General features: G+C 64.8%; 45 protein-coding genes and 2 pseudogenes. 21 read left to right on the top strand and 26 right to left on the bottom strand.

Annotated elements, in window-relative coordinates; all coding sequences use genetic code 11:
* On the top strand, nucleotides 1-400 hold a 400-nt coding region (locus IVA98_RS13850; protein ID WP_035681572.1), incomplete at its 5' end, for a TCP-1/cpn60 chaperonin family protein.
* A 178-nt stretch (nucleotides 401-578) separates the two neighbouring features.
* Here the strand turns inward: IVA98_RS13850 and lepB are convergent.
* Nucleotides 579-1327, bottom strand: a pseudogene (lepB, locus tag IVA98_RS13845) (signal peptidase I).
* Nucleotides 1328-1496: 169 nt separating this feature from the next.
* Nucleotides 1497-2330 (bottom strand): LysR family transcriptional regulator, encoded by an 834-nt coding sequence (locus IVA98_RS13840; RefSeq protein WP_247355101.1) that lies wholly within the window; start codon nucleotides 2328-2330, stop codon nucleotides 1497-1499.
* Between the two features lie 129 nt (nucleotides 2331-2459).
* On the opposite strand from IVA98_RS13840, the gene IVA98_RS13835 reads away from it, so the two are divergent.
* Together IVA98_RS13835 and IVA98_RS13830 are read left to right on the top strand one after the other, a co-directional pair.
* Nucleotides 2460-3053, top strand: a complete 594-nt coding sequence (locus IVA98_RS13835) for a cysteine hydrolase family protein (RefSeq protein WP_247296697.1) — start codon at nucleotides 2460-2462, stop codon at nucleotides 3051-3053.
* A gap of 11 nt (nucleotides 3054-3064) precedes the next feature.
* Nucleotides 3065-3694 carry a glutathione S-transferase N-terminal domain-containing protein gene (locus IVA98_RS13830; protein WP_247355100.1) on the top strand — a complete coding sequence of 210 codons (630 nt, stop codon included), beginning with the start codon at nucleotides 3065-3067 and terminating at the stop codon, nucleotides 3692-3694.
* Nucleotides 3695-3701: 7 nt separating this feature from the next.
* Here IVA98_RS13830 and IVA98_RS13825 read toward each other — a convergent pair whose 3' ends face one another.
* Nucleotides 3702-4808, bottom strand: a complete 1107-nt coding sequence (locus tag IVA98_RS13825; RefSeq protein ID WP_247334509.1) for a DUF2778 domain-containing protein — start codon at nucleotides 4806-4808, stop codon at nucleotides 3702-3704.
* Nucleotides 4809-5466: 658 nt separating this feature from the next.
* Between IVA98_RS13825 and IVA98_RS13820 the strand changes: the two genes are divergently transcribed.
* Nucleotides 5467-5991: a FecR domain-containing protein gene (locus IVA98_RS13820; RefSeq protein WP_247296690.1), complete on the top strand. Its 525-nt coding sequence runs from the start codon at nucleotides 5467-5469 to the stop codon at nucleotides 5989-5991.
* A gap of 63 nt (nucleotides 5992-6054) precedes the next feature.
* Nucleotides 6055-7944: pseudogene (locus tag IVA98_RS13815) on the top strand (CHASE2 domain-containing protein).
* Nucleotides 7945-7948: 4 nt separating this feature from the next.
* On the opposite strand, the gene IVA98_RS13810 reads toward IVA98_RS13815, so the two are convergent.
* The 4 genes from IVA98_RS13810 to IVA98_RS13795 form a co-directional block, all read right to left on the bottom strand.
* Complete coding sequence (locus tag IVA98_RS13810) at nucleotides 7949-9451, bottom strand: glycosyltransferase family 39 protein (RefSeq protein WP_247296686.1); 1503 nt, start codon at nucleotides 9449-9451, stop codon at nucleotides 7949-7951.
* A gap of 6 nt (nucleotides 9452-9457) precedes the next feature.
* On the bottom strand, nucleotides 9458-10591 hold the full coding sequence (locus tag IVA98_RS13805) for a glycosyltransferase family 2 protein (protein ID WP_247296684.1): 1134 nt from the start codon (nucleotides 10589-10591) through the stop codon (nucleotides 9458-9460).
* Nucleotides 10592-10849: 258 nt separating this feature from the next.
* The gene (locus tag IVA98_RS13800; protein WP_247296682.1) at nucleotides 10850-11053 is read right to left on the bottom strand and encodes a hypothetical protein; all 204 of its coding nucleotides are present in this window, start codon (nucleotides 11051-11053) and stop codon (nucleotides 10850-10852) included.
* A gap of 88 nt (nucleotides 11054-11141) precedes the next feature.
* Complete coding sequence (locus IVA98_RS13795) at nucleotides 11142-11522, bottom strand: hypothetical protein (protein ID WP_247355099.1); 381 nt, start codon at nucleotides 11520-11522, stop codon at nucleotides 11142-11144.
* A gap of 100 nt (nucleotides 11523-11622) precedes the next feature.
* On the opposite strand from IVA98_RS13795, the gene IVA98_RS13790 reads away from it, so the two are divergent.
* Entirely contained in the window at nucleotides 11623-12459 is an 837-nt protein-coding gene (locus IVA98_RS13790) for a DUF72 domain-containing protein (protein ID WP_247355098.1), read from the top strand.
* Nucleotides 12460-12469: 10 nt separating this feature from the next.
* Nucleotides 12470-12931 (top strand): DUF488 domain-containing protein, encoded by a 462-nt coding sequence (locus tag IVA98_RS13785; protein ID WP_247355097.1) that lies wholly within the window; start codon nucleotides 12470-12472, stop codon nucleotides 12929-12931.
* Nucleotides 12932-13061: 130 nt separating this feature from the next.
* On the opposite strand, the gene IVA98_RS13780 is transcribed toward IVA98_RS13785, so the two are convergent.
* The 6 genes from IVA98_RS13780 to IVA98_RS13755 all read right to left on the bottom strand — a co-directional run bounded on the left by IVA98_RS13780 (nucleotide 13062) and on the right by IVA98_RS13755 (nucleotide 19207).
* Complete coding sequence (locus IVA98_RS13780) at nucleotides 13062-13976, bottom strand: PhzF family protein (RefSeq protein WP_247355096.1); 915 nt, start codon at nucleotides 13974-13976, stop codon at nucleotides 13062-13064.
* Nucleotides 13977-14127: 151 nt separating this feature from the next.
* Nucleotides 14128-15435 (bottom strand): adenylate/guanylate cyclase domain-containing protein, encoded by a 1308-nt coding sequence (locus IVA98_RS13775; RefSeq protein WP_247355095.1) that lies wholly within the window; start codon nucleotides 15433-15435, stop codon nucleotides 14128-14130.
* Nucleotides 15436-15465: 30 nt separating this feature from the next.
* Nucleotides 15466-16629 (bottom strand): ABC transporter permease, encoded by a 1164-nt coding sequence (locus tag IVA98_RS13770; protein WP_247355094.1) that lies wholly within the window; start codon nucleotides 16627-16629, stop codon nucleotides 15466-15468.
* Between the two features lie 12 nt (nucleotides 16630-16641).
* Complete coding sequence (locus IVA98_RS13765) at nucleotides 16642-17574, bottom strand: ABC transporter ATP-binding protein (protein WP_247334503.1); 933 nt, start codon at nucleotides 17572-17574, stop codon at nucleotides 16642-16644.
* Nucleotides 17571-18518, bottom strand: coding sequence for an HlyD family secretion protein (locus IVA98_RS13760; RefSeq protein ID WP_247355093.1), 948 nt, complete (start codon nucleotides 18516-18518; stop codon nucleotides 17571-17573). The genes IVA98_RS13765 and IVA98_RS13760 overlap by 4 nt, the downstream gene beginning before the upstream one ends.
* Complete coding sequence (locus IVA98_RS13755; protein WP_247355092.1) at nucleotides 18515-19207, bottom strand: TetR/AcrR family transcriptional regulator; 693 nt, start codon at nucleotides 19205-19207, stop codon at nucleotides 18515-18517. Before IVA98_RS13755 ends, IVA98_RS13760 begins: the two co-directional genes overlap by 4 nt.
* A 108-nt stretch (nucleotides 19208-19315) precedes the next feature.
* Here IVA98_RS13755 and IVA98_RS13750 point away from each other — a divergent pair, with 108 nt between their 5' ends.
* From IVA98_RS13750 to IVA98_RS13740, 3 genes are read left to right on the top strand one after another with little or no spacing between them, the layout of a single operon-like run.
* A complete protein-coding gene (locus tag IVA98_RS13750) occupies nucleotides 19316-19651 on the top strand; it encodes an ArsR/SmtB family transcription factor (protein WP_247280742.1) in 336 nt (111 codons plus the stop codon).
* Nucleotides 19648-20121: an SRPBCC family protein gene (locus tag IVA98_RS13745; RefSeq protein ID WP_247296661.1), complete on the top strand. Its 474-nt coding sequence runs from the start codon at nucleotides 19648-19650 to the stop codon at nucleotides 20119-20121. The genes IVA98_RS13750 and IVA98_RS13745 overlap by 4 nt, the downstream gene beginning before the upstream one ends.
* Before the next feature lie 12 nt (nucleotides 20122-20133).
* Nucleotides 20134-20547: a GFA family protein gene (locus IVA98_RS13740; RefSeq protein ID WP_247296659.1), complete on the top strand. Its 414-nt coding sequence runs from the start codon at nucleotides 20134-20136 to the stop codon at nucleotides 20545-20547.
* A gap of 55 nt (nucleotides 20548-20602) precedes the next feature.
* Here IVA98_RS13740 and IVA98_RS13735 read toward each other — a convergent pair whose 3' ends face one another.
* The 10 genes from IVA98_RS13735 to IVA98_RS13690 form a co-directional block, all read right to left on the bottom strand.
* Entirely contained in the window at nucleotides 20603-21013 is a 411-nt protein-coding gene (locus IVA98_RS13735) for a PTH2-like family protein (RefSeq protein ID WP_247296657.1), read from the bottom strand.
* Between the two features lie 80 nt (nucleotides 21014-21093).
* The gene (locus tag IVA98_RS13730) at nucleotides 21094-21483 is read right to left on the bottom strand and encodes a DUF4189 domain-containing protein (RefSeq protein ID WP_247334500.1); all 390 of its coding nucleotides are present in this window, start codon (nucleotides 21481-21483) and stop codon (nucleotides 21094-21096) included.
* A 110-nt stretch (nucleotides 21484-21593) separates the two neighbouring features.
* Entirely contained in the window at nucleotides 21594-23198 is a 1605-nt protein-coding gene (locus tag IVA98_RS13725; protein WP_247355091.1) for an NTP transferase domain-containing protein, read from the bottom strand.
* Complete coding sequence (locus tag IVA98_RS13720; RefSeq protein WP_247296653.1) at nucleotides 23195-23896, bottom strand: XdhC family protein; 702 nt, start codon at nucleotides 23894-23896, stop codon at nucleotides 23195-23197. Before IVA98_RS13720 ends, IVA98_RS13725 begins: the two co-directional genes overlap by 4 nt.
* A 2-nt stretch (nucleotides 23897-23898) precedes the next feature.
* Nucleotides 23899-24222, bottom strand: a complete 324-nt coding sequence (locus tag IVA98_RS13715) for an XdhC family protein (protein ID WP_008564652.1) — start codon at nucleotides 24220-24222, stop codon at nucleotides 23899-23901.
* Nucleotides 24223-24232: 10 nt separating this feature from the next.
* On the bottom strand, nucleotides 24233-25435 hold the full coding sequence (locus tag IVA98_RS13710) for a vWA domain-containing protein (protein ID WP_247296651.1): 1203 nt from the start codon (nucleotides 25433-25435) through the stop codon (nucleotides 24233-24235).
* Nucleotides 25436-25552: 117 nt separating this feature from the next.
* Complete coding sequence (locus IVA98_RS13705) at nucleotides 25553-26476, bottom strand: AAA family ATPase (RefSeq protein ID WP_247296649.1); 924 nt, start codon at nucleotides 26474-26476, stop codon at nucleotides 25553-25555.
* Between the two features lie 61 nt (nucleotides 26477-26537).
* The gene (locus IVA98_RS13700; RefSeq protein ID WP_247334497.1) at nucleotides 26538-27344 is read right to left on the bottom strand and encodes an FAD binding domain-containing protein; all 807 of its coding nucleotides are present in this window, start codon (nucleotides 27342-27344) and stop codon (nucleotides 26538-26540) included.
* A 33-nt stretch (nucleotides 27345-27377) separates the two neighbouring features.
* Nucleotides 27378-27863 carry a (2Fe-2S)-binding protein gene (locus IVA98_RS13695; protein WP_247280731.1) on the bottom strand — a complete coding sequence of 162 codons (486 nt, stop codon included), beginning with the start codon at nucleotides 27861-27863 and terminating at the stop codon, nucleotides 27378-27380.
* Between the two features lie 135 nt (nucleotides 27864-27998).
* Nucleotides 27999-28445 carry an SRPBCC family protein gene (locus IVA98_RS13690; RefSeq protein ID WP_247280730.1) on the bottom strand — a complete coding sequence of 149 codons (447 nt, stop codon included), beginning with the start codon at nucleotides 28443-28445 and terminating at the stop codon, nucleotides 27999-28001.
* A gap of 169 nt (nucleotides 28446-28614) precedes the next feature.
* Here IVA98_RS13690 and IVA98_RS13685 point away from each other — a divergent pair, with 169 nt between their 5' ends.
* The 3 genes from IVA98_RS13685 to IVA98_RS13675 all read left to right on the top strand — a co-directional run bounded on the left by IVA98_RS13685 (nucleotide 28615) and on the right by IVA98_RS13675 (nucleotide 31280).
* Nucleotides 28615-29970 (top strand): 3-carboxy-cis,cis-muconate cycloisomerase, encoded by a 1356-nt coding sequence (locus IVA98_RS13685; RefSeq protein ID WP_247296643.1) that lies wholly within the window; start codon nucleotides 28615-28617, stop codon nucleotides 29968-29970.
* 27 nt (nucleotides 29971-29997) lie between these two features.
* Complete coding sequence (pcaD, locus tag IVA98_RS13680; protein WP_247296641.1) at nucleotides 29998-30780, top strand: 3-oxoadipate enol-lactonase; 783 nt, start codon at nucleotides 29998-30000, stop codon at nucleotides 30778-30780.
* 107 nt (nucleotides 30781-30887) lie between these two features.
* Nucleotides 30888-31280, top strand: a complete 393-nt coding sequence (locus IVA98_RS13675) for a carboxymuconolactone decarboxylase family protein (RefSeq protein ID WP_247296639.1) — start codon at nucleotides 30888-30890, stop codon at nucleotides 31278-31280.
* Here the strand turns inward: IVA98_RS13675 and IVA98_RS13670 are convergent.
* Both IVA98_RS13670 and IVA98_RS13665 read right to left on the bottom strand, forming a co-directional pair.
* On the bottom strand, nucleotides 31242-31766 hold the full coding sequence (locus IVA98_RS13670; RefSeq protein ID WP_247296637.1) for a hypothetical protein: 525 nt from the start codon (nucleotides 31764-31766) through the stop codon (nucleotides 31242-31244). The genes IVA98_RS13675 and IVA98_RS13670 overlap by 39 nt on opposite strands.
* 184 nt (nucleotides 31767-31950) lie before the next feature.
* Entirely contained in the window at nucleotides 31951-32112 is a 162-nt protein-coding gene (locus tag IVA98_RS13665) for a hypothetical protein (protein ID WP_164934786.1), read from the bottom strand.
* Between the two features lie 275 nt (nucleotides 32113-32387).
* On the opposite strand from IVA98_RS13665, the gene IVA98_RS13660 reads away from it, so the two are divergent.
* The 5 genes from IVA98_RS13660 (at nucleotide 32388) to IVA98_RS13640 (ending at nucleotide 37500) form a co-directional block, all read left to right on the top strand.
* The gene (locus IVA98_RS13660; protein ID WP_247296635.1) at nucleotides 32388-33305 is read left to right on the top strand and encodes an ABC transporter permease subunit; all 918 of its coding nucleotides are present in this window, start codon (nucleotides 32388-32390) and stop codon (nucleotides 33303-33305) included.
* 31 nt (nucleotides 33306-33336) lie between these two features.
* Nucleotides 33337-34638, top strand: a complete 1302-nt coding sequence (locus IVA98_RS13655; RefSeq protein ID WP_247280767.1) for a high-affinity branched-chain amino acid ABC transporter permease LivM — start codon at nucleotides 33337-33339, stop codon at nucleotides 34636-34638.
* On the top strand, nucleotides 34635-35468 hold the full coding sequence (locus tag IVA98_RS13650; protein ID WP_247296632.1) for an ABC transporter ATP-binding protein: 834 nt from the start codon (nucleotides 34635-34637) through the stop codon (nucleotides 35466-35468). Before IVA98_RS13655 ends, IVA98_RS13650 begins: the two co-directional genes overlap by 4 nt.
* The gene (locus tag IVA98_RS13645) at nucleotides 35465-36208 is read left to right on the top strand and encodes an ABC transporter ATP-binding protein (protein WP_247296630.1); all 744 of its coding nucleotides are present in this window, start codon (nucleotides 35465-35467) and stop codon (nucleotides 36206-36208) included. The genes IVA98_RS13650 and IVA98_RS13645 overlap by 4 nt, the downstream gene beginning before the upstream one ends.
* A 173-nt stretch (nucleotides 36209-36381) precedes the next feature.
* Nucleotides 36382-37500: a branched-chain amino acid ABC transporter substrate-binding protein gene (locus IVA98_RS13640; protein WP_247334493.1), complete on the top strand. Its 1119-nt coding sequence runs from the start codon at nucleotides 36382-36384 to the stop codon at nucleotides 37498-37500.
* A gap of 74 nt (nucleotides 37501-37574) precedes the next feature.
* Here IVA98_RS13640 and IVA98_RS13635 read toward each other — a convergent pair whose 3' ends face one another.
* The gene (locus IVA98_RS13635) at nucleotides 37575-37961 is read right to left on the bottom strand and encodes a response regulator (protein WP_247296625.1); all 387 of its coding nucleotides are present in this window, start codon (nucleotides 37959-37961) and stop codon (nucleotides 37575-37577) included.
* Between the two features lie 234 nt (nucleotides 37962-38195).
* Here IVA98_RS13635 and IVA98_RS13630 point away from each other — a divergent pair, with 234 nt between their 5' ends.
* From IVA98_RS13630 to IVA98_RS13620, 3 genes are read left to right on the top strand one after another with little or no spacing between them, the layout of a single operon-like run.
* Nucleotides 38196-41048: a PAS domain S-box protein gene (locus tag IVA98_RS13630; RefSeq protein ID WP_247355090.1), complete on the top strand. Its 2853-nt coding sequence runs from the start codon at nucleotides 38196-38198 to the stop codon at nucleotides 41046-41048.
* A gap of 58 nt (nucleotides 41049-41106) precedes the next feature.
* Nucleotides 41107-42117: a P1 family peptidase gene (locus IVA98_RS13625; protein ID WP_247296621.1), complete on the top strand. Its 1011-nt coding sequence runs from the start codon at nucleotides 41107-41109 to the stop codon at nucleotides 42115-42117.
* A gap of 36 nt (nucleotides 42118-42153) precedes the next feature.
* A complete protein-coding gene (locus IVA98_RS13620) occupies nucleotides 42154-42366 on the top strand; it encodes a KTSC domain-containing protein (RefSeq protein ID WP_247296620.1) in 213 nt (70 codons plus the stop codon).
* Nucleotides 42367-42563 lie beyond the last annotated feature (197 nt).

Raw genomic sequence — 42563 nt, 5'->3', positions numbered from 1 at the left:
CGGCGGCGTCGCCCTGCTCCGTGCCTCCGAGCAGCTCAAGGGCCTGCGCACCAAGAACGACGACCAGAAGACCGGCGTCGAGATCGTGCGCAAGGCGCTATCGGCGCCCGCTCGCCAGATCGCTATCAACGCCGGCGAAGATGGCTCGGTGATCGTCGGCAAGATCCTGGAGAACAAGGCCTACAATTACGGCTTCGATTCCCAGACCGGCGAATATGCCGACCTCGTCAAGAAGGGCATCATCGACCCGACCAAGGTGGTCCGCACCGCGATCCAGAACGCAGCCTCGGTGGCCGCGCTCCTGATCACCACGGAAGCCATGGTCGCCGAGCTGCCCAAGAAGGGCGGCGCCGGTCCGGCGATGCCGCCCGGCGGCGGCATGGGCGGCATGGACTTCTGATCGGCCGTTCAGGCAGACAACTCATGCGAAACCCCGGCAGCGATGCCGGGGTTTTTGTTTGGGGCAACTCCCCGCCACCATCATTCCGGGGCGCGCCCTCTTGGGCGCGAGCCTGGAATGACGAGCGGACGGGGCGCAGCGCAATCCGGCCACGTACACCGTCTGGATGCTGGCAGCCTCACTTCACCTTGCCCAGCCGCTCCATGTGCGGCTCGCCGTCTTCGTCGAGCGACCAGAAGATCCGCGTCACCTTGCCGACGAGATTGTCCATCGGCACGAAACCGAACGTCGACATCATGCGGCTGTCGGTGGAATTGTCGCGTTGTCGCCGAGCACGAAGAAGTGGCCCGGCGGCACCGTGAAGACATCCGTAACGTCCAGGAAGCCGTTATCGATGCAGTCATAGGTCACATAGGACACGCCGCTCGGCAGCGTCTCGCGCCAGCGCTTGACCTTGAAGCTGCCATCCACACCGCAGGCGATGCCTGCGAGCCCGTGCTCGAGCGCGACGCGCGTCACAGGACGATCGTTGAGGATAAGCTGACCCTGCCGCACGTGGATGCGGTCGCCGGGCAGCCCGACCACGCGCTTGACGTAATCGACCGAACTGTCCTTCGCAGTCCGGAACACGACGATGTCGCCATATTCGGGTTCAGCGGCGAACACGCGGCCCGAGATCCAGGACGGCGCGAAAGGAAAGGAATAGCGGCCGTAGCCATAGGCATATTTCGCGACGAAGACGTAGTCGCCGACCATCAGCGTCGGCGCCATCGAACGAGAAGGGATGTTGAACGGCTGATACAGGAAGAAGCGAAACAGGAACGGCGGCGACCACAGCAGCGGAATCAGCAGGATCAGGATGACAATCGCCTTCCATTCACGCGACTGCGCCGACGACCGCGGCCGGAATGTTTCCTGAATGGTCATGCACCTGCCCTGATCAAGTCCGTAGCCGTCGCGAGACTACGCAACTTTCGCGCGCGTGCAATCCCGGCTCTCGGTCGCATAGGCGCGGCCACGCATTCATCGCAAGGGCGACACAACGGATATGTGAAGGCCGCCCATGGGCAGCCTTCGGGTTTTCACACGCTCTCGGTTATCCCCGCGCAGGTTCGGTGAAACACGCCCGCAGCCAATCGATCGTCACGCGTGTCGCGGCGTCGCGCTTGAGATGGTTTTGCACGAGCAGCCAGACGTCGCGGCGTTTCGGCAGCAGCGTGGCGCGCAGGCGGCGATCGCCGAGCAAGTCGGTGCAGCTGTGCTCCGGCAACACGCCAGCGGCCTGATGCGAGCGGATCAGGGCGCGGATGACGCGGACATTGTCGGTCACGCAGCGAGGGCGGATTTTCTTCGTCCGCAGGAATTGCATCTCGGGAATGGCGCCGAGCTCGTCCGGATAGGCGCATAGCACCGGCTCGCCTTCAGTCGCGACCGGTTCGAAATAGTAGATGCGGATGTCGCCGAGCCTGGAGATCGAAAAGTCGCCCTTGTCGGGCTTGCGCAGGCGGATCGCGAGATCGGCCTCCCAGCGCGAGAACCTGACGTTCTCGCTCGAGGTCATGAATTGCAGCGTTAAGCCGGGATTGGCGCGCAGGAACTCGCTCGCATGCGGGGACAGCACCTCCTTGGCGACCGCATTGGTCGCGGCGATGCGCAGCCGCCCCACCGGGCCGGGCATGCTCTCACTGATGCGACCGATCTCGGCGGCATGCGCGGCCATGGCTTGGACGTGCGCCAGTACCGCCTCGCAATGACGGGTCGGCTTGCGGACACCGTCGGCAGCCTCAAACAGGCGCAGGCCGAGCGCATGTTCGATGCGCGCCAGCCGACGTCCGACCGTGGTCTCGTCGATCCGCAGCCGCGCGCTGGCGCCGGCATAGGTGCCCTCGTCTCTGACCGCGGCGATGATGCGAAGGTCGTCCCAATTCATGGCTTCAAGGCTACATCGACTGGCATTGGCCTGCAATATCGCAGCCATCGGCTGCAATTTCCCTGCATATCGGCAGGCTGCCGACGAGCTATGCTCGGCCAACCTTACCGCTTGGAGATTCTGAAGATCATGATGCCCGCAAAGACCCTGCTGCAGCTCGCCGGTGCGGACCTCACTCCGCCGCGTCTTGACGACGTCGCGCTGGTGCTGATCGACATCCAGAATGAATATCTCGCAGGTCCCCTCGCCCTGCCGGACGCCAAGCCTGCGATCGCGCGGGCGAGCGTCCTGCTGGCGCGGGCGCGCGAGCGCGGATCTGCGATCATCCATATCGCCCATCGCGGCAAGCCCGGCGGCCTGTTCGATCGCTCTGCCGATCGCGGCGCTATCGTCGCCGAGCTCGCGCCGCTTGCGGACGAGCGCGTGATCGAGAAGGAGTTGCCGAACGCTTTCGCCGCCACCGGCCTGCAGGCGCAGCTCGCCGCGAGCGGACGCAAGAACATCGTGTTGGCCGGATTCATGACGCACATGTGCGTCAGCTCCACCGCCCGCGCCGCACTCGACCTCGGTTTTCGCACGACCATCGATGCCGATTCCTGCGCCACGCGTGATCTGCCCGACGGCCGCGGCGGTACGCTGGAGGCCCGGACCATCCACGAGGTCGCGCTGGCCGAGCTCTCGGACCGCTTCGCAATCATCGCGCGCGGCGATGCGCTGGCGTGAAGGAGTTCACGATGCTGCAGCTCTATTTCTTCCCGATGGCCTGCTCGCTCTCGAGCCGTATCGCGCTGATCGAGGCGGGCGTCGAGGCTCAGTATCACCTTGCTCATATCTGGACGAAGAGGGTCGTGGACGACGACACCGACTTCCGCGATGTGTCGCCGAAGGGCGCGGTGCCGGTGCTCGTCCTGGAGAACGGCGAGCGGTTGACCGAAAGCGCGGCGGTGCTGCAATACATCGCCGATGTGAAGCCGCAGGCGGGCCTTGCGCCCCGGTTTGGCGATCCCGACCGCTATCGCCTCCAGGAATGGCTGAGCTTCGTCGGCGCCGAGACCCACAAGGCGTTCCTGTTTCCGGCCTTCTGGTACAAGGACGACGGCTCGCTCGCCAAGCCGCGCGCTAGAATTGTGCAGACATTGTCGGTGCCATCAGCGCATCTGGCGGACCGCGAATTCCTGGTCGGTCAGCGCTTCACCGTTGCGGATGCGCATCTCACCTGGGCATTGCTGCTGCTCCGTCACGCAGGAATCGATATCGCGCAGTGGCCATCGTTGGCGGCCTATCTCGGGCGCATGCAGGCGCGGCCCGCCGTGCGTGAGGCGATCGCGACCGAGATGGCGCTGCGCAAGACGATGGCGAGTTGACCGCGTCTCACTCCACCCGCGCCAGCACCGCGAGCTTGCGGATGCCCTTGTTGCGGTAGGCGTCCAGGAACGCGTAATAATCCTTGAACGAGACGCAGCCGTTGGAATCGCCGTTCGGACCGAGCATGAAGGTGTGCGCGAGCAGGCCGTCGCGGCCGTAGATCGCGCTCTCGCCGCCGATCGGGGTCAGGCGCAGCGCCGGCACGCCGTGGAACAGCGCCTCACGCGGCTTCAACGTGTAGATGTGCGGCGGCGTCACACCGCGCATGCGCTGGCGCTGGGAGCGCGGATCGTCGAGATTGGAGCCGAGGCCGGAATGCGCCTCGAGCTTGGTGCCATCGGGCAGATAAACCGTCTTGGCGGTGATGTCGTAGACCGCGGTGTCGCGCTCATAGGGCGGCGCACCGCCAAACATCGGATTCTGCTCCTTCGGCGCGATGGACGCTGTGATGCTGGCATCGGCCGAGGCATACGCCAAGAGCCCGCCGGACGGCTCACGCTTGCCCCAGAGTTTCTCGACCATCGATTGGCGCGGACCGGTGATCGACATCACCGCGGCCTTGGCGCGATCGGCGAAGGATTTTGGTTTAGCCTCGGGCGCCGGCACGATCTCGGCCGGATCGGCCGAGGCCAGCTGCACACCTGCGTCAGCGCGCTTGGCCTTGGCAGCGTCCACGATCTTGGCCGAGCCCTGCGGCTTCAGCGCGTCCGCGACCTTCGCCATCACGTTCGGCTTCGCGGCTTCCTTCGACGCATCCTTGATGGCGTCCTTGGCCTCGGCAACGCTGATTGCGGGCGCGGCAGGCGCGGCGCTGGCCGCGTTCGAGGCCACGCCTTGCGTTGCAGCTGCGGCAAAGCGCTCGTTGAACATCTCGCGCGAGATCGGCGCGGCCACCTGCAACCGGTCCGGCAGGAGCGCGAAGGTTTCCTTGACCGCCTCGCCCGCCTCGCGCAGCACCACCTTGGGTGCGCGCTTGATCACGGGCTCGTCGTAGCGGCTGTTGCCGACGGTCGGATAGACGCTGGCGCCGAGGATGTTGTTGTAAATGGTCCAGCCGGCGCCAATCACGATGCAGCCGATCGCCGCGGCGCCGAGCCAATTACGGGTGGTCATTTTCCGGGAAGATTTCCGCGAATAATTCTTCGAGAATTTCTTGGACTTCCGTGCCGCGTTACTCTGCGCAGCGATACTCGTACTCATTCGCCTTGCGTCCAGGACGGTGTCACTCAGTCCCCCTTCGAAGCGCCGCTGGTCACGATCCGGGACCAGCATCTCGCAGAGGGTCGGAGCGTCATTAAGGCGACTTTTAGTTAAATGCAGATTAAGTTCAGGCGGATGTGGGGCAACTCGTTAACGTCGTCCCATTTCGGGAAAAAATCCCGCAGAATTACGGTCTTAGCCGAAGTTGTTAACCATGATTCTCGACCGGTTCAGGCCGGCCACCCGACGCCTCCGCCCGCAGCCAAGACGCACCCAACAACGCCCTTTTCGTGATCATCAAAACTGGGTCTGACCATAGCGCCGAAGGGTTGCGAGGCTGGTGGCCTCCCGCCGCGCCCAAGCCGGCCAGTCGCGGCAACGGCTCATGCAGGTCACGCACCGCGGACGGAGGTGCTCACGCGCCGTGACTTAAAGTTGATCGCGCCGGCCTGGAAATCGCCCCGACGAGAAAATAGCTCCTAACCCAGTACTTTTCGGCAGCCTCTGCGTGTGATACGGTACCGTATCAACATCGCCTTGAACTGTGCCGAGCACGCAAACGGAGGCAGGCATGAGAGGCTTTTCGCGCGCCGGGTTTTGCGCCCTGGCGTGTTTATTGTTGTTGATTGGGTTTGCAAAGGCACAGTCTGCTGCCAATGCGGGCTGTACGGCATCGCCGTCGGCCGCGGGCACGCAAGTTTGGCGCTGCGACAACGGCATCACGATCGTTGCGGAAAACGGCGCCCGATTTGAACTAAAGGACGCCAACCGCGACGGACATATAGACTCCGTGGAGTTGAGCAGCAAAGCCCTGCTGATCGAGGTGCCCAAGAAGCCCGGCGGCAATCCCTTCAAGGTGCTGACCCCGCAAGCTATCGCAGCGGTGCGCGGCACGAAATGGGCGGTCGATGTCGCGGACGCCAAGACCTCCGTGTTCGTCGCTGGCGGCCGCGTCGGCGTGACCCGCAGGGCTCGTGGACGCGGTGTCGTGCTCGGACCTGGCGAAGGGGTCGATGTCGAGGCAACCGGCCCGTTGACCGTCAAGACGTGGGGCCAGCCGCGCGTCGACGCGCTGATGGCACGACTCGGACAATAAGGGCTGGGTCGATAAGGCTCAGCTCAATAAGATTTGGACAGTAGAAGATTGCAAACCGACCGCATGCGTAGCCGACGCGTTCAGATCCTGGTGGCACTCGTTCTCACCGCGCTATGGGGCGCGGGCATCTTTGCCGCGCCGGCCAACGGCCATCTGCGCTTTCTCGACCGCCTCGAAGCGACGTTGACCGATTGGCGGACCCAGGTCCGCGGCGTGCAGCGCCCGCCCGATCTCGTCACCATCGTCGCGATCGACGATACTGTGGTGAAGCGCGGCGGCAGCTATCCGCTGCCCCGGGCCGATCTCGCCCGCGTCGTCGACACCCTTGTGCAATTCAAGCCGAAGGTCATCGCGATCGACTTGCTGCTGGTCGACCGCAGCGCCGCGATCGGCGATGCGACCCTCGCCAACACGCTCGCCACCGGTCCGGTGGTGCTCGCGGCGGCGGCGATCTTCCCGACCGACAGCGAGACCGTAGCGCCGAGCAGCGAAGGTCCCCTTGCGGTCCTGCCGCAGGCCGAGCGCTTCCTGCTGCCGCTGCCCGCCTTCGCCGAGCATGCCGAGGTCGGCGTCGTCAACGTCGCGACGGGACAGTCGGGCTCGCCGCTCTCGGTGCCGATGCTGTTCCGGACGGCCGACAAGGTCGAGCTGTCGTTTCCTTTGCGCGTGGCGGCCCGCGCGCTCGACAAGCCGCTGACGATCGCGCCGGATCATCTCAGGCTCGGCGACCGCGTGGTGCCGACCGATACCGATTTCGCGCTGCCGATCACCTATTACGGCCCGCGCCGCACCATCCGCACCGTCAGCGCGTAGAGTATTTTCGACGGCACGCTCAACCGCGCCGCCATCGAGAACCGGATCGTCGTGATCGGCGCCGCGGTCGCCGGCGGCGGCGACTTCTACCCGACGCCGTTCGATTCGCTGATGCCCGGCGTCGAGGTGGTCGCGACCGCAATCACCCACCTCGTCGCCGGCGACGGCATCGTGCGCGACCGCAGGGTGCATGCCGCCGACGCATTCGGCGCGATGCTCCTGCCAATGCTGTTGGTCGGCCTGCTTGCCTGGCGGCGCAGCGCGCTCGGCATCATGGCGGCGGCCGCGGTGATGATCGCCTGGGCCGGGCTGAACCTGTTCGCGTTCACCCACGGCGTCTGGCTGAATGCCGCGAATACGCTCGCCGCGGCCGTGCCGCCGGTTGCGGTCTTTGCCGGCGTGCAGCTGTGGGCGGGAGGCCGCCGCACGCAATATCTCGCCGCCAAGAGCAGGTCGCTGGCGCAATTCCAGGCGCCGGCGGTGCAGGACTGGCTGGCGCACGATCCGAATTTCCTGTCCAAGCCCATTCGGCAAGACGCCGCCGTGGTTTTCATCGATCTCTCCGGCTTCACAGGCTTGAGCGAACGGACCGATCCGGACGCGCTCCAGGACATCCTGAAGGCATTCCACGCGCTGCTGGACAAGACCGCAGCCGATTGCGGCGGCTTGATCACCGGCTTTCTCGGCGATGGCGCCATGATCCTGTTCGGACTGCCGCGCGCAATGCCCGATGACGCGGCGCGGGCGCTGAAATGCGCGATCGACCTGCATCGTGGCGTCGAGCGCTGGATCGCCTCGTTGGCGCCTGCCATCGGACATCAGCTCGGCTTCAAGATCGGCGCGCATTTCGGCGAGATCGTCGCCTCCCGCCTCGGCGAAAGCCACCAGCACATCACGGCGACCGGCGATACCGTCAACGTCGCGAGCCGGCTGATGGAGGTCGCCGCCCGGAACTGCGCGCGGCTTGCGCTGAGCGATACGCTGCTGGACACCGCCGACTTCCACGGCGCTCCCGACGGCATCCTGTCAGGCCCCCTGCTCACGCAAGTCCGCGGCCGCTCCGGCGTCGTGACCGTCTGGTTCTGGCGCGATCGGGACGTACCGGGCCAGGCCGCCACCAAGGCCGAGATGATCGGCTGAAGCCTTACCGCGCTTCCGGCGGCGGGGAGCGGTCGAGCACGTCGCCCTTGGCGCCTTCCAAGAGGTCGACGCCGTAGGTCTCGACCACCAGCGGTCCGCGCTTGCGCTGCAATTGCGCAATCTGCGTCACGGTCGCGAAGAGGTCGTTGAGGGCGGGATGACCATCGCTGCGCAGCTCGTCGACATAGAGCAGCTTACCGGCGAGGAGCTTGGGATCGGGCTCGGGCATGTTGACCCAGCGGATGCGCTGGGTCTGCTGGGCCACGCAGGTGCCGCGCGGCAGATAAAAGGCCAGCCAGCCCGTGGTGCCGTAGTCCTGCGCGAGCACACAGGTCGCGCCACTGCGCGCGCGCACCGCTTCGATCTGCGCGGCAAGCTCACGCCAGCCGACGCCGACGCTGCGCACAGTGGCATCGCGGCGATAGCCGGACAGCCAGCCGGTATTGGCCTGCACGATCAGGGCCGCAAACATCACGATGCCGACCGGCGCGGCCCACCGCAGGCAGAAATCCACCAGGCGCCGCTGGCGCGGCTTCCACTGCACGAGGTTGGCGGCGGCGGCCGCGGCGACGACGAAGGGCGGGTAGACCGGCGCAAACCAGTTGGCCTCGACGCGGGCGTGTAGCGAATGCCAGACGAAATAAGCGACGATGGTCCAGAACATCGTCGCGATCAGCACGCGCGAGGCCAGCGCGCCGGCCCGGTGCCAGGTCAGCGCATGCAGCCCCATCGCGCCCAGGATGAAGACGAACGGGGTCGCAAACGCGATCTGGGTCGGGATCAGCTCGGCGATGAAGACGGGACGGAAGTCCTCGATTCTGGCGCGGCCGAGCTGCTTTGCGAACGACACCCAGTGATGGTCCGCATTCCAGAGGATCACCGGCGAGAACAGCGCGAGGGCCACGAGACCGCCGAAATAGGGCCAGGGCGAGAGAAACCAGTGCCGCAGTTTCGGGACGAAAGCGAGCCAGATCAGGATCGCCAGCCCAAAGAACATCGCGGTGTATTTCGACAGCAGCGCCGCACCGACCGCCGCGCCGGCCGCAAGCCACCATGCTCCGCGTCCGGTCTCGAGCACCTTTGCGAGGAAGAACAGCACGAAACTGGAGGCGACCAGCAGCGGCGCATCCGGCGTGACGATCAGCGTGCCGACCGCGGCCATCATCGTCACGTTGAGCAGGATGGCGCTGATGGCGGCCACGCGCGCGCCGCCGAACAGGATCGCGGCCGAGCGGTAGACCGCATAGCTCATCGGCAGCGCCAGCAGGATCGAGACAAGGCGAACGCCGAGCTCGGTGTCGCCGGCAATCATGGTGCCGGCGCGGATCACATAGGCCACCATCGGCGGGTGGTCGTAGTAACCGCCCGCCAAATTTTTCGACCACATCCAGTAATAGGCTTCGTCGAAGGTGATCGGCGTGAAAGCGGCGGCGACCAGCCGCAACACGACCAACGCAAGAATCGTGAGCGCGGTGTTGCGGACGATCCGCGCGTCAGCTCCGCCCATATCGTGCTATTTCTTGCGCCAGACGAACAGTCCGGACATTGCGTAATTCCACACCACGCCCATCAATGCACCAGCCATGCCGGCCAGCCACCAGATCGGCTCCTGGTCGTAGACCGAGAAAGCGACGCCGACATTGGCGAGCAGACCGACGCTGCACACAATGTAGAAGGCGATCAAGCCGCGCAGCAGCGCAAAACCCTTCAGCCGCTGGTCGCGATAGGTGAGGAAGTTGTTGAGGATGAAATTGCTGGTCATGGCGACGATGGCGCCGGCGGCCTGCGCTTCCGCGAACGGCGCCTTGAACAGCTGAAGCGCGATGAAGAGCGTGGTGAGATGCACCACGAGGCCGATGCCGCCGACCATCGCGAACAAGATGAAGCGCAGCGAGACGATGTCGTTGCTCAGCTTGGCCAGCACGAGGCCAAGAAAGTCCAGCGCGACCATGGAATCGAGCTTGCTCTCGCCGTGCTGTCGGGCGCCGAAAGTGTAGGGAATCTCGACCGCACGTAAGTTGCCATGCGCGGTCGCGACCAGGTCGAGCAGGATCTTGAAACCGTGCACCGACAGCTTTGGCGCGAGCTGCTCGAAACGATCGCGGCGGATCATGAAGAAGCCGCTCATGGGATCGGCGATCTCGACCCGCAGCATCTTCCGGGCGAACTCGGTCGCCAGCGCGCTGGCCCCCGCGCGCTGCTTGTTGAAGCCCTCGCTCTTGTAGCCCTCGATGTAGCGGCTGCCGACCACGATGTCGGCTTGATCGCTCGCGAGCAGCAACAGCATCTTCGGCAGTTGCGTCTCGTCATGCTGAAGGTCGGCGTCGATCACGGCCACATAGGGTGCGCTCGAGGCGAGGATGCCCTCGATGCAGGCGCCCGACAGGCCGCGGCGGCCGATGCGGCGGACACAGCGCACACGGCTGTCGCGCTGCGCCAGTGCACGCACAACGTCCCAGGTGCCGTCGGGCGAATTGTCGTCGACGAACACGACTTCCCAGGCGACGCTGGCGAGCGTCGCCTCCAGCCGCCGGTACAGCACCGTGACGTTGTCGCGCTCGTTGAAAGTCGGAACGATCACCGACAGTTCCGGCCCCTCTTGAGCCTGCGGCAGGTTGTCGGCGCCCGGTCTGATCGCTTCATTCATGACGGAGCGTATAGCCGCCGCGTCTGGCGCTGCCAAGTTGTTGCGCTACCAAGCCGGGGGTTGTGTGGGCAACGGCCCAAAAGAGGCCCTAAAATGCCAACGACCCCGGAACGGCGGGCCGCACGTACATCCGGCGCAGGCCTGAGCTATTCCAAGGTCGTTCCAACGACGGAGAACGTCACTCAACGTCGCCGTTAGAAGTTAGATAGGAATGGCGAGGCCGCTCCGCAAGGGCCCCTTCAGGGCACTTTCCGCCTCCTATTGGTTCGGCACTTCCCGAATCACTGGCCCTCGGGGCGCCGGCGCGGCCGGGGCGGCGGGTGCTGCGGCAGGGGCTGATTCGACTTTTACCGGCTTGGGCGGCTTGCCGTACTGGCCAATCGGGCCGAATACGACGGCGACCGCAAGCACGGCCGCCGCGACGATCGCGCCCAGAATGCCCCCCACTGACTCAGACGACATGGACCCATCCCTGTTCCAGATGCGCCCAGTGATATCATGGATGACCGCGCAGCCGGAAGGGTTCGCCGGGCCGCAACGCTCAATGGAGCTATTTCTGCGGCGGCCGGTGCTTGACGTAGGCCATCACAATGTCCTTCTGCGCCGACTCCACCGCCCTGTTTGCGGTAGCGAGATGGGCGCCGGCATCGATGTTGGGGTACTGCGTGGTGAGATAATCGAGCAGCACCACGCGGTAATATTGCCGCTCCGATGGACAGGCGCCCGCGACCGAACGGCCAAAATCCTGTTCCGACAGGCCCTGATTAGAGTCGCGGGAATATTCCCGCGCCAGGCAATGCCAGTAATCGTCGCGGCCCCGCTGGGCAAGTTTCTGTGCGCTTTTGGCGTCGTCGTCATCCGCCAAAGCAGAACATGTCATGGCAGCAGATGTCATCATGACGAGCGCGGCTCCCAGCAACAGCATCCGCATGTTGTTCTCCTTTTTTCGCGGGTCCAGGCGCGAGCTTAGACAGGGCCGGCCAACTGGCCAATCACAACTGGTTTGATTAGGATGAGGTCCCTCCCCGTCGATGCGAGATCCTTCCGTGGCCAAAGCAAAAACCGCGTCAAAAAAATCCGGCAACATTTTCATCGGCATCGGCGGCTGGACCTTCGAGCCCTGGCGCGGCGTGTTCTATCCGGAGAAGCTGACGCAGGCCAAGGAGCTATCGTACGCCGCCTCGAAGCTGACCTCGATCGAGATCAACGGCACCTATTACGGCTCACAGAAGCCGGAGAGCTTTCGCAAATGGGCGAGCGAGGTGCCCGAGGGTTTCGTGTTCTCGGTGAAGGGACCGCGCTTCGCCACCAATCGCCGCGTGCTTGCCGAGGCCGGCGATTCCATCAAGCGGTTCTACGATTCCGGCGTGCTGGAGCTCGGCGACCATCTCGGGCCGGTGCTCTGGCAGTTCGCGCCGACGAAAAAATTCGACGGCGCCGATTTCGGCAAGTTTCTGGAGCTGCTGCCGCGCCAGCTCGACGGACGCGCGCTGCGCCATGTCGTGGAAGTGCGCCATGACAGCTTCTGCACGCCGGATTTCGTTGCGCTGATTCGCGAATTCGAGACGCCGGTGGTGTTCGCGGAGCACGGCAAATATCCGGCGATTGCCGACGTCGCCGGCGACTTCGTCTATGCAAGGCTTCAGAAGGGCAATGACGAGATCAAGACCTGCTATCCGCCGAAGCAGCTCGATGCCTGGGCCGCGCGCTTTCGGGCCTGGGCTTCTGGCAGTGAACCTGATGACCTGCCGAAGATTGATAAGGCCAAGCCGAAGAAGGAGCCGCGCGACGTGTTCGCCTACGTCATCCACGAGGGCAAGGTGCGCGCACCGCAGGGCGCCATGGAACTGATCGCGCGGGTGAGCTGAGGATGGGTCTATGGCGAAGGCGAAAAAGCTCTTCACTATCGGCTATGAGCAGACGCCGCCCAAAGCAGTTCTCGACGAGTTGGAGCAGGCCGGCGTCAAGCTCGTGGTCGACGTGCGCGCGGTGACGTCGTCGCGCCGGCCGGGCTTTTCCAAGAAGCAGCTGTCTGCGGGCCTCGATGAGCGCGGCATCGGCTACGTCCACCTCGCCGCGCTCGGCACTCCGAAGGAAGGCCGGCTCGCCGCGCGCAGCGGGCAATACGACGTGCTGGAGAAGATCTATTCAAAGCACCTGAAGACGCCGCAGGCGAGAGAAGAGATGGACGAGCTCTCGGCGCTGGTGAAGAAGGCCGGCCCGGTGTGCCTGCTCTGCTACGAGCGCGACCACACCCACTGCCACCGCCAGTTGATCGCGGAAATGATCGAGGAGCGCGATGGCGTGGCGGTGACGAATCTGGTGGGGCGGCAAGTGTAGCGCTTCGCCATTCCGGAGCGTGCGTCAGCGCGAACTACGGTGCGCAATTGCGCACCTGAGAATCCAGCGGGCAGCAGAGTTGGTGGACGGCTTCCGGGCTCAGCGCTACGCGCTGTCCCGGAACGACAAATCAGCCCTCCCCCGCAAGCTTGAACGTCCCTTCCATCATCTGCACGCAGCTGCCACCGACATGGGCGGAGCGGATCTTGCCGTTTTGCTTGCATACGCGCGCCAGCAGCAGGCTTGGCCGGCCCATGTCAAAACCTTGCCCGACCGTGAGCTTGAATTCGCCGTCGCGCGCGGGGTCGAGGTCGGCGAACAGCGCGGCCGCCGCGACGGTGGCGCTGCCGGTGGCAGGATCCTCGGCGAGACCGCCGGCACCGCGCATGAACATCCGCGCCTGAAGCTCGCAAGGCGACTCCGCCGCGGGCACATCGCGCGTATAGAACCAGGCCGAGACCGCGCCGTCGCGCGGAAATACCCGGCCGAAGGCCGCCGCATCGGACCTCGCCCGCTTGAGCGCATCGCGCGAATGCAGCTCGATCACCAGAAACGGCGTTCCAACCCCGACAACCTGCGGCACGTGACGGTCGACCTTGATATCCTCCGCGCTGAGCGAAATGCAGCTCGCGGCATCCAGGGCAGACAATTGCGACAGCCGGGACAGCGGCTGCGGCGCGGTGAGCTCGGTGCTCACCACCCGCCCCTGCTCCCGCCGGATGTCGACCGGCACGAGTCCGGCCTTCTCTTCGAACAGCAGGCGCGGCTTCGGCTCCTTGGCGATCGTCGCCAGCACGAAGGCCGTGCCGACATTCGGATGACCCGCAAAGGGCATCTCCCTGACGGGGGTAAAGATGCGCACCTCGGCATCATTCGCCTTGTCGCGCGGCGGCAGCACGAAGGTCGTCTCGGAGTAGTTGAATTCGGTGGCGATCGCCTGCATCTGCTCAGTGGAGAGCCCGCCGGCATCGAGCACCACGGCGAGCTGATTGCCGCCAAAGGCGCGGTCGGTGAACACATCGACGGTGATGTAGCGGCGCTGCATCTTTCGTTTCCCCATGCAAGTCGCGGCCGCAACCGGCCGCGTCTTCGGCAACACTACAGGCCGGCGGCATCGCCCGTCATGCCCCAAAATTCGGAGCAATCGGAGCATTCGCGGAAGAGACGGTGAGCGTGCTTTGCGCTCCAGACAGCGCTCACCCCAGCTGAAACACCGCGACCGGCCGCTCATAGCCGCGCACCTCGACCTCGCCCAGCGCCACGGCATCGCTGCCGCCGTCGCCCAGCACTTCGCGGACGGATGCGGAAATCAGGAGCTGGGAGCCGAACTCCTTGTTCAGCGCCTCCAGCCGCGAGGCGAAGTTCACGGTGTCGCCGATGACCGTGTATTCCTTGCGCCGAGGCGAGCCGATATTGCCGGCGACAACCTCGCCGAAATGGATGCCGATGCCGATCCGCAGCGGCCAGCTGGTTTGCGCGTTGATGCGATTCATCGCGGTCAGCATCTCGCGGCCTGCGGCGACCGCGCGATGCGCGGCGTCGGAGGCTTCCAGCGGCGCGCCGAACAGCGCGAGAAAGCCGTCGCCCAAGAACTTGTTCACGATACCGCCGTGGCGATCGAGAATGTCGACCAATATTGCGAAGGCGCCATCGAGCCGGTCGACCACCTCCTGAGGCGTGCGCGACTGCGCGCCGGCCGTGAAGCCGCGGAAATCGACGAACATAACCGCGACGCGGCGGAGATCACCGCTGGCGCTCGTTCCCGCTGCCATCAGCCGTTCCACCACCTGCGGCGAGACGTGTTGGCCGAACAGATTGGTCACCCGGTCGCGCGCGGTCGCCGCTGCGATGCTCGCGGCAAATTGCCGCCGCAGCTGCGCGCCGACGGCTCCGGCGAGCACGCCGCAGATGAGGATGACAATGCTGCGCACCGCGTGAAAATAGATCTGGGGCTCGCCGGCTTCGCTCACCGAATTGTAACAGAGCGCGACAGCCAGAAGTCCGGCGGCGGCCACGAAACCGGTGAAGGTGGAGAGCCAGAAATCGAGCCGCAGGGTCGAGAGAATGACGAAAATGAAGTACATCAGCGGCACCGCGAAACCGAGCGCCTGGCTCGCGCCCATGGTCCGGATTTGCAGGATGAGAATCACCGTGGGTAGCGAGGTCTCGATCAGCGTGCCGATATAGCGCCTGATAACCGGCAGGTCGCGATCGAGGCGGAGGTTCTTCCTGATCTGGGTGTGGACCCAGACTTCGAACAGGATGAAACCGACCAGAAGGCCATAGACCTCGATCAGCCCTTCCGTTCCGCGCCAGACCCGGTTCACGACAGCGGGATCGATCAGATAGATCGCGGTGAGGAACAACACCATGACGCAGCCCGTCATGATCAGCGCGCGCACCCGCAACAGCTCGGTGCGCAGCACCTCCCTTGTCAGCTCACGCTCGAAATCGTCCGATAGCACGGCATGCTGCCGCGTCTTCCTGCTCGCAAATTTCGTCATTCCGCCCCTCGATTTCGGGGGCATCTTGCCTCAATCCAGCGTGCGGCGGAAGCGCGTCACGGCGATGGTCATGGCAAGCAGCATCAGGGCCGCCAGCGCCAGCGTGTCGAAGCGCAGGTTCTGCATGGTCGCGCCCTTCAGCATGATGGCGCGGACAATGCGCAGATAATGGGTCAGCGGCAGGCCCTCGCCGAGATATTGCGCCCAGGCCGGCATGCCGGCGAACGGGAACATGAAGCCGGAGAGCAGGATGCTGGGCAGAAAGAACATCATCGACATCTGCATGGCCTGAAGTTGGTTCTGCACCAGCGTGGAAATCGTGTAGCCGATCGACAGATTCGTGGTGATGAACAGCGTCGAGAGCAGCGCCAGCAGGAACAGATTGCCAAGCAGGGGCACGCCGAACAGGCCGACACCAATGCCAATGATGAGGAAGGCCTGGAGGAAGCCGACCAGGACGTAAGGCACGATCTTGCCGAACATCACCTCGATCGGCTTGATCGGCATCGACAACAGGCTCTCCATGGTGCCGCGCTCGACCTCGCGCGTGACCGACAGCGCGGTGAAGATCAGCATGGTCATGGTGAGGATGGTGCCGACGAGGCCCGGCACGATGTTGAGGCTGGAGGCCGCGGCCGGATTGTAGCGGGCATGGGCGCGGATCTCGAACGGCATCTCCGGGGGATCGCCGATATAGAGATCGTGCTTGAGCGCGGTCTGCACCACCATGCCGAGCGAACCGATCGCCGAGCTTGCCGCAACCGGATCGGTGGCGTCGGCCGCGACCAGCAGCGCCGGCCTGTCGCCGCGCCGCACCGCCCGCTCGAAGCCGCGCGGGATCTCGACGCCGAACAGCACCTTGCCGGATTTCAGCAGATTGTCGAAATCGTCGACATCGTGCACTTCATAGAGGAAGCGGAAATAGGCGGTGTTCTCCAGCGCCTTCAGGATCGAGCGGGCGAGATCGGAGTCCTCCTGGAGCAGCACCGCGCTCGGCAGGTTACGTGGTGTGGTGTTGATGGCATAGCCGAACAGCATGAGCTGCATCACCGGCAGCATCACGATCATGGCGAACGAGACGCGGTCGCGCCTCAGCTGGATGAACTCCTTGACCAGCATCGCATAGGAGCGCTTCCAGAAGCCGAAGCGTTCCCGGATTTCGTGGGCGGGCGCGGGATGATCGACAGCGCTCATTGGAAATGGTCCTTACTGGAAATTGTCCTTGGAGCGGCTCATCAGCTCGATGAACACGTCTTCGAGCGATGGCGACGATTTCTGCCAGTGCAGGCCGCTTCTCTCGCGCCACGGCCCGATGCTGGCCTCGAGCGCAGCGACGTCGCGCCCCGAAACGTGCAGCGAGGTGCCGAACGGCGCCACCATGTCGATGCCGGGCTTGCCCGTGAGCGCGGCCGCGAGCTCATTGAGGTCTTCGCCCGTGACCGTGTAGGTGGTGAGCGCGGATTTCGCGATCACCTGCTCCACCGTGCCATGCGTCAGGAGATGACCATAGGCGATATAGGCGATCTCGTGACAGCGCTCGGCCTCGTCCATGTAATGGGTCGAGACCAGCACGGTGAGGCCGTCGGCGGCGAGCGCGTGAATCTCGTTCCAGAAGTCGCGCCGCGCCTTGGGATCGACGCCGGCGGTCGGCTCGTCGAGCAGCAGGAGTTGCGGATTGGGCAGCGTGCAGGCCCCGAGTGCCAGGCGCTGCTTCCAGCCGCCGGAGAGCTCGCCGGCCAGCTGCTCCTCGCGGCCCGACAGTCCGAGCCGCTTGATCATGTCTCGCGCAGCGCCGCGCGCGTCAGTGAGGCCATAGAGCCGCGCGACGAATTCGAGGTTCTCGCGCACCGAGAGGTCCTGATACAGGCTGAAGCGCTGGGTCATGTAGCCGACCTGGCGCTTGATCTTTTCGGCATCGCGGCGGATGTCGTAGCCGAGGCAGGTGCCCTCGCCGCTGTCGGGCGTGAGCAGGCCACAGAGGATGCGGATGGTGGTGGTTTTGCCCGAGCCGTTCGGCCCGAGGAAGCCGTAGATCGAGCCGCGCCTCACCTGCATCGACAGATCGTGCACCACCTCGCGGCCCCCGAACGACTTGCTCAGGCCCTTGACGTCGATCGCGATGCCGTTGCCGCCGCTCATCGCCTGTCTGCCACCGGTGTCTTCGGATCGAGGTAGACGTTGATCGGTTGTCCGACGCGCAAGGCGTCGGGGCGCGAGGGCCGCGCCTGGATCAGATAGACCAGCTTGTTGCGCTCATCGAGACTGTAGATGACGGGCGGGGTGTATTCGGCCGAGGTCGCGATGAAATAGATCTTTGCGGTGAGATCGGCCGCGCAATTGTCGCAGGCGATGCGCACCGTGTCGCCGATCGCGAGCTTCGGCAACTCACTCTCCGGCACGAAGAAGCGCAGCTTCATGTTGCCGGGCGGCATGATCGAGAGCACCGGCCGCTGCGCCGCCACCATTTCGCCCTCGCGGAAGTAGATCTGCTGGATGGTGCCGGCGACCGGCGCAAAGCCCTTGCGGCGCGCTAGCCGCGTCTCCGACGTCGCCACCCGCGCTTGCGCCACCCGTAAAGCCGAAACAGCAGAATCGAGGTTGGCCTGCGTGCCGGAGCCGGTTTTGCTCAGCGAGGCCGCCCGGTCATAGGTCTGCTGCGCATTCGCCAGCGTCGCCTTCTGCTGGTTGAGATCGGCAAGCTGGAGGTCGTCATCGACGGAATAGAGGTGATCGCCGACCTTGACCTCGTCGCCCTCGCGGACGTTGAGCTTGGTCACGCGGCCGGCTTCGTCCGGGCTGACGAAGATCATGTCGGCCTCGACCCAGCCCTGGAAGCCGGGATCGCGCTTCTCCTGGCAGCCGGCAAGCGAGGTTACGATCGCCAGCACCACGATCGAGCAAAGGCGCGACAGCTGTCGCTCCCTGACCCTGAGGAGCCGCCAACGGGTCCGCGCGGAGCGCGGCCCGATGACAGGCTCCGCGGCGTCTCGAAGGGCGAGGAGCCACAGCCGAGCCTGCATCCTTCGAGACGCGCCTTCCGCGCTCCTCAGGATGAGGTGAGACATGATTTGTGACGACCTCATGTCGTCCTCCGTTCGCCAAAAATCAAATCGAGATGGACGCGCAGCATCTCCTGCGCGTCGAGCGGCGCGTGCCGTGCGAACAAGCTCTGCCAGATCACTGCGATCATGGCGGGCGCAACCATGATCTGGGGAAACCGCGCGAGATTTTTCTCGCGGATCTCGCCACGGGCGATGCCGAGCTCGATCAGCGCGCGCATGCCCGCAATTCCGCGCGAGACGACCTCGCGGTAGTAGAAATCGGCGACGGACGGAAAGCGCGGCCCCTCCGCCACGATCAGGCGCACGAGGTCGCCGCGCCTGGTGCCGATGACCTCCTTCAGAAAGTTGCTGGCAAAGGTCTCGACAAGGTCGCGGACCGTTCCGGTCGGCGGCGGCAGCGTCGTGAGGCGTGTGACCACCGGCACGATCACGGTGCGCACCAACTCCTCGAACATCGATTCCTTGTCCTTGAAGTGCAGGTAAATCGTGCCTTTGGCGACGCCGGCCCGTTTGGCGATGTCGTCGAGCCGGGTCGCGGCAAAGCCGCGGGCGATGAACTCGTCCATCGCCGCCTCCACGATCGCCGCGCGCCGCTCCGCGGCCCGGGCGGCCCGATTTGAAACGCGGGCCTCGGCCTCAGCGCCGACTTCGGGTGTCTGGCTCGCGGCTTGAGCCGCGGATGCGATCGTTCTGGCTGGCTTCTTCGTCATGGTTAGCTTATGACTGACTAGTCAGTCATTGTCAACAGGTGGAGGAATAGTGCCGCGCGCGACAAATTAGTGTTTGCTAATTGATTAGCGTGTGCTAATGCGTCTCTCATGATGGAAGCCACCCCCAATCCCGTAACGGCCGTGATGCGCGCCCTCGCCGATCCAACCCGCCGCGCCGTATTTGAACGCGTCTTCGACAGCCGGGAAATCAGCGTCGCCGAGCTGACACGCGGCAGCGGCGTGACCCAGGGCGCGATCTCGCAGCACCTGAAATCCCTCAAGCAGGCCGGCCTCGTCGCCGAGCGCGCCGAGGGCCGCAATGTCTACTACCGCGCCGCGCCGCAAGGGCTCGAGCCCCTGGTCACCTGGATGGACCATTACGGCGTGTTCTGGCGCGAGCGCTTCCAGAACCTGCGTGACCTCTTGAAGGAGATCGATCCGTGAGTGCAGCCGAGTTGAAAGCCGAGACCCAAGATATCGTCCGGGACATCGTCGTTGACGAAGTGCTCCCTCATGCGCCGGAGACGATCTGGAAGGCGCTGACCAGTGCCGAGTTGATCGGGCGTTGGCTGATGAAGCCGACCGGCTTCGAGCCGGTTGAAGGCAACACCTTCACATTCCAGACCACCCCGGGCGGTGCCTGGGACGGCGTCATTCATTGCCGGGTTCTCGAGGTGGTGGCTAACAGGCGTCTTGTCTACGCCTGGAAAGGCGGCGATGAGCGCAACACCGGTTACGGCGCGCCGCTCGACACTGTCGTGACGTGGTCCCTCGCCCCGGTCGAAGCCGGCACGCGGATCCGCCTGATCCATGCGGGCTTCGTCATGCCGAGGAACGAGTCGGCCTACGACGTGATGAGCGGCGGCTGGAAAAAAGTCGTCAGACAGCTCGACGAGATCAGCGGCGAGACGTGAGGAGATATCGCGATGGACAAACCCTATACCGGTGGCTGCGCCTGCGGCGCGATCCGCTATTCAATTGCCGGCGAGCCGTTGTTCAGCAACCACTGCCAGTGCCGGGACTGCCAGCGGGAAAGCGGCAGCGGGCATGGCTCGTACGCGACGTTCGCACGCGCCGGCGTCACGGTGACCGGCGAGGCTAAGCATTGGGACATGGTCGCCGACAGCGGCAACGTCAAGACGCGTGGTTTCTGCACGCAATGCGGCGTGCCTGTGTACATGACCTTCGCGGCACAGCCCGACGTCTTCACGATCCGCGCCGCAAGCCTCGACGAGCCCGCCCGCTACAAGCCGCAGGCGGTCACTTTCGCCGCGCGCGGCCATGACTGGGACGGCCTCGACCCCAGCCTGCTAAAGTTCGATGGCATGCCGCCGGGGTGAGGTGCGTTCCCTCTCCCGCTTGCGAGCGGGAGAGGTGAAACACCAGCAGCTAAATTCAACTGTGAAACTTCAGACCGTCGACGATCTTGTCGATCACCTTGCGCTCGGCACGCATCGCGATGCCGACGAGATTAAGCTCGGCGCGCGCCACGCCCCTCACCGCCTCGCGATTGGCGGCATCGTGCGTGGTCTTGAACATGTCCTCGGTATAGACCGCCGGCTTGACGTTGCGCGTCAGCGCCCGGTCGAGCGCGCGCGATAATGCCGGACCATCGGCGCCATAGATCAGGATCGGCTGGCCGATCAGCGCGTGATATTTCGTGCCCGAGGCGTCTTCATAGTCTTCGCCGATACATTCCGGAAAGGCCGCGGCGATGCCGCTGGTGAGGAAAGACGCGACGTTGAGCTTCTGCCAGGCCTGGAGATCGGTGCGGATCACGATGGCGATCTTGGTGTCGAACTGCATGTGTATTCCTAACTGTCATTCCACGCGCGATGCTACGCATCGCCCCGGAATGCCAGCAAGAAGATTCAGCGCTCGAGGGATCAACCCTTGGCGTCGCAGGCCCAGGCGCGGATCACGCATTCCTTGCCGCCGTATTTGTAGCATTCGCGCGTCGCCGCATTCAGCGACGCCGAGATCTTCGGCTTGACGGCATAACCATAGGCGCCGCACGGGTTGGCGAGATCGACCGACATCGCAGCACAGGCGCGCTTCATCGTGACGGTGGTGCAATCACCCTTGCACTGCTTCTGTGCCGCGGCCCGGGCCTCGTGCTCGGCGCCGTAATCATAGGCATGGCCATAGGCGCCGCACTTGCCGACCGCGATGGCACCGGCGGCGTGAGCTTCGGTGATGTGACGGGCGCCGGAGACACAAACCGAGAGCGCAAAGAAAAACATCGCGCAACGGCGCGCGACGACGTTCGAAGCCATGGAAAAACCCCTCCCCCCAAGGCAGGCGAAGGCGACTCTAAGCGGCGGTCGTTTCCAGATGGTGAACGGGTGGTTGAAATGGGCGACTTGCGAGGGTTGCTACGACACTGTCATCCGCGCCGTGCCGCTTCCAGGGCCTGCGGGGTGTCGATGTCGAGGAAGGCGCTCTCGCCGTCGACGGGCACTTCGGCCACCGCTTCGGTGTGCTTGGCGATCAAGTGTCGCGCGCCAACGTCGCCATCGAGCGTCATCAACTCCTTGAAGAAGCGACGCGACCACAGCACCGGGTTGCCGCGGCGGCCTTCGCTGACGGGCACGACAATGAGGTTGCCGCGGTCCGGCGCAAAGCCGTCGATGAGGCGGTCGATCAGGCCGGCGTCGATCAGCGGCATGTCGCCGAGGCAAACCACGGCGCCATCGCAGGCCTCGGGCACGGCCGCGATGCCGGCCTTGACTGAGCTCGCGATGCCGCCGGCGAAATCCGGGTTGCGGACGAATTTGACCTTCAGGCCTTGCAGCGCCTGCTCGACCAGCTCGGCCTGGTGGCCGGTGACGACGATCACCTCGGATGCCCGGGAGGCCAGTGCCTGCTCGGTGGCGATCCGCACCAGTTTCTTGCCTTCGAACTCCGCGAGCAGCTTGTTCGGTCCGCCCATCCGGGTGGAGCGGCCCGCCGCCAGCACGATGGCGGCGACCTGACTGTTGCCCTCGGTGTCGGGTTTTGCGCGCGGCTGCGGCCGCGTCACGATCTCCATCAGGAGGCCGCCGACGCCCATGCCCATCAGCTCGGACCGCGTCACCTTGATGCCGGCGAGCAGTCGCATTAGCACCCAGTCAAAACCGTTCTCGACCGGCGAGCGCGCGCAGCCGGGTGCGCCCAGCACGGGGACTTCGCCGGCGCGGGCGATCAGCAGCAGATTGCCGGGATCGACCGGCATGCCGAAATGCTCGATCTCACCACCGATGCCGGTGACGGCCGCCGGAATCACGTCGCGGCGATCGGCGATGGCGGACGCGCCGAACACGATCACGAGCTCAGCGCCCAGCCCGAGCAACTCCTTGATCGCAGCCGACAGCGCCTGCTCCTCATGCGGGACCCGCCGCTCGGCGATGATGCTGGCGCCGGCCGGTGCAAGGCGCTCGGCAGTGACGCGCAGCGTCTTGTCGATAACCTTGGAAGACAGGCCCGGCAGGAGAGTCGAGACCACCCCAACACGCTTGATGACGTAAGGGGCGATTCTGAGAACGTCCTTGCCGGCGGCCTTCACCGCGGCATCGCGCAAACTCTCCCCGATGCCAAACGGGATGATCTTGACGGTGCCGACCATCTCGCCCTCGACCACCGGCTTGAACGCCTGCAGCGTGGCAAAGGTGATGGCCTCGTCGACATTGTTGATGCGGTCGACCGCGGCGCGGTCGATCACCAGCACGCCCGCCCGCGCGGCGAACAAATTGGCGCGGCCGGTGAAGGCGCGCTCGACCTGGATGCCCTCGCCGCCGACGGCAAGCGCGATGCTGGCGGCCGCAACGTCCTCGGAGACGTCGCCCGGCTCCATGCGCACCACGACAATCTCCTTGATGCCGGCGCGCTCCAGCGCTTCGACCTCGGTGGGGCCGATCGTCGTGCCTTTCTTGAGCACCAGCGGTCCCTGCCGCAGGGTGTGGACGGTCACCCCACCGATCGCATCCCTCGGACTCGCCGGGCCGAACTTCATGCCGCTTCTTCTTTTTCTTTCGGAGGCAGGCGCAACACCGCCGTGATCTCGGCCATGATCGCCACCGCGATCTCGGCCGGCGAGACCGCGCCGATCGCCAGGCCAATGGGCGCATGGATGCGCGCGATGTCGCTTTCTTTCGCGCCCTGCGCCCGCAGCCGGTCGCCGCGCTTGGCGTGCGTCTTCCGCGAGCCGAGCGCACCGATGTAGAAGCAATTGCGCTCGAAGGCGTGCAGCAGCGCGGGATCGTCGATCTTGGGATCGTGCGTTACCGCGACGAAGGCGGTGTAGGCATCGACATTGAGCGGCGGCAGCGCGGTGTCGGGCCATTCGGCGATCAGCGGAATATCGGGGAAGCGCTCAGGGCTTGCAAATGCCGTGCGTGGATCGACCACAGTGACGTCGTAGCCAAGCGAGCGCGCCAGCGGCGCCAAGGCCTGGCTGATATGCACCGCGCCGACGATGACGAGCTTGGCGGTCGGCGCATAGACGTTGAGGAACAGCTTCTTGCCGCCGGCCTCGACATTGGCGCTCTTGCCCGTGCGAAGCTGCTTTTCCAGCTCTGCGCGCAGCGGATCTTTGGCAAAGTCCTTCGCCTTCACCAGGCGCTGCTCGCCGCTTTCGGTGTCCGTCACCAGAATAACCGGCCGGCGCGCGGCGCGCTCGGCGTTGAGTTCGTGCAGGATCGCGAGCTTCACGGCTAGCCGACCTTCTCGACGAAGACGCGGATGGTGCCGCCGCAGGACAGCCCGACATTCCAGGCGGTCTCGTCGGCCACGCCGAACTCCAGCATCTTGGGCTTGCCACTCTCGATCACGTCCATGGCTTCGGTGACCACGGCGCCCTCGACGCAGCCGCCGGAGACGGAGCCCAAGAACGTGCCCTCGTCATTAATGACGAGACTCGAGCCCGCCGGACGCGGCGCCGAGCCCCAGGTCTCCACGACGGTGGCGAGCGCAACCCCACGGCCCGCCTTCTGCCAGTCCTCCGCCGCCTTCAGAATATCCTCGTCGCGATCGAGCATGGGTGGCCTCTCAAGCTGCGGAGCGGATCAGGCTGCGGTGATGCGGCGGCAGCGGCTGGGAGAGCGTGGTGATCAGCTCCTGGATCGAACTCAAATTATGTACCGGGCGGAATTCGTCAACGTGGGGGAGCATCATTTTGATGCCCTGCGCCTTGGCCTCGAAACCGCCGAACCGGAGCAGCGGGTTCAGCCAGATCAGCCGCCGGCAGGATCGGTGCAGCCGGTCCATCTCGAAGGCCAGCTTGGAATCGGCCTCTCGCTCCAGCCCGTCGGAGATCAGCAGCACAATGGCACCCTGACTCAGCACGCGCCGCGCCCACAATTTGTTGAAGTTGTGCAGCGAGGCAGAGATCCGCGTGCCACCGGCCCAATCCTCGACCGAGGCCGAGCAGCTCGCCAGCGCCTCATCAGGGTCGCGCTGGCGCAGGGCGCGGGTGACGTTGGTCAGCCGGGTGCCGAACAGGAATACCGAGACGCGCTTGCGCGCATCGGTGATGGCATGGAGAAAATGCAGGAATAGGCGGGTGTATTCGTTCATCGAGCCCGAGATATCGAGCAGCGCAACGATCGGCGCGGGCTTCTCGATCCGTCCAAGGCGATGGATGTCGATGATGTCGCCGCCAGTGCGTAAAGATGCTCGGAGCGTGCGGCGCAGGTCGAGGCGTAGCCCGCGTGCATCGGGCCGGCGCCGGCGCGTCAGGAGCTCGGCTTGCGGCAGCCGCATCCGCTCGACGGCGCGAAGCGCCTCGGCGATTTCGGCCGCGCTCATCTGCGCAAAGTCCTTCTTCTGGAGGATCTCCTTGTCGGAGACCGACAGGCGCAGATCCTGCTCCTGGTGCTGCGGCGTCTCCGTCATGCGCGGCTGCGACATCGCCTCCTGCACGCGGCGGGAGCCTGCCTGCGGCTTCTTCCTGGCCTGCTCCGGCAGCGGCACCGAATCCAGCATGTGCTTCCACTCCTCGGAGGCGCGGAAGAACAGGTTGAAAGCCTGCTTGAAGATCAGCGCATGCTCGTGGCGCTTGACGAAGATGGCCTCAAGCGTGGCGAAGACATCGGTGCGGCTGCCGATATCGATCACCTGGAGCGCGCTCATGGCATCGATGACGGCGCCTGGGCCCACCGGCATTCCCGACGCACGCAGCGCGCGGGCAAAACCGACGATATTGTCGGCGAACTGCTCGGTCTGCTCGGGGGCAAGATGGTTGATAGCCATGGCCTAATCCCTCTCTCCGTCATTCCGGGGCGCCGCTCAAGCGGCGAACTCGGAATCCAGAGATTGCGGCGCGAGATTCCGGGTTCGCGACTGCGTCGCGCCCCGGAACGACGGCCCCTACGACTCGCTCGTGGCGTCCTTCAGCACCTTCTGCATGGCATCGCCCTGCATCCGGGTGATGTCGTCCTGGTATTTGAGCAGCGCGCCCAGCGTATCACCGACCACTTGCGGGGTCAGCGAGCGGGCGTCGAGCTCCGATAAAGCGGTGGCCCAATCGATGGTCTCGGCGACACCCGGCGACTTGTAGAAGTCCTGGTTGCGCAGCGCCTGGACGAAGCGTACGACCTGCTGCGAAAGCTTCGCCGAGATGCCGGGCACGCGCGTCTTGACGATCGCGAGCTCCCGCTCGGCGGCGGGATAATCCACCCAGTGATAGAGACAGCGCCGCTTCAGCGCGTCGTGGATCTCGCGGGTGCGGTTGGAGGTGATGATGACGATCGGCGGGTGCGGCGCCCTCACGGTGCCGAATTCGGGGATCGTCACCTGGAAGTCGCTGAGGATTTCGAGCAGGTACGCCTCGAACGCCTCGTCGGCGCGGTCGAGTTCGTCGATCAGCAGCACCGGCGGACCCGCGACGTCGGGCTCCAGCGCCTGGAGGAGCGGCCGCTTGATCATGTAACGGTCCGCGAAGATGTCGCTCGATAGCTGGTCGCGATCGGTGTCGCCGGCCGCTTCCGCCATCCGGATTGCGATCATCTGCGCGGCGCTGTTCCACTCATAGACCGCGGAGGAGACGTCAAGGCCCTCGTAGCACTGAAGGCGGATCAATTTCCGCCCCAGCGCCGCCGAAAGCACCTTGGCGATCTCGGTCTTGCCGACGCCGGCCTCGCCTTCCAGGAACAGCGGCCGGCCCATGCGCAGCGACAGATAGGTCACCGTGGCCAGCGACCGCTCGGCGAGGTAGCCGCGCGAGGTCAGGAGTTCGAGCATCGCATCGACCGATGCCGGCAAAGCACCGGAAGAATTGGCCGCTGAAGTCATGAAAAAGCCAGTCTCACTACGCCCTCACCGGGGACAGTTTGGGCCGCGGAATGAGGTCAGCTCATTCCTTGGCATTGGCGGCATCGACGGCGCGGCGCGTCAGCACGCCGATGAGATGCGCACGGTACTCGGCGCTGCCGTGGATGTCGCTGTTGAGGCCTTCGGGCGGCATCACGATGCCGTCAAGCGCCTTCGACGAGAAGCGCTTCTTCAGGGCCTCCTCGAAGGCGGTGACGCGGAACACGCCTTCGGAGCCGGCACCGGTGACGGCGACGCGCACGTCCGACGGACGCCGCGCCACGAACACGCCGACCAGCGCGTAGCGCGAAGCCTGGTTGCGGAATTTGACATAGGCCGCCTTCTTCGGCAGCGGAAACATCACCTTGGTGATGATCTCGTCGGCTTCCAGCGCGGTCGAGAACAGGCCCTGGAAATACTCTTCCGCCTTCAGGCGGCGCTTATTGGTGACGATGGTCGCCCCTAACGCGAGGACCGCGGCCGGATAATCCGCGGTCGGATCGTTGTTGGCGAGCGAGCCGCCGATCGTGCCCTTGTGACGCACGGCGGGATCGCCGATTCCGCCCGCAAGGTTGGCGAGCGCCGGGATCGCCTCGCCGACGATCGGGGAGCTTGCTACCTCGGCATGCTTGGCGGTGGCGCCGATCACCAGCGAGCGCCCCTTCATCTCGATCGTGTCGAGCCCCTCGATATGAGAGAGGTCGACCAGATGCGGCGGGCTGGCGAGGCGCTGCTTCATGACGGGAATCAGCGTGTGGCCGCCGGCGATCACCTTGGCGTCTTCGTTCTTCACCAGGAGATTGGCCGCCTGGCGCACGGTGCCCGGGCGATGATATTTGAATTCATACATGGGTGTGTCCTGATCGCGGAATGCGCGCGTGGTCTACGCGAGATCGGATTTGGCCATCGCCTTCGCACCGGCGGTGATCGAGGCGACGATGTTCTGATAGCCGGTGCAGCGGCAGAGATTGCCTTCCAGCTCTTCGCGGATAGTGTGGTCGTCGAGCTCATGGCCCTTGCGATGCACGATGTCGATTGCGGTCATGATCATGCCGGGCGTGCAGAAGCCGCACTGCAGGCCATGATGTTCGCGGAAGGCCTCCTGCATCGGATGCAACGGCGCGCCATCCGCGGCGAGCCCCTCGATCGTTTTGACCTCGTGGCCATCGGCCATCACCGCCAGCGTGGTGCAGGACTTCACGGCCTTGCCGTCGAGATGCACGACGCAGGCGCCGCACTGCGAGGTGTCGCAGCCGACATGGGTCCCGGTCAGCCGCAGATTCTCGCGCAGGAACTGCACCAGAAGGGTGCGGGGATCGACATTGGCCGTGACCGGATTGCCGTTCACGATGAGGGAGATTTTTGCCATAAGCACTCTCTATCAGCGCCCCGACGGGTCCCATCGAAGCGGTTCTTATAATTATTCCGACCCATCATATGGGCCATTATGCCCGGGGGCAACATCGCCCCGGACGCAAGGCGCCATGTCCAAAGGCGATAGCCTTCAGCCCTGTACCGCCTTGGCGAAGTTCGCGAAAAATTCGTCGGCCAGCTTCTTGGCGGCGCCATTGATCAGGCGCTGGCCGAGCTGCGCCAACTTGCCGCCGATCTGCGCCTCGACGTCGTAGGAGAGCAGTGTGCCGCCGTCCTTCTCCGCGAGCCTGACGGCCGCGCCGCCCTTAGCGAAGCCGGCCACCCCGCCCTCACCCTCACCGGAGATCTTGTAGCCGTTGGGCGGGTCGAGATCGGAGAGCATGACTTTGCCCTTGAAGCGCGCGGACACCGGGCCGACCTTCATTTTCGCCGTTGCGCGAAAGCCGCCGTCGTCGGTCTTCTCCAGCTCCTCGCAGCCGGGGATGCAGGCCTTCAGCACCTCGGGGTCGTTGAGCTTGTCCCACACGGCCTCGCGCGGCGCCGCAAGCTGGACTTCGCCGTTCATCGTCATGGCCATGGGTGCCTCCCGGATCGCACAACTATAATGCTGCTCAAGTAACGCACGAACGCCGTAAAGGAAAGGGCGGCCCCCGGTCACGTGCAATGCATATTCGCAACTGCAAAAAGCTTGCGCCGATGGTTTGGGATTGGCACAGGCGGGCCATGGTGGTTAGGTCCCGCACAATATGAGCACATCCCTCTCCCCCCTGCTCGCGCCGATGCTGTCAAGCGCCGCCATGCGCGCGGTCTGCGACGATCGGTCGACCCTCCAGAACATGCTCGATTTCGAGGCAGCTCTGGCACGGGCCGAAGCCGCCACAGGTGTGATTCCCCCATCCGCGGTGGAGCCGATCGCGTCCGCCTGCAAGGCTGATTCCTTTGATATGGCAGTCCTGGCCGAGGCCGCGACGCGATCAGGCAATCTCGCGATTCCGCTGGTCAAGGCGCTGACCGCCAATGTCGGCAGGGCCGATGCGGAGGCCGCGCGTTACGTGCATTGGGGCGCGACCAGCCAGGACGTCATCGACACCGCGACCATGCTCACGCTGCGCGCCGGCATCGGTGCGCTGGACGCGAACCTCAACCGCGCCATCAAGGGTCTTGCCGCATTGGCGCGCGCCCATCGCGCCACCGCAATGGTCGCGCGCACCTGGCTCCAGCACGCGCTGCCGATGCCGTTCGGGCTGAAGGCTGCCGAATACGCCGCAAGCCTTGCCCGCAGCCGCTGCCGCCTCAGGCGGCTCTCCCGCGAGGGTCTCGCGCTGCAATTCGGCGGCGCCGCTGGCACGCTCGCCGCGCTCGGCGACAAGGGACTCGCTGTTGCAGAGCGGCTGGCGCAGGAGCTGAACCTGCCATTGCCGGATGCGCCCTGGCACACCCATCGCGACCGCATCGCGGAAGCCGCGTCCTGCCTTGCGATTCTCGCCGGCAGCTGCGGCAAGATCGCTCGCGACGTCTCGCTGCTGATGCAGACCGACGTTGCCGAAGCGTTCGAGCCCGCCGGCGAAGGCCGCGGCGGCTCCTCGACTATGCCGCACAAGCGCAACCCAGTCGCCGCCGCCAGCGCGCTCGGCGCGGCGACCATGGCCCCGCAACTCGCCGCGACGATTTTTGCCGCGCAGGTGCAGGACCACGAACGCAGCGCCGGCCCCTGGCATGCGGAATGGCCGACGCTGCCGCAATTGATGCTGGTCACCTCGGGCGCGCTTGCCGCCGTCGTTGATATCGCCGAGGGCCTTGACGTCGACACCGCGCGCATGCGCAGCAATCTCGATGCGACGCACGGCCTGATCATGGCGGAAGCGGTCACCTTTGCACTGGCAGAGAAGATCGGCAAGAGCGATGCCCATCATCTCGTTGAGGCCGCCAGCAAGCGCGCGGTCGCCGAGAAGAAGCATTTGCGCGAGGTACTGTCGGCTGATTCGCTTGTGACCGCTCATCTGCCGCCGGAAAAAATTGCGGCATTGTTCGAGCCGATGGCCTATCAAGGAGCTTCCCAAGCGCTGATCGACCGGCTGCTCGACAGCCTCGATCGCGAATAAGCACCGCGAATCCGACGGAGACGCCGCATGCCCATGATCGATGCCGACGGTTGCCTGCTCAACGTCTCGGTCGAAGGCCGCGACGGCGGCCCGACCTTGATGCTCTCCAACTCGCTGGGCTGCACGCTGCAAATGTGGGAGCCGCAGATGAAGGCGCTGACGCAGGTGTTCCGCGTCATCCGCTACGACCGCCGCGGCCATGGCAAGTCCAACGTTCCGCCTGGTCCCTACACGATGGAGCGCTTCGGCCGCGACGTGCTCGCGATCCTCGACGATCTCAACATCGAGAAGGTGCATTGGTGCGGCCTGTCGATGGGCGGCATGGTCGGACAATGGCTGGGCGCGAACGCCCCGGAACGCTTCGGCAAGATCATCCTCGCCAACACCTCCTGCTATTATGCCGAACCGACCAAATGGCTGGAGCGCATCGACGCTGTGAAGAAGGGTGGCATCGCGGCGGTCGCCGATGCCGTCATTGCAGGCTGGCTGACCCAGGACTTCCGCGAGCGCGAGCCCGAGATCACCGCGACGATGAAGTCGATGCTGCTTGCTTCGCCCGTCGAGGGCTATCTCGCCTGCTGCGAGGCGCTGTCGACACTGGACCATCGCGCGCTGCTTCCCAAGATCAAGAGCCCGACGCTGGTGATCGCCGGCCGCCATGACATGGCGACGCCGATCTCGGCGGGCGAGCTGATCCGCTCGAACATTCCCGGCGCCGGCATGACCATCATCGATGCGGCCCACATTTCCAACGTCGAGCAGCCGCACGCGTTTACAGATGCCGTGGTGGGATTTTTGACGCAGCGCTGATCTCACCACGCGTCATTGCGAGCGCAGCGAAGCAAATCCAGACTGTCTCCGCGGAAAGATTCTGGATTGCTGTCGCTGCGCTCGCAATGACAGAGAGGAGGATAGATATGGACGACCAGAACCGCCGCGATGCCGGCATGAATGTACGCCGAAAGGTACTGGGCAATGCCTGGGTCGAAAAGTCGATCGCCAGCCGCAACGCCTTCAACACCGACTTCCAGGACCTGATCACCCGCTACGCTTGGGGCGAGATCTGGACGCGGCCGCATTTCGACGAGCGCACGCGACGGGTGCTGGTGATCGGCACCATGGTCGCGCTCGGGCAATGGGACGAATTCCGCCTGCATGTGCGTGCGGCGCTCGCCGAAGGCGGCTTCACCCCCGACGACATCAAGGAAATCCTGCTGCAGCAGGCGATCTATTGCGGCGTCCCGGCGGCGAACCACGCCGTGAAGGAAGCCTCAGCGATTGTGCAGGAGCTCGGCCTGCTCAAGACCTAGGGGAGCGGCGATCTCGACCGTCTTCGGCGCTGCCGCCGGCTTCTCGACCACCACGACGATGGCCGCGCCGAGCAGAAGCAGAAGCTCGGTCGCGTGCAGCCGGAGCGCGGCCATCTCGCCGACCTTCGAGGCCATCACCATGCTGGCAAACGAGATCAGACTGCCGATCGCCAGGGCAATGCCGAGCGCCTCGTCACTGCCGCCATTCTTCCGCGTGCGGCGGATGCAGAGCAGCGCGAGATAGATCAGAAAGAACGCCACGACGGTCAGCCGTCCCAGGGCCAGCAGCCAGGCGGCCCGCACCGTGCTCATCCCCGCCATGTCGAGATGGTCGCTGAGGAACAGGGCGACCGCGACGCTCGGCCGCTCGTAGAGGCCGTGCACCGGTGCGACCATGATGTTGAAGGCCACCAGCGTCCAGGCCGGGATGAAGTAGGCCGCCAGCAGCGCGCCGTTGACCGAGCCGATCCGCCAATTCCTGAACATGCCGCTTCCCGCTTGCTTTGCCGAAGGCCCTCAACGGAAGGCAATGGCTTTGCCGGAGCTAACTCGCATCAGAGTGTGGCGGCAATTTAAACCCTTTGTTTACCTTAACCGCCCGGCGGACCGGGCGCCCACAAAAAAGGCCCCGCCTTACGGCAGGGCCCCTCTTCACGTCTGGGCTCCCAAACTACTTGTCCTGACCCTGTTGCTGACCGGGCCGGTCGCCCTGGCGCATCGGATCCTGCTGCTGCTGTCCGGGTTTCTGGCCGCCGCCTTGCTGTTGCTGAGGCGTGCGCTGGCCGGGGTTCTGACTCTGCTGACCCGGATTCTGGTTCTGCTGCTTCGTCATTAGGGGGAACTCCCTTGTTGAACGTCAGAGGCGAGACAACGGCCGCGCTCCATTTTGGTTGCTCAGGAACCCGATTCCTCGCTGTTCGAGGGAGCCGAAGGCGAAAATGACCTCTGTACAAGCCTGGATGTCGAGATCTGGCCAGTTGCAGCGTCCAGTTCCCTCCTGTTACAAACTGGAAGAACGCTCAAGGGCTGCCGGGGCCCGAGGAGAACTTGCGACCTCTCTCTCGAAGAGCTCCCTTTGAGCCGCGTCAGGTTTGGTAACGGCAGCCCATGGATTATTTCGCCCAGCAGCTTATCAACGGTCTCGTCCTGGGCTCGATTTACGGCCTGATCGCGATCGGCTACACGATGGTCTACGGCATCGTCGGCATGATCAACTTCGCCCATGGCGACGTCTTCATGATCGGCGGCTTCATTGCGCTGATCACCTTCCTGATCCTGATCTCGCTCGGCCTCACCGCAATCCCGGTGATCCTGCTCGTGGTTCTGCTGGTCTCGATGGTGATCACCGCGCTCTACGGCTGGACCATCGAGCGCATCGCCTACCGGCCGCTGCGTCATTCCTTCCGCCTCGCCCCGATGCTGTCGGCGATTGGCATGTCCTTCGTGCTGACCAACTACTCGCAGGTGGCGCAAGGCGCGCGCGTCAAGCCGATCCCACCTTTCATCACCGGCGGCTACACGCTGCATGAGAGCCCGGACGGCTTCGTCATCCAGCTTTCCAACATCCAGATCATGGTGGTCATCACCACCATCGCGCTGCTGGCGATCTTCACCTGGCTCGTCTCACGCACCCGTCTCGGACGCGACATGCGCGCCTGCGAACAGGACCAGACCATGGCGGCGCTGCTCGGCGTCGACGTCGACCGCACCATCTCCATGACCTTCGTGATCGGCGCCGCGCTCGCCGCGGTCGCAGGCCTGATGTACCTGCTCTATTATGGCCTGGTGGATTTCTTCATGGGCTTTGTCGCCGGCATCAAAGCCTTCACTGCCGCCGTGCTCGGCGGCATCGGCTCGCTGCCCGGCGCCATGCTCGGCGGACTTGCGATCGGCCTGATCGAGACGTTCTGGTCGGCTTATTTCTCGGTGGAGTACAAGGACGTCGCCGCGTTCTCGATCCTGATTGTCGTGCTGATCTTCATGCCGACCGGCCTGCTCGGCCGTCCCGAAGTCGAAAAAGTCTGACGGACCGGCCCGCGTGACGACTCCCTCGACCATGTCCGACCATCGCCCAGCAGGCATCTCCTACATTTTGAAGAAATCCTTCCTTAGCGCGCTGATCGCACTCGTGCTGTTCTCGCTGATGGTCGGCGTGCGCACCGAGGCAGGATCCTCCGGCCAGCTCACCTATTGGACGCGATTCGGCGAGGTCGCCTCGCTCGTCGCCGTGGTGTTCGGCGGCTCGATCGTGATGGAGCTATTGCGGCAATGGATCGGCTCGAGCGGTGCCGAGAAGCTGGTGCCCCCGGCGGTGCAGAGCGGCATATCCTTCATCGGCCGCTACCTCGCGCCGGCGCTCCTGATCTTCACGCTGCTGGTGCCCGTGATCTTCTATAACCAGCGCTACATCCTCGACCTCGCGATCCTCGTGCTCACCTATGTCATGCTGGGCTGGGGGTTGAACGTCGTGGTCGGCCTCGCCGGCCTGCTCGATCTCGGCTACGTCGCCTTCTATGCCGTCGGCGCCTATTCCTACGGGCTGCTCGCCACCAATTTCGGCTGGTCGTTCTGGATCTGCCTGCCGCTCGCCGGCATCCTCGCCGCATTCTGGGGCGTGCTGCTCGGCTTCCCCGTCCTGCGCCTGCGCGGCGACTATCTCGCGATCGTGACACTCGCCTTCGGCGAGATCATCCGCCTCGTCATCATCAATTGGCAGGAGCTCACTGGCGGCCCCAACGGCGTCTCGGGCATTCCACGGCCTTCTTTCTTCGGCATCCCGCTCGACAACAGCGACGACGGGCTAGCTGCCAAGCTCGGCATCGAATATTCGCCGACCCACCGCATCGTCTTCCTGTTCTATCTGATCCTGGCGCTGGCGCTTCTCACCAACTGGGTCACGATTCGCCTGCGCCGCCTGCCGATCGGGCGGGCCTGGGAAGCCTTGCGCGAGGACGAGGTCGCCTGCCGCGCGCTCGGCATCAACACCACGACCACCAAGCTCACGGCATTTGCGACCGGCGCCATGTTCGGCGGCTTCGCCGGCGCGTTCTTCGCCACGCGCCAGGGCTTCATCAGCCCGGAATCCTTCACCTTCCAGGAATCGGCGCTGGTGCTCGCCATCGTCGTGCTCGGTGGCATGGGCTCGCAGCTCGGCGTCGCGCTCGCGGCGCTCGCCATGATCGGCGGCTTCGAGCTGTTCCGCAGCCTTGAGACTTACCGCATGCTGGTGTTCGGCATGGCGATGGTGCTGATCATGATCTGGCGGCCGCGCGGCCTGATCGGCCATCGCGCCCCCACCGTGTATCTGACCAAGGCGCACGCGATCTCCTCCGATCTCGTCAAGGAAGGGCACGGATGAGCGGCGACCAGATTCTCAGCGTCGACCGGCTCACCATGCGCTTCGGCGGCATCGTCGCCGTGCAGGACCTGTCGCTCTCGGCGGAGCGAAAGAAGATTACCGCATTGATCGGCCCGAACGGCGCCGGCAAGACCACCGTCTTCAACTGCATCACCGGCTTCTACAAGCCGAGCGGCGGCAGCATCCGCCTGAAGCATGACGACGGCAAGCTGATCGCACTGGAGAGCCTGAACGATTTCCGCATCGCCAAGCAGGCCAAGGTCGCGCGCACCTTTCAGAACATTCGCCTGTTTCCCGGCATGACCGCGCTGGAGAACCTGATGGTGGCGCAGCACAACGCGCTGATGCGCGCATCCGGCTTCACGCTCCTCGGTCTCCTCGGCGTGCCCGCCTACCGCGACGCCGAAAAGCGCGCGATTGATCTCGCCACCGACTGGCTCCGGCGGGTCAACCTGCTCGAGCGCGCCGACGACGCTGCCGGCAATTTCGCCTATGGCGACCAGCGTCGGCTCGAGATCGCCCGCGCGATGTGCACCGAGCCCGCGCTATTGTGCCTGGACGAACCCGCCGCTGGCCTCAATGCACGCGAGAGCGCGGCCTTGAGCGAGCTCCTGCTCTCGATCCGCGACGAGCTCGGCACCTCGATCCTGCTGATCGAGCACGACATGTCGGTGGTGATGGAAATCTCCGACCACATCGTGGTGATGGACCATGGCGTCAAGATCGCGGAAGGCTCCCCGCGCGACGTCCGCGACGATCCCAAGGTGATCGCCGCCTATCTCGGCGCCGACGAGGACGAGGCGGTGGCTGTGATGGAGGGCGGGACGTGACGTCTGCGCCCACTCCCCTGCTCGCGATCCGCAGCCTTCGCGCCGCCTACGGCAAGATTGAGGCGCTGAAGGGCGTCGACGTCGAGATCAATGCCGGCGAGATCGTTGCCCTGATCGGCGCCAACGGCGCCGGCAAGTCGACCCTGATGATGACGATCTTCGGCAAGCCGCGCGCCCGTGCCGGCCAGATCCTGTACGAAGGCCGCGATATCACCGACGTTCCCACCCACGAGATCGCGCATTTGCGCATCGCGCAATCGCCGGAAGGCCGCCGCATCTTCCCGCGGATGAGCGTTGCGGAAAACCTTCAGATGGGAGCGGATGCCACTGAATGCACGGATGTGGAGCGCGAGGTGACGCTCCAGCGCGTGTTCACGCTGTTTCCGCGGCTGAAGGAACGCTATGCCCAGCGCGGTGGAACCCTGTCCGGCGGCGAGCAGCAGATGCTGGCAATTGGCCGCGCGCTGATGAGCCGCCCCCGCCTGCTCCTGCTCGACGAGCCCTCGCTCGGGTTGGCTCCGTTGATCGCCCGTCAGATTTTCGATGCGATCCGCACCCTGAACCGACAGGATGGTCTGACCGTTCTGATCGTCGAGCAGAACGCCAACCACGCGCTCAAGCTCGCCCATCGCGGCTATGTCATGGTCAATGGCCTGATCACCCTGGCCGGCACCGGCGCCGAGTTGTTGCAGCGCCCCGAGATTCGCGCCGCCTACCTCGAAGGCGGCCGGCGCGGCTGACGCCGGCCGAAGCCGGACAAGGGCAGACCCACGTGCGGGCCGAATGTGGCGAGATATCTCCGCCGATGCCCGTATTTTGCCGGTGACTTCTCCTCAAATTCATTCGAGAATGGCGCCGGTTTGAACCGGGCAAGCCCGGCAACTTCCACAGGCGACCACCCGCGAGGTATCTCATGAAATCACTGAAGCTCATCGGTCTGGCATTCGGCGCATCGCTCGCGCTCTCGAGCGCGGCATTCGCGCAGGATGTCACCGTCGCAGTCGCAGGCCCGATGACCGGCGGCGAGTCCGCCTTCGGCCGCCAGATGAAGAATGGCGCCGAGATGGCCGTGGCCGACATCAACGCCGCCGGCGGTCTCAACGGCAAGAAGCTGGCCCTATCCGTCGAGGACGACGCTTGCGATCCGAAGCAGGCGCGCTCGATCGCCGAGAAGATCGCCGGCGCGAAAATCCCGTTCGTGGCCGGGCATTATTGCTCGTCCTCGTCGATCCCGGCTTCGGAAGCCTATGCCGACGGCAACGTGCTCCAGATCACGCCGGCCTCGACCAACCCGCTGTTCACCGAGCGCAAGCTCTGGAACGTGGCGCGCGTCTGCGGCCGCGACGACCAGCAAGGCCTGATCGCGGCGCAATACATCGCCAAGAATTACAAGGGCAAGAACATCGCGATCCTCAACGACAAGACCACCTACGGCAAGGGTCTTGCCGACGAAACCAAGAAGGCGCTCAACAAGGCCGGCATCACCGAGAAGATGTACGAGTCCTACAACAAGGGTGACAAAGACTTCAACGCCATCGTCTCACGCCTGAAGCGCGACAACATCGATCTCGTCTATGTCGGCGGCTATCATCAGGAGAGCGGCCTGATCCTGCGTCAGATGCGCGATCAGGGCCTCAAGACCGTGCTAATGGCCGGCGACGCGCTCGCCGACAAGGAGTACGCCTCGATCACCGGTCCGGCCGGCGAAGGCACGCTGTTCACCTTCGGCCCCGATCCGCGCAACAAGCCGACGGCGAAGAAGATCGTCGAGGCGTTCAAGGCCAAGGGTATCGATCCCGAGGGCTACACGCTCTACACCTACGCGGCGATGCAGGTCTGGTCGCAGGCGGCCAAGAAGGCCGGCACCACCGACGCCAAGAAGGTCATGGAGACGATCAAGGCCGGCAAGTGGGACACCGTGATCGGCCCGATCGAGTATGACGCCAAGGGCGACATCAAGCAGATCGACTACGTCGTCTACAAATGGGATGCCAAGGGCGGTTACGCCGAGATCAGGGGCAACGGCACCTAACCCCGCCGGTGGCCTCAGACCGACCAATCATCACCACGCCCCGGCTCGCCCCGGGGCGTTCTTCTTGCGTGAGGTCAGACGGCGGCCGGCAGTTCGCCGCCGGGCGCCGCCTCGGCCTTTCGCAGAGCTTGCAGGAGATCATTCGGTCGAAACGGCTTTTGCAGGCAGACCACATTGGCGAGGTGGGGCGATTGGTCCATGAAATCGAGCGTCGTCACTCCGGACACCGCAATGACGGGGAGCGCAGGCGCGCGCTCGCGCAGGGTCGCGATGACATCCAGGCCGTTGGTATCACCGAGGAAGATGTCGACGATCGCCGCGTCAAAGGGGCTTTCCGCGAAGGCTTTCAGCCCGGCCGCACCGCTTTCGGCCTCCACGACCTCGAAACCATTGACCCGAAGCACGATCGCGACCATCGCGCGGACGTCCTTTTGGTCGTCGATGACGAGAACGCGGCGCATGGGACAACTCTCGATATCGAAATCAAATCGTCTGATTTAAACTTGGAACCCGCCGCGGCGGAGGGGCATTATGACACCGTCCAGTAAAGCGCATCTTACCCATCCCTGCTCCGCGTTCTCTCCAGAATTAAGTAAGCTGTAACCCTCGGTTGAGTCGTAAACCGGTTCCATTCACGATGAGCGCCAGAACCCCGCTACCATGAACGGGCTCGCAGCCGAATGAGACCAGCGGAGATGCTCAAGACCCAGCTCAAGACCGACCAGCACAAGACCGACCAGCTCAAGATCGACTTGCGAGAGGTGGACGTGCCTGCAACGATCGACCGAAGCACATTTCTTTCGACCCTGCCGGCCACCTCGACCGACCGCGCTGCGGCATTGACGATTGTCGGCGTGTCCTCGATCCTGTTCGCGGCGGCTTTGCCCTACGCGGGTATCCCGCTACTGCCGGTCCCCGCCTTCGTCGCGAGTTACCAATCGGCGCTCGCCGTCAGCGACACCGTCACGGCAGTGCTGCTGCTGTCGCAATTCGCAGTCTTGCGGACTCGTGCATTGCTATGGCTCGCGACCGGTTATCTCTTCACCGCCGCGGCGGCACTGGTCCATGCCCTCACCTTCCCCGGCCTGTTCACACCGACCGGGCTCTTCGGCGCGGGCCGGCAAACCACGGTCTGGCTCTACATGGTCTGGCACGGCGTCTTCCCGCTATGTGTGCTGGGCTATGCCTGGCTGAAGGAAAAGGACGGGGGCCCCCAGGTTCGGGGTGCGACGAGCAGTGCGATCTATGCCTGCGTGCTCGGAATCATCGTCGCGATCGCCGTCTTCACCTGGATCGTCACCGCGCAACACGATGTGTTGCCGGTCCTGCTGCGCGACGGCCACTACACGCCGACCATGATCGGCGTCGTGTCCTTCGTGTGGTCGCTGAGCTTTGCCGCGCTTGTCTCGCTCTGGTTCCGCAGACCGCATACGGTGATCGACGTCTGGCTCATGGTCGTCATGTGCGCCTGGCTGTTCGACATCGCGCTGTCGGCGATCGTCAACGTCGCGCGCTTCGACCTCGGCTTTTATGCCGGCCGGCTCTACGGCCTCGCCGCAGCAACCTTCGTGCTCGCGGTGCTCCTCATCGAGAATGTCCGTCTTCAGGCGCACACGATGGGCCTCGTCGGCAGGTTGCGCCAGCAATCGGCTTCGGAACGCGACTATTACGGCAAGCGCCTCGCGCTGTATGGCGCGGTGATCGAGTCCTCCAACGACGCCATCATCACGAAAACGCTCGACGGCATCATCACAGGCTGGAACAAGGCCGCCGAACATCTGTTCGGCTATTCCGCTGCGGAGGCCGTCGGCCAGCCAATCGACATCATCGTGCCGCCGGACCGCAAGGGCGAAGTCAGGAGCATCCTCAATCGTGTCGCCAGCAACGAGTCGATCGCCCAGCACGAGACGGTCCGCATCCGAAAAGACGGACGCCCACTCGACGTCGTCCTGAATATCTCCCCCCTGCGCACAGATCAGGGCGAGATCATCGGCGCCTCCAAGATCGCCCACGACATTACCGAAGAGAAGCAGGCGAGAGAGAAGCTGCGCCGCGAGACTGAAGAACGCCAGCGCATCTTCGAGACATCGCAGGACCTGATCCTGGTCACCGACGGCTATGGCAATTTCGTCCAGGTCAGCCCGAGCGTGAAGAACATTCTCGGCTACAGCCCTGAGGACATGGTCGGGCACAGCGCGACCGAGTTCATCCATCCTGACGATCTCGAGAAGACGCGGAGCGAGATGCGCGCAGCCCGGCGTGGCGCGGTCAAGCGCAGCTTCGAGGCGCGCTACTACCATTACGACGGTCACGAGGTCACGCTGAACTGGATGGGCACCTGGTCGGAGCCGGTGAAACGCCATTTCTTCATCGGCCGCGACCTCACCGACAAGCAGGCCGCCGAGGCCCAGCTCCGGCAGGTCCAGAAGATGGATTCGATCGGCCAGTTGACCGGGGGCGTCGCTCACGACTTCAACAACGTGCTGACCGTCATCACGGGCACGATCGGCATTCTCAGCGACGCCGTCGCCGACAGGCCGGAGCTTGCCGCCATCACCAAGTTGATCGACGATGCGGCTGAACGCGGCGCGCAACTGACCAAGCACCTGCTCGCCTTCGCGCGCAAGCAGCCGCTCCAACCGCGCGAGATCGACGTCAATGCACTGGTGCTCGAAGCTGCCAAGCTGCTGCATCCGACCCTGGGCGAGCAGATCACGATCTTGCCGCAGCTCACCGAGGACGCCTGGCCCGCGCTGGTCGATCCGGGCCAGCTCTCCACCGCGATCCTGAATCTCGCATTGAACGCGCGCGATGCCATGCCCGACGGCGGCACCTTGGTGCTGGAGACGCGCAACATCTTCCTCGACGACGGCTATGCCAGTATGAATCCCGACGTGGTCGCCGGCAATTACGTAATGATCGCCGTCAGCGACACCGGCAGCGGAATTCCGCCGGACCTGATCGACCGGGTATTCGATCCCTTCTTCACCACTAAGGAGGTCGGCAAGGGCACCGGCCTGGGCTTGAGCATGGTGTTCGGCTTCGTTAAGCAGTCGGGCGGCCACATCAAGATCTACAGCGAGCAAGGCCACGGCACCAGCGTGAAGATCTACCTGCCGCGCTCGACCGGAGTGCAGGAGACCGCGTTCGAGGCGCTCCAGAATGCGCCGATCGCAGGTGGCAATGAGAAGATCCTGATCGTCGAGGACGACGCCCTGGTGCGGCAATATGTTGTGACGCAGGTCAGAAGCCTCGGCTATACCGCGCTCGAGGCCGCCAGCGGCGCCGAGGCCCTCGCCATCATCGACAGCGACAAGACCATCGACCTGCTCTTCACCGACATCATCATGCCGGGCAACATGAACGGCCGCCAGCTTGCCGACGAAGCGCACAAGCTCCGCCCCGACCTGAAGACGCTATTCACCTCGGGCTACACTGAGAACGCCATCGTCCATCACGGCCGGCTCGATTCCGGCGTGCTGCTGCTGGCCAAGCCCTACCGCAAATCCGAGCTCGCCAAGATGCTCAGGGCGGCCCTCGCCAGTTGAGCCTGCGACGTCTCTGCGCTATCGCAGATGCGAACTCCTCTCAGCTCGCGAGGCCAGTTTGAAGAATCTCCTCACAGACGTTGCCGGCGTCCGCGTCGGCCATGCCGAAGACGCAAAAGTCGCCTCTGGCGCGACCGCGGTCATCTTCGATTCTCCCGCGATCGCCGCGATCGATGTTCGCGGCGGCGGACCCGGCACACGCGAGGAGGCATTGCTCGATCTTGCCAATACCATCGAGCGCGTCGACGCCATCGCGCTGTCGGGCGGTTCCGCCTTTGGCCTCGATACCGGCGGCGGCGTGCAGGCCTGGCTCGCCGAGCAGGGCCGCGGCCACCGGGTTCGCGAAGCGCTGATCCCGATCGTGCCGGGCGCGATCCTGTTCGACCTCCTCAACGGCGGCGACAAGGCCTGGGGTCGCTTCTCGCCCTATCGCGAGCTCGGCTACGCCGCGGCAGCCGCCGCCGACACGGACTTCGCGCTCGGCAGCGTCGGCGCCGGCCTCGGTGCCACCACCGCGACGTTCAAGGGCGGGCTGGGCTCGGCCTCGGCGGTGACGCCCGAGGGCGCCAAGGTCGCGGCGATCGTCGCCGTCAACGCGGTGGGCAGCGTCACCGTCGGCAACGGACCGTGGTTCTGGGCGGCGCCGTTCGAGGTGGACGGCGAATTCGGCGGACGCGGCCTGCCGGACAAGTTCACCGACGACATGCTCCGCATGCGCATCAAGGGCGGTCCTGCCGCGAGCGCGCGCGAGAATACCACGATCGGCATCGTCGTCACCGACGCGGTGCTGACCAAGCCCCAGGCCAAGCGGCTGGCGATGATCGCGCATACCGGCTTTGCCCGCGCGATCTATCCGGTGCATGCGCCGACCGACGGCGACGTGCTGTTCGCCGCCGCGACCTGCGTGAAACCGATCGAGCCCCTGGTCGGCCTCACCGAACTCGGCACGGTCGCAGCCAACGTGGTCGCGCGCGCCATCGCCCGCGGCGTTTACGGCGCGACGGCCCTGCCGTTCGCCGGGGCGCAGCCGGCGTGGAACGATCGCTTCGGAGAGCAACGAAACGACTGAGATAGCGTTATTCCGACGGGGCCAAGGTGCACCGTCATGCCGTCGTCAGTGATCCGCTTCTTTCGCTATGCGCCCGATACGCGTGAGCTGAAGGTGACTTTCGTCAGCGGTCGCCTGTATGTCTACGAGGACGTTCCGGCCGATGTCGCGGCCGCGTTCAGTCAGGCCCGCTCAAAGGGGTCGTTCTTCAACCGCGAAATCCGCGATCGCTATGCCTATCGTGACATTACCCACGAATACGCAGGCTAAAGCGCGATGAGATCAGGATGAATCGTCATTGCGCTTTGGGTTATTGGTTGAGCATGATCTATTCGGAGAACCGCTACACGCTTTCCCAGATCATGCTCTAGAGCGTTAGCCGATCAGGTTGCAAGTATCCCGCGGCAGTGAAGTAGTTTGAGGATTCTGCGGGCGTGTAAGTGTCGATGATGCGCCCGACGGCATCC

This window comes from Bradyrhizobium sp. 160, from assembly GCF_023073735.1.
GTDB lineage: Bacteria > Pseudomonadota > Alphaproteobacteria > Rhizobiales > Xanthobacteraceae > Bradyrhizobium.
Note: the sequence above shows the minus strand (reverse complement) of the source record. Positions and strands in the feature narration are given on the sequence as shown.

Coding starts and splice junctions, on each gene's coding strand:
- IVA98_RS13840 (WP_247355101.1), bottom strand. CDS start 2,330: ATGAATTGGGACGACCTTCGCATCATCGCCGCGGTCAGAGACGAGGGC.
- IVA98_RS13835 (WP_247296697.1), top strand. CDS start 2,460: ATGATGCCCGCAAAGACCCTGCTGCAGCTCGCCGGTGCGGACCTCACT.
- IVA98_RS13830 (WP_247355100.1), top strand. CDS start 3,065: ATGCTGCAGCTCTATTTCTTCCCGATGGCCTGCTCGCTCTCGAGCCGT.
- IVA98_RS13825 (WP_247334509.1), bottom strand. CDS start 4,808: ATGACCACCCGTAATTGGCTCGGCGCCGCGGCGATCGGCTGCATCGTG.
- IVA98_RS13820 (WP_247296690.1), top strand. CDS start 5,467: ATGAGAGGCTTTTCGCGCGCCGGGTTTTGCGCCCTGGCGTGTTTATTG.
- IVA98_RS13810 (WP_247296686.1), bottom strand. CDS start 9,451: ATGGGCGGAGCTGACGCGCGGATCGTCCGCAACACCGCGCTCACGATT.
- IVA98_RS13805 (WP_247296684.1), bottom strand. CDS start 10,591: ATGAATGAAGCGATCAGACCGGGCGCCGACAACCTGCCGCAGGCTCAA.
- IVA98_RS13800 (WP_247296682.1), bottom strand. CDS start 11,053: ATGTCGTCTGAGTCAGTGGGGGGCATTCTGGGCGCGATCGTCGCGGCG.
- IVA98_RS13795 (WP_247355099.1), bottom strand. CDS start 11,522: ATGCGGATGCTGTTGCTGGGAGCCGCGCTCGTCATGATGACATCTGCT.
- IVA98_RS13790 (WP_247355098.1), top strand. CDS start 11,623: ATGCGAGATCCTTCCGTGGCCAAAGCAAAAACCGCGTCAAAAAAATCC.
- IVA98_RS13785 (WP_247355097.1), top strand. CDS start 12,470: ATGGCGAAGGCGAAAAAGCTCTTCACTATCGGCTATGAGCAGACGCCG.
- IVA98_RS13780 (WP_247355096.1), bottom strand. CDS start 13,976: ATGCAGCGCCGCTACATCACCGTCGATGTGTTCACCGACCGCGCCTTT.
- IVA98_RS13775 (WP_247355095.1), bottom strand. CDS start 15,435: ATGACGAAATTTGCGAGCAGGAAGACGCGGCAGCATGCCGTGCTATCG.
- IVA98_RS13770 (WP_247355094.1), bottom strand. CDS start 16,629: ATGAGCGCTGTCGATCATCCCGCGCCCGCCCACGAAATCCGGGAACGC.
- IVA98_RS13765 (WP_247334503.1), bottom strand. CDS start 17,574: ATGAGCGGCGGCAACGGCATCGCGATCGACGTCAAGGGCCTGAGCAAG.
- IVA98_RS13760 (WP_247355093.1), bottom strand. CDS start 18,518: ATGAGGTCGTCACAAATCATGTCTCACCTCATCCTGAGGAGCGCGGAA.
- IVA98_RS13755 (WP_247355092.1), bottom strand. CDS start 19,207: ATGACGAAGAAGCCAGCCAGAACGATCGCATCCGCGGCTCAAGCCGCG.
- IVA98_RS13750 (WP_247280742.1), top strand. CDS start 19,316: ATGATGGAAGCCACCCCCAATCCCGTAACGGCCGTGATGCGCGCCCTC.
- IVA98_RS13740 (WP_247296659.1), top strand. CDS start 20,134: ATGGACAAACCCTATACCGGTGGCTGCGCCTGCGGCGCGATCCGCTAT.
- IVA98_RS13735 (WP_247296657.1), bottom strand. CDS start 21,013: ATGCAGTTCGACACCAAGATCGCCATCGTGATCCGCACCGATCTCCAG.
- IVA98_RS13730 (WP_247334500.1), bottom strand. CDS start 21,483: ATGGCTTCGAACGTCGTCGCGCGCCGTTGCGCGATGTTTTTCTTTGCG.
- IVA98_RS13725 (WP_247355091.1), bottom strand. CDS start 23,198: ATGAAGTTCGGCCCGGCGAGTCCGAGGGATGCGATCGGTGGGGTGACC.
- IVA98_RS13715 (WP_008564652.1), bottom strand. CDS start 24,222: ATGCTCGATCGCGACGAGGATATTCTGAAGGCGGCGGAGGACTGGCAG.
- IVA98_RS13710 (WP_247296651.1), bottom strand. CDS start 25,435: ATGGCTATCAACCATCTTGCCCCCGAGCAGACCGAGCAGTTCGCCGAC.
- IVA98_RS13705 (WP_247296649.1), bottom strand. CDS start 26,476: ATGACTTCAGCGGCCAATTCTTCCGGTGCTTTGCCGGCATCGGTCGAT.
- IVA98_RS13700 (WP_247334497.1), bottom strand. CDS start 27,344: ATGTATGAATTCAAATATCATCGCCCGGGCACCGTGCGCCAGGCGGCC.
- IVA98_RS13695 (WP_247280731.1), bottom strand. CDS start 27,863: ATGGCAAAAATCTCCCTCATCGTGAACGGCAATCCGGTCACGGCCAAT.
- IVA98_RS13690 (WP_247280730.1), bottom strand. CDS start 28,445: ATGGCCATGACGATGAACGGCGAAGTCCAGCTTGCGGCGCCGCGCGAG.
- IVA98_RS13685 (WP_247296643.1), top strand. CDS start 28,615: ATGAGCACATCCCTCTCCCCCCTGCTCGCGCCGATGCTGTCAAGCGCC.
- pcaD (WP_247296641.1), top strand. CDS start 29,998: ATGCCCATGATCGATGCCGACGGTTGCCTGCTCAACGTCTCGGTCGAA.
- IVA98_RS13675 (WP_247296639.1), top strand. CDS start 30,888: ATGGACGACCAGAACCGCCGCGATGCCGGCATGAATGTACGCCGAAAG.
- IVA98_RS13670 (WP_247296637.1), bottom strand. CDS start 31,766: ATGTTCAGGAATTGGCGGATCGGCTCGGTCAACGGCGCGCTGCTGGCG.
- IVA98_RS13665 (WP_164934786.1), bottom strand. CDS start 32,112: ATGACGAAGCAGCAGAACCAGAATCCGGGTCAGCAGAGTCAGAACCCC.
- IVA98_RS13660 (WP_247296635.1), top strand. CDS start 32,388: ATGGATTATTTCGCCCAGCAGCTTATCAACGGTCTCGTCCTGGGCTCG.
- IVA98_RS13655 (WP_247280767.1), top strand. CDS start 33,337: ATGTCCGACCATCGCCCAGCAGGCATCTCCTACATTTTGAAGAAATCC.
- IVA98_RS13650 (WP_247296632.1), top strand. CDS start 34,635: ATGAGCGGCGACCAGATTCTCAGCGTCGACCGGCTCACCATGCGCTTC.
- IVA98_RS13640 (WP_247334493.1), top strand. CDS start 36,382: ATGAAATCACTGAAGCTCATCGGTCTGGCATTCGGCGCATCGCTCGCG.
- IVA98_RS13635 (WP_247296625.1), bottom strand. CDS start 37,961: ATGCGCCGCGTTCTCGTCATCGACGACCAAAAGGACGTCCGCGCGATG.
- IVA98_RS13630 (WP_247355090.1), top strand. CDS start 38,196: ATGCTCAAGACCCAGCTCAAGACCGACCAGCACAAGACCGACCAGCTC.
- IVA98_RS13620 (WP_247296620.1), top strand. CDS start 42,154: ATGCCGTCGTCAGTGATCCGCTTCTTTCGCTATGCGCCCGATACGCGT.